This window comes from Pseudomonas sp. IT-P294 (genome assembly GCF_949767865.1).
Classification (GTDB): Bacteria; Pseudomonadota; Gammaproteobacteria; order Pseudomonadales; family Pseudomonadaceae; genus Aquipseudomonas.
On the sequence record NZ_CATKQW010000006.1, the window covers coordinates 114,394 to 157,208 of the forward strand.

The window sequence follows — 42,815 nt, forward strand, 5'->3', positions numbered from 1 at the left end:
CAGCCACGGCTGCGGTGACGTGGTCCAGTTGGGTCCAGTCGATCGGCTGGTTCAACAGGGTCGCGCGCAGGGCATGCAGCCAGCGCCAGCCTTCGTGAACAAGGATGCTCGCGTCGAGGTAAGTCGGGTCGAACACCTGGAAGAAGCGCTGGGCGCGGCCTTCCTGGCTGACCAGCGTACCGTCGCCTTCAGCGAAGCTGGCGGCTGGCAGAACCAGGTGCGCGCGATCGCTGGTGGCAGTCTTCTGATGGTCCGCGACGATCACCACTTTCGCGGCGTTCAGGGCGGCATCAACCTTGGCTTTGTCGGTGCGGGTGTACAGATCGTTTTCCAGCACGACGAGGGCGTCGGCACGGCCGTCGATCACCGCTTGCAGGGCGTCGTCGACCGAGTCACCACCGAGCATGGCCAGGCCGAGGCTGTTGGCCTCTGGCACGATCAGGCTGATGGAACCGTTCTTCTCACGCAGCTTCAAGGCTTTGGCAATGTTCGCGGCGGCTTCGATCAGCGCTTTGGAACCCAATGAGGTGCCGGCGATGATCAATGGACGCTTGGCCGCGAGCAGGGCGTCGGCGATGCGCTTGGCCAGTTCAAGGGCTTCAGCATCCAGGCCTTCGACGGCCGGTGCGCTGGCGTCCAGGGCGTGAGCCACGGCGAAACCGATGCGGGCCAGGTCGTCCGGTGCAGCGTGAACGCATTCTTCGGCGATATCGTCGAGCTTGGTTTCAGCCAGGCTGGCGATGAACAGCGGGTTCAGCGCGTGCTGACCGATGTTCTTCACAGCGGCGTCGAGCCACGGCTGAACGCGCATGGCGTCGGCCATGTCTTCGGCTTTGCCCTTGACCGATTGACGCAGGGACAGGGCCATGCGCGCAGCGGTCTGGGTCAGGTCTTCGCCAAGAACGAAAATCGCGTCGTGGTCTTCGATGTCGCGCATGTTCGGGATCGGCAGCGGGCTGTCTTTAAGCACCTGCATGACCAGACGAATGCGCTCCAGCTCAGCGGCTTCGATGCCGGAGTAGAAGTGCTCGGCGCCGACCAGCTCGCGCAACGCGTAGTTGCTTTCGAGGCTGGCACGCGGCGAACCGATACCGACGATGTTGCGACCGCGCAGCAGGTCAGCGGCTTTATCCAGCGCTTCGTCCAGGGTCAGCTTGGCGCCGTTGGCCAGCAATGGCTGACGCGGACGATCCTTGCGGTTGACGTAGCCATAGCCGAAACGGCCACGGTCGCACAGGAAGTACTGGTTGACCGAACCGTTGAAGCGGTTTTCGATACGACGCAGTTCACCGTAGCGTTCGCCCGGGGAGATGTTGCAACCGCTTGAGCAGCCATGACAGATGCTCGGCGAGAACTGCATGTCCCACTTGCGGTTGTAACGCTCGGAGTGAGTCTTGTCGGTGAACACACCGGTCGGGCAGACCTCGGTGAGGTTGCCGGAGAACTCGCTTTCCAGGGTGCCGTCTTCAACGCGACCGAAGTACACGTTGTCGTGGGCGCCGAACACACCGAGGTCGGTGCCGCCAGCGTAATCCTTATAGAAGCGCACGCAGCGGTAGCAAGCGATGCAGCGGTTCATTTCGTGGGAAATGAACGGGCCCAGTTGCTGGTTCTGGTGAGTGCGCTTGGTGAAGCGATAACGGCGCTCGTTGTGGCCGGTCATCACGGTCATGTCTTGCAGGTGGCAGTGACCTCCTTCTTCACAGACCGGGCAGTCGTGAGGGTGGTTGGTCATCAGCCATTCAACGACGCTGGCGCGAAACACTTTCGCTTCTTCGTCGTCGATGGAGATCCAGCTGCCGTCAGTGGCAGGGGTCATGCAGGACATGACGATCCGACCACGCTTGTCGTTCTCGTCGGTGTACTGCTTGACCGCGCACTGGCGGCAAGCGCCAACGCTGCCAAGGGCTGGGTGCCAGCAGAAATAAGGGATATCGAGGCCTAGCGACAGACATGCCTGTAACAGGTTGTCTGCCCCATCGACTTCGAGCTCTTTGCCGTCTACGTGGATAGTGGCCATGGTTCAAAGTTCTTCGTTGGCCCGGTGTCAGCGGGCGTGGCTAATGGAATCTTGTTGTTCGCGTGAATCAAAACAGCCGCTTGCGGCGTCATCACACGAGAAGGCGAAGGGCACGGACCCTTCGCCTTTTTTAAGCGTTTACGCGCCGACTACAATCGGCCTTGCCAGAGGCGGGACGACGGCGCTGGTGGGCGCGATGCCGGCTTCGAACTCATGGCGGAAGTATTTGATTGCGCTGCCCAATGGCTCCACGGCGCCCGGTGCGTGAGCACAGAAGGTCTTGCCTGGGCCGAGGAAACCGACCAGACCCAGCAGGGTCTCGATGTCGCTGGCTTGCCCTTCACCGTTCTCGATCGCACGCAGCAGCTTGACGCTCCACGGCAGACCGTCACGGCACGGGGTGCAGAAGCCGCAGGATTCACGGGAGAAGAACTCTTCCATGTTGCGCAGCAGGGAAACCATGTTGACGCTGTCGTCCACCGCCATGGCCAGGCCAGTACCCATACGGGTGCCCACTTTGGCGATGCCGCCGGCGTACATTTGTGCGTCGAGGTGTTCCGGCAACAGGAAGCCGGTACCGGCGCCGCCTGGCTGCCAGCACTTGAGCGTGTAACCGTCGCGCATGCCGCCAGCGTAGTCTTCGAACAACTCGCGACCGGTGACGCCGAATGGCAATTCCCACAGGCCCGGGTTCTTGACCTTGCCGGAGAAGCCCATGAGCTTGGTGCCCATGTCTTCACTGCCCGGGCGCGCCAACGATTTGTACCAGTCCACGCCGTCGGCAATGATCGCCGGCACGTTGCACAGGGTTTCAACGTTGTTCACGCACGTCGGCTTGCCCCACACGCCAACGGCGGCAGGGAAGGGTGGCTTGGAACGCGGATTGGCGCGGCGGCCTTCAAGGGAGTTGATCAGTGCGGTTTCTTCACCGCAGATGTAACGCCCGGCACCGGTGTGGACGAACAGCTCGAAATCGAAGCCGCTGCCCAGGATGTTCTTGCCCAGCAGACCTGCTGCCTTGGCTTCTTCCACAGCACGGTTGAGGTGCTTGGCGGCGGTGGTGTATTCGCCACGCAGGAAGATGTAGCCACGGTAGGTTTTCAGCGCGCGAGCACTGATCAGCATGCCTTCGATCAGCAGATGGGGAAGTTGCTCCATCAGCATGCGGTCTTTCCAGGTGTTCGGTTCCATCTCGTCCGCGTTGCACAGCAGGTAGCGGATGTTGATGGATTCGTCTTTGGGCATCAGGCCCCACTTAACGCCAGTGGGGAAGCCTGCGCCGCCGCGACCTTTCAAGCCCGAATCCTTCACGGTCTGGACGATGTCGTCCTGAGCCATGTCGGCGAAGGCCTTGCGGGCAGCGGCGTAACCGTTCTTGGCCTGGTACTCGTCGAGCCAGACGGCTTCGCCATCATCACGCAGGCGCCAGGTGAGCGGGTGGGTCTCGGCCGAACGCTTGATGCGGTTGGCTGGACCGAAGGAAGTCAGGGTCATACGTAGCCCTCGAGCAATTTGGCAACGCCGGCAGGCTGCACATCACCGAAAGTGTCGTCGTCGATCATCAACGCCGGCGCCTTGTCACAGTTGCCGAGGCAGCAGACCGGCAGCAGGGTGAATCGACCGTCGGCAGTGGTCTGCCCCAGGCCGATGCCCAGATTGCTCTGGATTTCGCTGACAACCGATTCGTGGCCGCCGATGTAGCAAACCATGCTGTCGCAGACGCGAATGATGTGGCGACCGACTGGCTGACGGAAGATCTGGCTATAGAACGTCGCCACCCCTTCAACGTCGCTGGCCGGAATGCCGAGGATTTCGCCGATGGCGTAGAGCGCGCCGTCAGGCACCCAGCCACGTTCCTTCTGGACGATCTTCAGGGCTTCGATCGACGCCGCGCGCGGGTCTTCGTAGTGATGCAGCTCGTGCTCGATGGCCGAGCGCTCGGTTTCACTCAAGGTGAAACGGTCTGTCTGGATAAGCGTGCTATTCATGCTTAGCGGTCCACGTCGGCCATAACGAAATCGATACTACCCAGGTACGCAATCAAGTCCGCGACCATGCTGCCTTTGATCACCGAAGGGATCTGCTGCAGGTGCGGGAAGCTTGGCGTACGAATCCGGGTGCGGTAGCTCATGGTGCCGCCATCGCTCGTCAGGTAATAACTGTTGATGCCCTTGGTCGCTTCGATCATCTGGAAGGATTCGTTGGCCGGCATGACCGGGCCCCACGAAACTTGCAGGAAGTGCGTGATCAGGGTCTCGATGTGCTGCAGCGTGCGCTCTTTGGGCGGCGGCGTGGTCAGCGGGTGATCCGCCTTGTACGGGCCTTCCGGCATGTTGCGCATGCACTGCTCGATGATCTTGATGCTCTGGCGCATTTCTTCGACACGCACGATGCAACGGTCGTAGGCATCGCCATTGGCGGCCAGCGGCACTTCGAATTCGAAGTTCTCGTAACCGGAGTACGGGCGTGCTTTACGCAGGTCGAAGTCGCAACCGGTCGAACGCAGACCGGCACCGGTGACGCCCCATTCGAAGGCTTCCTTGGTGTTGTAGGCGGCGACGCCGATGGTCCGGCCTTTGAGGATGCTGTTGTCCAGTGCGGCTTTCTGGTATTCGTCCAGACGCTTTGGCATCCACTCGACGAAGTCTTTCACCAGTTTTTCCCAGCCGCGTGGCAGGTCGTGGGCGACGCCACCGATGCGGTACCAGGCCGGGTGCAGACGGAAACCGGTAATGGCTTCGATCACCGTGTACGCCTTCTGGCGGTCGGTGAAGGTGAAGAACACCGGGGTCATGGCGCCGACGTCCTGGATGTATGTACCCAGGAACAGCAGGTGGCTGGTGATCCGGAAAAACTCGGCCATCATGATGCGGATGACGTCGACCTTCTCGGGCACCTTGATGCCGGCCAGCTTCTCGACCGAGAGCACGTACGGCAGGTTGTTCATCACGCCGCCGAGGTAGTCGATACGGTCGGTGTACGGAATGAAGCTGTGCCAGGACTGACGCTCGGCCATCTTCTCGGCGCCACGGTGGTGGTAACCGACGTCAGGCACGCAGTCGACGATCTCTTCACCGTCCAGCTGCAGGATGATGCGGAACGCACCGTGCGCCGAAGGGTGGTTGGGGCCGAGGTTGAGGAACATGTAGTCCTCGTTCGCGCCGGAACGTTTCATGCCCCAGTCTTCAGGCTTGAAGCGCGCGGCTTCTTCCTCAAGCTGTTGCTTGGCCAGGGTCAGGCTGAACGGATCGAACTCGGTGGCGCGAGCCGGGAAGTCCTTGCGCAGCGGGTGACCTTCCCAGGTCGGCGGCATCATGATGCGGGTCAGGTGCGGGTGGCCGGCAAAGTTGATGCCGTACATGTCCCACACTTCACGCTCGTACCAGTTGGCGTTTGGCCAGATACCGGTCACGGTCGGCACGCTAAGGTCGCTCTCGGACAAGGCGACCTTGATCATTACGTCACTATTACGCTCGATCGACATCAAGTGATAGAACACAGTGAAGTCGGCGCCGCTTGGCAGCCCTTGACGCTTGGTGCGCAGACGCTCGTCCACGCCGTGCAGGTCATAGAGCATGACGTACGGCTTGGGCAGGTTGCGCAGGAAGGTCAGGACTTCGACGAGTTTGGCCCGGGCAACCCAAAGCACCGGCATGCCGGTGCGGGTAGGCTGGGCGGTGAACGCCTCAGGGCCAAAACGGTTATTCAGTTCGACGACCACATCCTGGTCGTCTGCCTTATAAGGCGGGATGTACAGAGCACTGCCTGTAGTCATGGTTATTTATCGCTTTCGGTCAACGTAAAGAATGAAGCCAGTGTCTTGTTCTTTTAAAGAAGCAGATCTGGATCAGACTTCGTCGGGGCTGCGCAGGTTGGTGACTGCGATTCGCTGTTCGCGGCGCTTTTCCTTCTCGGAAGGCATCTCGGCGCGGTACACGCCTTGATCGCCGACGACCCAGGAAAGCGGACGACGCTCCTGTCCAATCGACTCTTGCAAGAGCATCAAGCCTTGCAGGAACGCTTCAGGACGGGGCGGGCAGCCAGGCACGTAGACGTCCACGGGCAGGAACTTGTCCACCCCTTGAACGACTGAGTAGATGTCGTACATGCCACCGGAGTTGGCGCACGAACCCATGGAGATAACCCATTTAGGTTCGAGCATTTGCTCGTAGAGACGCTGAATGATCGGCGCCATCTTGATGAAGCAGGTACCGGCGATAACCATGAAATCCGCCTGACGCGGCGATGCCCGGATAACCTCGGCGCCAAAGCGCGCGATGTCGTGGGGCGCCGTGAAGGCGGTGGTCATTTCCACGTAGCAGCACGAAAGACCGAAGTTATACGGCCACAGGGAGTTCTTGCGCCCCCAGTTGATCGTGCCGTTAAGCACGTCTTCGAGCTTGCCCATGAAGATGTTTTTGTGGACTTGATCTTCTAACGGATCGGAAACGGTTTCCCGTTCGCCAATCGGATACTGCTCGTTAGGAGCATCGGGGTCGATCCTGGTGAGATTGTATTGCATTGCCAAAGCCTCATTGTTTCAGCTTCGCCTGCCGCTTGCGACGAGCTTCCGGAGCCCAGTCAAGGGCGCCCACTCGGAACAGGTAGACAAGACCTGCCAACAGAATTGCTATGAAAACGAGAGCTTCGACGAATCCGGTCCAGCCGCTTTCGCGGACGGACACAGACCAGGCAAAGAGAAAGAGGGCTTCGATATCGAAGATCACGAAGAGCATCGCGACCAGATAGAATTTGGCTGAGAGCCGCAAGCGGGCGCCACCTGTAGGTAGCATGCCGGACTCGAACGGTTCGTTTTTGCTGCGACCCCAGGCTTTTGACCCGAGAAGGCTGGAGACGCCGAGCATGAAGGCGCAGAGGCCGACAACGCCCAGAAGGAAAATGGCAAAGCCCCAGTTGTGGGCCATGAGTCCTGTCGCTTCGGGCATGCTGGTAATCCTTAACAGAGAGCAAAGGTCTCTGAGCTTGATAAAGAAACAAAGCAGTGACGATATGTCGCAGCAATCAATCCCGCTGATTTTATGGCACAACACTCTGCAAGTAAAATTCCTATAGCGAAATTATTTATAGGAATAAGGACATAGCGCACCTCCAAAAGCCCGCGGCCCATGCGTTGCGGGCATTAGCCGGCATTTCATCAATATTGTTTTGTCGGAAATGTAACGAACATAGTTACCGCTAAATGATAATCAATATTGTTTGAGTCGGTTTTTAAACTGTTTAACGGGATGATGACCGGGAAGTTGTCTTATATGCGCATTACTGCAAGTAGCAGGCGGGGTCGTTTTACCGTGTTTTCCTGATGGGGAAACTGCTCTGGATCAAGATTTTTCAGATGGTTTTGCGCCATGGCGCGTTCTCTGTGGGAGCGGGCTTGCTCGCGATGAGGGTGTGTCAGGTGCTGCAGAGTTGACTGACAGACTGCCATCGCGGGCAAGCCCGCTCCCACAGGGAGTAGCAGTGTTTGCTAAATCGCAGGCAAAAAAACGCCCCGAACCAGTCGGGGCGTCAGATGTGCGGCGTTGCGGTTAGCTTTCTACTCGATCCGCAACGGCCGTTTGCTCAGGCGAAGCAGATCAGTGGAACTGTTCTTCTTCGGTCGAACCGGTCAGTGCGGTTACCGAGGACGTGCCACCTTGAATCACAGTGGTCATGTCGTCGAAGTAGCCGGTGCCCACTTCCTGCTGGTGAGCCACGAAGGTGTAACCCTTGGCGGCGTCAGCGAACTCTTGCTCTTGCAGCTTCACGTAGGCAGTCATGTCGTTGCGGGCGTAGTCGTGCGCCAGGTTGAACATGCTGTGCCACATGTTGTGAATGCCGGCCAGGGTGATGAACTGGTGCTTGTAACCCATGGCGGACAGTTCGCGCTGGAACTTGGCGATGGTCGCGTCGTCCAGGTTTTTCTTCCAGTTGAAGGAAGGCGAGCAGTTGTACGACAGCAGTTGGTCCGGGTATTCCTTCTTGATCGCTTCAGCGAAGCGACGAGCCTCGTCCAGATCCGGCTTGGCGGTTTCGCACCAGATCAGGTCGGCGTACGGCGCGTAGGCCAGGCCGCGAGCGATCGCCTGGTCGAGACCGGCGCGCACTTTGTAGAAGCCTTCCTGGGTGCGTTCGCCAGTCACGAATGGCTGGTCGTACGGGTCGCAGTCCGACGTCAGCAGGTCAGCAGCGTTTGCGTCGGTACGCGCCAGGATGATGGTCGGCGTGCCGGCAACGTCAGCTGCCAAACGAGCAGCGGTCAACTTCTGTACGGCTTCCTGGGTAGGAACCAGTACCTTGCCGCCCATGTGGCCGCATTTTTTCACGGAAGCCAGTTGGTCTTCGAAGTGAACGCCGGCGGCGCCTGCTTCGATCATGCTCTTCATCAGCTCGTAAGCGTTCAGAACGCCGCCGAAACCGGCTTCAGCGTCAGCCACGATTGGTGCGAAGTAGTCGATGTAGCCTTCGTCGCCCGGGTTCTTGCCGGCTTTCCACTGGATCTGGTCAGCACGACGGAACGAGTTGTTGATGCGCTTGACCACGGTTGGAACCGAATCCACCGGGTACAGCGACTGGTCCGGGTACATCGATTCTGCGGAGTTGTTGTCCGCAGCAACCTGCCAGCCCGACAGGTAGATCGCCTGGATACCGGCTTTAACTTGTTGTACAGCCTGGCCGCCGGTCAGGGCGCCCATGCAGTTGACGAAATCTTTCTCAGGACGGAAGGACGGCTTGGCGCCCTGGGTGACCAGGTTCCACAGCTTCTCGGCGCCCATTCTTGCAAGGGTGTGCTCAGGTTGAACCGAGCCACGCAGGCGGACGACGTCAGCAGCGGAGTAAGCGCGTGTCACGCCTTTCCAGCGTGGGTTTTCAGCCCAATCTTTTTCGAGGGCTGCAATTTGCTGTTCGCGTGTCAGTGCCATGGAGATAAACCTCGTCGCATAGGTCTGGGGTGGAAAATTCCTGCTCCTGCCCACTACGCAAATCAAGCGTAAGAGGCTGCTCGCTGACCAGAAGCTTAGGTGGTCAAGTCGGATTCGGCGGGGATGGCGACGGGATGAACGATGGGCTCGAGGGGAAGTGAGCAGGTAAGGGCGAACTGGCGAGCGGATTCGGGCGTCGTGGGCCTTTATACGAACTTCAGTGTGGAGCCGGGTTACCTAATTACGCTTCCGTCCCTCGGGACAACTTCGTTCCAGTCGGCAACCTCGTCAAACACACCTTGTGGGCGGTACAGACACGAAACGGCTCGCGGGGTAGTTGCGAGCGACGCTTCGAAGGCCCTTGCCAGGGCCCCTGATTAGCGGGAGCGAGGCCATCATGCCTTTGCTTTTTTCGATCGTCAAACGTTTTGTAGTGCTTTTTTTGTGGCACTACATCTTTGGTCTAATACGACTAATCAGTCAGTTTTCGGTGGTTTAGTCCAAAGTGTCGACTTTCACCCGCAGAGTCATGTCATCCCGGCCCTGAGTCGAGTAGCTGCGGCCCAGGCCCTGTTTGTCAGCTTGAGTCTCGCGGTTCACACCGGCCAGGGTGATCCATTCGCCGAGGCGCCCCGTGACAGTTGTGTCGGTGCTTTGCACATTCACTACATCGGGACGTTCCTGGCTCATGCGGTCACGGTTGGTACTGATCGCCAGGTGAACGATGTCGCCGGTGACGCTGGCGGTGACGTAGAACCCTTGGGTGACGTTTCGGTATTCAGTCTGGCTGCGCAGATCACCGTAGGAATCGGTCTGTGCGCTGGTCAGCGGTACGCTTTGGCCGACCTGAATCAGTGCTGGAGCACCTTCGCTGGCCTGGATTTGCTGGATGCCGCCATCACGGCTGTCGGTGCTGCGATTGATGATGCGCGTCTGGCTCGGTTTGGCACCGTTGACTGAGTAACCCTGATCGCCCTGGAAGTTGTTTTCGTTGGTGTCGACGGTAATCAGCAAGCGCTTGGCCGCAACGTCGAGTTGGGAGATCAGGGCCTTAAGTTCGTCGATCTTGCGCTGATCGGCATTGACAATGAGCTGGTTGCCATAGGCGCTGACCTGGCCATCCTTGCCGATGAAATTTTGTGCCATCGGCAGCATATCGTCACTCGTGCGGTAGTTCAGGGGCACGATCTCGGTGGCTGCCATGGCCGAAAAACTGCAGCTCAGCAGCAGTGTGGTGAGCAGGGTGCGTAGGGACATATCCGTTATCTCCGCCATCTTGAAGTGTTGATATTGCCAGTTTGTCGGCCCGGGGTGGGGCAAGTTGAATCGCAGACAGCAAAACGCCCCGGTATCCGAAGATAGCCGGGGCGTTTTGGGGTGATCTCTCTGACCTCATCGCGAGCAGGCTCGCTCCCACAGTGGATTAATGGTGTTGCTGCAATCTCTAGCAACTCAAGAATCAATGTGGGAGCGAGCCTGCTCGCGATGGGGGCACCTCGGTATCAGGCCGAGTGCCGCACCATGTCCACATGCGGAATCCCGGCTTCCAGGAATTCCTCACTGACCATGCTGAAGCCCAGGCGCTCGTAGAACGCCGTGGCCTGCACTTGCGCGCTCAGCATTTGCTGCTTCAGCCCGCGCTTCTCGGCTTCACCGATCACCGCGTGCATCAGTGCATCGCCGACTTTCAAGCCGCGCCAGTCTTTGAGCACCGATACCCGGCCGACATGGCCGTCGGGCAACAGGCGTGCGGTGCCAATCGGAAAGTCTCCCTCGTAGGCCAGGAAATGCACCGCTGTTGCGTCATCAGCATCCCATTCCAGCTCAGGCGGAACGGATTGCTCGGCGATGAACACCGTCTCACGAATGCGCCGGATCTCGGCGATATCCTTCTGCCAGTCTGCGACACGTACGTGAATTTTATTCATCGGCAAACCCCAGGCTTCCTTGCTTGATCAGTTCGCACAGCAGGCCGCGGCCATCTTCGTCGCTCAGCCACTCGCCGAGATTGTCGATGTGCAGGGCGTCGGCGGCGCAAATCAATTTCAACAGATCGCGCAGTTTGCCCGGCAGGTAACGGCTCTGGCCACTGGCGAACAACAGCAGATCGTCATCCACTTCCGACCATGCCAGACGCGCGCTCGGGTTGCGGATCATTACGGCGCCTTGCTCGAGGCTGGCGAGCAGATCGTCTTCTTCGACTTCTTCCGGGCCAACCACCAGTTCGGGGTAGCGCGGCTCGGTCATGAACTGGCCGAACCAGGTCAGCAGCAGGCGCTCGTCGCTCATGTGCTCGGCCAGCAAGGCTTTCAGGCGATCAAGAGCGTCGTGCTGAATCTGATGCGGGTCTACCGCTGGCAGGGCGTCGGCGTCGGTGTAGCGCTCTTCGTCAGACAGGAACTGGCTGAGGAAGTCAGTGAAGTGGGTCAGCACTTCAGCGGCGCTAGGTGCACGGAAACCGACCGAATACGTCAGGCAGTCATCGACGGCCACGCCGCAATGGGCCAGGCGTGGCGGCAGGTAAAGCATGTCGCCCGGTTCCAGCACCCATTCATCGGTGGCTTCGAAATCAGCCAGGATGCGCAGGTCGGCATGTTTCAGCATCGGGCTCTCGGCGTCGCACATCTGGCCGATTTTCCAATTGCGCTTGCCGTGGCCTTGCAGCAGGAACACGTCGTAGTTGTCGAAGTGCGGACCGACGCTGCCACCCGGGGCGGCGAAGCTGATCATCACGTCGTCGATGCGCCAGCTTGGCAGAAAACGGAAGTTCTCCAGCAGTTCAGCGACTTCCGGCACGAACTGGTCAACGGCTTGAACCAGCAGGGTCCAGTCGCGTTCCGGCAGCTTGCTGAACTCGTCTTCGGCGAAGGGGCCGCGACGCAACTCCCAAGGACGCTCGCCGTTTTCGATGATCAGGCGCGACTCAACTTCTTCTTCCAGCGCCAGGCCGGCCAGTTCGTCGGCATCGATCGGGCTTTCGAATTCAGGAATCGCCTGGCGGATCAGCAGCGGTTTCTTCTGCCAGTAGTCGCGCATGAATTCGCGCGCCGTGATGCCACCCAGAAGTTGAAGAGGAATGTCAGGATTCATGTGTAACCTATTGAAAAAAAGCACTTTTCAGACGGGAATAAAAACGCCCGGCGCTGCCGGGCGTCTCAAACGGGTACAGCGGTCGATCAGATGCGTCTGGCTTGCTCTACAGCGTTACCGATGTAGTTCGCCGGGGTGAGCAATTTGAGCTCGGCCTTGGCGGCGGCTGGCATGTCCAGGCCGTCGATGAAAGTTTGCAGCGCTTCAGGGCTGATGCCCTTGCCACGGGTCAACTCTTTCAGTTTTTCGTACGGGTTTTCGATGTTGTAGCGGCGCATCACGGTCTGGATCGGCTCGGCCAACACTTCCCAGCAAGCGTCCAGGTCAGCAGCGATCTTCTGGGCGTTGAGCTCCAGTTTGCTGATGCCTTTGAGGCTGGCTTCGTACGCGATCACGCTGTGGGCGAAGCCGACACCGAGGTTACGCAGTACGGTGGAGTCGGTCAGGTCGCGCTGCCAGCGGGAGATTGGCAGTTTGCTCGCCAGGTGCTGGAACAGTGCGTTGGCAATGCCCAGGTTGCCTTCGGAGTTTTCGAAGTCGATCGGGTTGACCTTGTGCGGCATGGTCGAGGAACCGATTTCGCCAGCGATGGTGCGCTGTTTGAAATAACCCAGGGAAATGTAGCCCCAGATGTCGCGGTCGAAGTCGATCAGAATGGTGTTGAAGCGAGCGATCGCGTCGAACAGCTCGGCGATGTAGTCGTGCGGTTCGATCTGCGTGGTGTACGGGTTGAAGCCCAGACCCAGTTCGTCTTCGATGAAGGCGCGAGCGTTTTCTTCCCAGTCGATCTCAGGGTAGGCCGACAGGTGAGCGTTGTAGTTGCCGACAGCGCCGTTGATCTTGCCCAGCAGCGGAACGGCGGCGACCTGAGCGATTTGACGCTCCAGACGGTAAACCACGTTCGCCAGCTCTTTGCCCAAGGTGGTCGGCGATGCCGGTTGACCGTGGGTGCGCGACAGCATCGGCACGTCGGCGAAGCGGATGGCCAGTTCGCGGATGGCGTCGCAGGTCTGGCGCATCAGCGGCAGCATCACGTCATCACGGCCTTCGCGCAGCATCAGGGCGTGGGACAGGTTGTTGATGTCCTCGCTGGTGCAGGCAAAGTGGATGAATTCGCTGACCTTGGCCAGTTCCGGCAGCTTGGCCGCTTGCTCTTTGAGCAGGTACTCGATGGCTTTGACGTCGTGGTTGGTGGTGCGCTCGATCTCTTTGACACGCTCGGCGTGCTCCAGAGCGAAGTTGTCCGCCAGGGTGTTCAGCACAGCGTTGGCTTCGGCGGAGAACGCCGGCACTTCGCTGATGCCTGGGTGAGCGGCCAGGCGCTGGAGCCAGCGCACTTCAACCAGGACGCGAGCACGGATCAGACCGTATTCGCTGAAAATTGGGCGCAGGGCCTGGGTTTTGCCGGCGTAGCGGCCGTCAACAGGGGAAACCGCAGTGAGCGAAGAAAGCTGCATGGGGTGTTCTCGGACAGTCGGGCAACGAAATGGGGCGCGTATCATACATGAAAAAATCCGCCGGTCCGTTGCCAACTGACCGGCGTATTACGCGTTACAGATTTGAAGCCGTGTTGCGGGCGCGGTTCAGCTGCTGCGCATCAGCGGGTAAAGCTCTTTGAGTAACTTGCGACGGCTGATCACCAACTGCCAGCGATGACCGCCCAACTGCCGCCACAGGCGCGCCGAACGAATACCTGCCAGCAACAGGGCGCGGATTTTCGAGGCGTTGCTGGGTTGCTGCAGGTTGCGCATGTCGCCGTGGACCTGAATCCGTTGGCGCAGGGTGCTCAGCGTGTCTTGGTACAGCGCGCCGCAGGCGGCGATCACATTTTCGTGCGCCGGGCCGAAGTGCTCGACCTGGGATTGAATCTGCGGCAGGCGCTTGCCGATCGCGTCGAGCATGTCGCCACGCTTGGCCAGTTGGCGCTCAAGGCCGAGCATGGCCAAGGCATAGCGCAACGGCTCGCGCTGCAGGGTGCTCGGGTCGCGTTCCAGCGCGCCGATCAAGGCGCGGTAGCCTTCACGCAGGTTGATGTCGTCGCCGCCGTACACCTCGAGAGTGTCCTTTGGGTCACGAATCAGCAGGCTGCCGAGCATGCAGGTCAGGCCGGCTTCGCTGGTCTGGCCGGTCTTGGCAATCTTGTCGACGAGGACGGCGGCGAGAAACACGCCGCCCAGCGCCGTCAGTTGCTCCTGAGTGGGGCTCATGCCTTGCTGCTCCAGGGTTCTGCGATTTCAATCACGCCACCGCCGAGGCAGATTTCACCGTCATAGAACACCACCGACTGGCCCGGGGTGACCGCGCGTTGCGGGTCATCGAAGGTTGCGCGGTAACCGGTGGCGGTCTTTTCCAGCGTGCAAGGTTGATCGCTCTGGCGATAACGGACCTTGGCGGTGAGCTTGCGCGGTTCGCTCAGATCAATCGGGTTGACCCAGTAGATGTCTGAGGCGAGCAGGGCGCGGGAGAACAGGTAAGGGTGATCATTGCCCTGGCCAACGATCAGCTCGTTGTGTTCCAGGTCCTTGATCAGCACGTACCAAGGCTCGTCACCGGCGTCCTTCAAGCCGCCGATGCCCAGGCCCTGGCGCTGGCCGATGGTGTGATACATCAAGCCGTGGTGGCGGCCGATGACTTCACCTTCGGTGGTCTTGATCTCGCCTGGCTGGGCCGGCAGGTATTGCTTGAGGAAGTCGCTGAAGCGGCGTTCGCCGATAAAGCAGATCCCGGTGGAGTCCTTTTTCTTCGCGGTTGCCAGTTCGTGTTTCTCGGCAATTGCGCGCACTTCGGGCTTTTCCAGTTCGCCGACCGGGAACAGGGTCTTGGCGATCTGTTCACCGCCGACAGCGTGCAGGAAGTAACTCTGGTCCTTGTTCGGGTCCAGGCCCTTGAGCAGTTCGGTGCGGCCATCGATGTCACGGCGGCGCACGTAGTGGCCGGTGGCGATCAGGTCGGCGCCGAGCACCATGGCGTAGTCGAGGAACGCCTTGAACTTGATCTCGCGGTTACACAGGATGTCCGGGTTTGGCGTGCGCCCGGCCTTGTATTCGGCCAGGAAGTGTTCGAACACGTTGTCCCAGTACTCGGCGGCGAAGTTGGCGGTGTGCAGCTTGATGCCAATCTTGTCGCACACGGCCTGGGCGTCCGCCAGGTCATCCATGGCGGTGCAGTATTCCGTTCCATCGTCTTCTTCCCAGTTCTTCATGAACAGGCCTTCCACCTCATAGCCCTGCTCGATCAGCAGGAGAGCGGAAACGGAAGAGTCCACGCCGCCGGACATGCCGACAATGACGCGCTTCTTTTGTGTGTCAGAAGGGGCTGGATCACGCATAGGGATTCAATGAGTGTCTTGAAAAAGGACGCGATTCTAGCAGGCCGAAGCCCGCAAGGCTAAAGAGAAGGGCGGATCAGTTCGAGACCGAAGTGTTTACCGTCCAGATAATCATCGATACAGCGGATGATCAGCTCACTGCGCCAGTTTGCGCGCTGTGCCATCAGTTCGTCACGCGTCAGCCACTTTGCGCCGACGATACCGTCGTCCAGTTGATAGTCGGGGTGGTGTTTGAGCGGTTTTGCGGTGAAGCAGACGCGCTGGTAGGTCACGCCGTTGCTTGGCGCGGTGTAGAGGTAAATGCCCACCACGCCGGTCGGCTCCACGTCCCAGCCGGTTTCTTCAAGGGTTTCACGCACGGCGGCGTCGATCAGGGTTTCGTCCGGGTCGAGGTGGCCGGCGGGTTGGTTGAGCACCGTTCGTCCGTGCTTGAGTTCTTCGACCATCAGGAAGCGGCCGTTGTCTTCGACGATGGTGGCGACAGTGATGTGGGGTTTCCAGTCCATAAAGCTTCCTCAATTTTCTATGTTGGAACAAAGATCATGTGGGAGCGAGCTTGCTCGCGATAGCGGTGGGTCAGTCAATATCAGCGTTGAATGATAAACCGCTATCGTGAGCAAGCTCGCTCCCACATTTGTCCGGTGTTCACATTGAACTGTGCGGCAGAAACAGAAACCCCGGCACTGGGCCGGGGCTTCTTTGCATCCTTACAACCTTAAACCAGCGCAGCGATCGCGGCGTTGAAGGTGTTGCTCGGGCGCATGGCCTTGCTGATCAGCTCGGCATTGGCGTGGTAGTAACCGCCGATGTCCACTGGCTTGCCCTGAACAGCGTTGAGCTCGGCAACGATGGTCGCCTCGTTCTCGGCCAGGGTCTTGGCCAGTTGGCTGAACTGTGCTTGCAGTGCAGCGTCCTCAGTCTGGGCTGCCAGGGCTTGAGCCCAGTACAGCGCCAGGTAGAAGTGGCTGCCGCGGTTGTCGATGTTGCCGACTTTGCGCGATGGCGACTTGTTGTTGTCCAGGAACTGGCCAGTGGCCTGATCCAGGGTCTTGGCCAGCACCAGCGCTTTAGGGTTGTTGTAAGTAACACCCAGGTGCTCGAGGGAAGCGGCCAGGGCCAGGAACTCGCCCAGGGAATCCCAGCGCAGGAAGTTTTCTTCCAGCAGTTGCTGAACGTGCTTCGGTGCCGAACCGCCAGCGCCGGTTTCGAACAGGCCGCCGCCATTCATCAGCGGCACGATCGACAGCATCTTGGCGCTGGTGCCCAGTTCCATGATCGGGAACAGGTCGGTCAGGTAGTCGCGCAGTACGTTGCCGGTCACCGAGATGGTGTCCTTGCCTTCGCGGGTGCGGCCCAAAGTGAAGGCCATCGCGTCGACAGGCGACATGATGCGGATGTCCAGGCCGGAAGTGTCGTGATCCTTCAGGTAAGCCTGAACTTTCTCGATCACCACGCCGTCGTGGGCGCGCATCGGGTCCAGCCAGAAAATAGCCGGGGTAGCGCTTGCGCGAGCACGGTTGACGGCCAGTTTGACCCAGTCCTGGATCGGCGCGTCTTTGGTCTGGCACATGCGGAAAATATCGCCGGCTTCAACCGACTGTTCCAGCAGTGTGCGGCCAGCGCTGTCGGAAACCCGAACCACGCCGTTGCTCTTGATCTGGAAAGTCTTGTCGTGCGAGCCGTACTCTTCGGCTTTTTTCGCCATCAGGCCAACGTTTGGCACGCTGCCCATGGTGGTTGGATCGAAAGCGCCGTGCAGCTTGCAGTCTTCGATCACCGCCTGGTAGATGGTGGCGTAGCAGCGATCCGGGATCACGGCCTTGGTGTCGTGCAGTTGACCGTCGGTGCCCCACATCTTGCCGGAGTCACGGATCATCGCTGGCATCGAGGCGTCGACGATGACGTCGCTCGGCACGTGCAGGTTGGTGATGCCTTTGTCGGAGTTGACCATGGCCAACGACGGACGAACGGCGTAGACCGCCTGGATGTCCGCTTCGATCTGCGCTTGTTGCTCGGCCGGCAAAGCCTTGATGCGAGCGTACAGGTCGCCGATGCCGTTGTTCAGGTTGAAGCCGATCTGAGCCAGCACATCAGCGTGCTTGGCCAGTGCGTCTTTATAGAACTCGGCAACGATCTGGCCGAACATGATCGGGTCGGAGACCTTCATCATGGTGGCTTTCAAGTGAACCGACAGCAGCACGCCTTTTTGCTTGGCGTCTTCGATCTCGGCGGCAATGAAGCTGCGCAGTGCATTTTTGCTCATGACGGCGCAATCGAGGATCTCACCGGCTTGCACGGTGGTCTTTTCTTTCAGGACGGTGGTGGTGCCGTCTTGAGCGATCAGTTCGATTTTGACCGCGTCAGCGGCGTCGATCAGGGCGGCTTTTTCGCTGCCGTAGAAATCGCCGGTGCTCATGTGCGCGACGTGGGACTTGGAGTCTTTGGCCCAGGCGCCCATTTTGTGCGGGTGCTTGCGTGCGTAGTTCTTGACCGACAGTGGCGCACGACGGTCGGAGTTGCCTTCGCGCAGAACTGGGTTTACGGCGCTGCCCTTGATCTTGTCGTAACGGGATTTGGCGAGCTTGTCGGCGTCGCTGGTCACGGTTTCCGGGTAATCCGGCAGTGCGAAGCCCTGGGCTTGCAGCTCTTTGATCGCGGCTTGCAGCTGCGGAACCGAGGCACTGATGTTCGGCAGCTTGATGATGTTGGCTTCAGGCGTAACGGCCAGGTCGCCCAGTTCGGCGAGGTGGTCGGCTACGGCTTTGTCACCCAATTGCTCGGGGAAGCTGGCCAGGATGCGCCCTGCAAGAGAGATATCGCGGGTTTCAACGGCGATATCAGCCGAGGCGGTGAACGCCTCTACGATAGGCAACAGTGAATAGGTGGCGAGGGCGGGAGCTTCGTCGGTGAAGGTATAGATGATCTTCGAGCGGGTGGGCATATTCGGATTAACTCTCTCTTCTTTGCTAAAGCGTGCGCAGAAACTCGAGGGGCGCCGGGTAAAGCGCGTTCGTTCAAAGTCATCCATGAGCCGAATGTCGAGGTTTCTTTGCGGTGATGTTGGGTGCATCGGTCGAGCGTCAAGCGGGTGGGTTGCGGTAACAACCCTGCTTTTTCTGGCCCCAAGCCTCGGCTACTTGTTCAGTTGCAGGAGAGGTCGGCCGTTGTGACTCTGTGGTCAGCGGGCGGCATTATACATAGGTAGCTGGCAATCTGCCGATGGTTCATACGTAACGATGCACGTCCATTGGTCTAAAGGTCGCAGGGACCCGTGGGGCGTAGAGTCTTGCACCGTGCTTGAGTTTGGCGCTTTTCCCTTTGCTTTCAGGCTTGTACGTCGCGAACTGCGTAGCTTTGCGGCAGATGGTTGGAACATAGGGTTTGCGTGCCGATTTAACTGGGGTACGCTCGAACGAAGCCAGATGTTCAATCCAAACAATGGAGTTCAGCATGGGATACAAGAAGATTCAGGTTCCAGCAGTCGGCGACAAAATCACCGTCAACGCGGACCATTCTCTCAATGTTCCTAACAACCCGATCATCCCCTTCATCGAAGGCGATGGTATTGGCGTTGATATCAGCCCGGTCATGATCAAGGTTGTCGATGCTGCTGTTAAGAAGGCTTACGGCGGCGAGCGCAAAATTTCCTGGATGGAAGTCTATGCCGGGGAGAAAGCGACTCAGGTTTACGATCAGGACACTTGGCTGCCTCAGGAAACCCTGGACGCGGTCAAGGATTACGTGGTTTCCATCAAGGGCCCTCTGACCACCCCGGTCGGTGGCGGCATCCGTTCGCTGAACGTGGCCCTGCGTCAGCAGCTCGACCTGTATGTCTGCCTGCGTCCGGTACGCTGGTTCGAAGGCGTGCCGAGCCCGGTCAAGAAGCCAGGCGATGTCGACATGACGATCTTCCGCGAGAACTCGGAAGACATCTACGCCGGTATCGAGTGGAAAGCCGGTTCGCCGGAAGCGACCAAGGTCATCAAGTTTTTGAAAGATGAAATGGGCGTCACCAAGATCCGTTTCGACGAAAACTGCGGTATCGGCATCAAGCCGGTTTCCCTGCAAGGCACCAAGCGTCTGGCGCGCAAGGCTCTGCAATATGTGGTCGACAACGACCGCGATTCGCTGACCATCGTGCACAAAGGCAACATCATGAAGTTCACCGAAGGTGCCTTCAAGGAATGGGCCTACGAAGTGGCGGCTGAAGAGTTCGGCGCGACCCTGCTCGACGGTGGTCCGTGGATGCAGTTCAAGAACCCGAAAACCGGCAAGAACGTTATCGTCAAGGACGCCATCGCCGACGCCATGCTCCAGCAGATCCTGCTGCGCCCGGCCGAGTACGATGTGATCGCGACCCTGAACCTGAACGGCGACTACCTCTCCGACGCCCTGGCGGCCGAAGTGGGCGGTATCGGTATCGCGCCGGGTGCCAACCTGTCTGACACCATTGCGATGTTCGAAGCGACCCACGGTACTGCGCCGAAATACGCCGGCAAGGACCAGGTCAACCCGGGCTCGCTGATCCTGTCCGCAGAGATGATGCTGCGCCACATGGGCTGGACCGAAGCAGCTGACCTGATCATCAAGGGCACCAACGGCGCAATTTCCGCCAAGACCGTGACCTATGACTTCCATCGTTTGATGGAAGGCGCGAAGCTGCTGTCTTCGTCCGCGTTCGGTGATGCATTGATTTCGCACATGTAAGCCGCATATGTAAGCGAATCAGCATTAAAAAAACCGCCTTCGGGCGGTTTTTTCATGACTGGATGATCTGTTGCGTCAGCTCGACACCGATTCCTGTTTGACGGAAGGTATCGTTTGTTCGATGGCAGGGATCGCCGCCGTGATCTTCACGGCATGCAAGCCCTTGGGCCCCTGGATGATCTTGAAGTTTACGGCTTGCCCGGCCTTGAGGGTTTTGTAGCCTTCCATCTCAATGGCCGAATAGTGGGCAAAGAAATCGATTTCCTTGCCGTCCTCATCGTGTCCTTCTCTGGCGTCGGTGTTAATGAAACCGAATCCCTTTGCATTGTTGAACCACTTCACCTTACCGACTGGCATACCCATATCCCTCTGCAACAGACTCCATCACTGGAGTATCATCCAGTACATCCGCAGTCAGTCTCTATAATTAAGATTGACTCCGCGGACCTTTTTTACCCACTGTGGGCTCTATTGGTTGTAACACCGATTTCCCGATAGTCAAGGTGACCAGGCAGTCGGAGTTGAAATCGACGTTGGCCGCCCCCACCACTGTATTTGAACAACTGACGAACCTTTCTTTCCATGCATGCAATCAGCCAGATTCGACTAACATTCAATCAGGATCGCCCGGCTCTCCAAAAAGAACACCCGGGAGCTCAAGACGACGATTCCGCAGGCATTGCTGTTCAGGAGGCAAAGCCTGCACTACAGGCGCCGCCGATGTACAAGGTGGTTTTGTTCAATGATGACTACACACCGATGGATTTCGTCGTCGAAGTGCTCGAGGTGTTTTTTAACCTGAATCGGGAGCTGGCGACCAAGGTCATGCTGGCCGTCCACACAGAAGGACGGGCAGTATGTGGAGTGTTTACCCGCGACATCGCCGAGACTAAGGCCATGCAGGTCAACCAGTACGCCAGGGAAAGCCAGCATCCGCTACTCTGTGAAATCGAGAAGGACGGTTAATCGCCGACCACTTGGGTATGAGGTGAAGCTATGTTAAACCGCGAGCTCGAAGTCACCCTCAATTTAGCCTTCAAGGAGGCTCGATCGAAGCGTCATGAATTCATGACCGTCGAACACCTCCTGCTGGCCCTATTGGATAATGAGGCTGCCGCCACCGTTTTGCGTGCCTGCGGCGCAAACCTCGACAAACTCAAGCATGATCTGCAGGAGTTCATCGACTCCACCACGCCATTGATCCCTATCCATGACGAGGATCGCGAAACCCAGCCAACCCTGGGCTTCCAGCGTGTCCTGCAGCGTGCTGTTTTCCACGTACAGAGCTCGGGCAAACGCGAAGTGACTGGCGCCAACGTGCTGGTCGCAATCTTCAGTGAGCAAGAGAGTCAGGCAGTGTTCCTGCTGAAACAGCAGAGCGTTGCGCGCATTGATGTCGTCAACTACATCGCTCATGGCATTTCCAAAGTGCCTGGGCATGGCGATCACTCTGAAGGTGAGCAAGATATGCAGGACGACGAGGGCGGTGAGTCTTCTTCTTCAGGCAATCCTCTGGATGCTTATGCCAGCAACCTCAACGAACTCGCGCGCCAGGGGCGTATCGATCCGTTGGTCGGCCGTGAGCTGGAAGTCGAGCGTGTCGCGCAGATCCTGGCGCGTCGTCGCAAAAACAACCCGCTGTTGGTAGGCGAGGCGGGCGTGGGTAAAACCGCGATTGCCGAAGGCTTGGCCAAGCGTATTGTCGACAACCAGGTGCCGGACCTGCTGGCCAACAGCGTGGTGTATTCCCTCGATCTGGGAGCCCTGCTGGCCGGGACCAAATACCGTGGCGATTTCGAGAAGCGCTTCAAGGCGTTGCTCAATGAGCTGAAAAAACGTCCGCAGGCGATCCTGTTCATCGACGAAATCCACACCATCATCGGTGCGGGTGCCGCGTCCGGTGGCGTCATGGATGCCTCGAACCTGCTCAAGCCACTGCTGTCGTCGGGCGATATCCGTTGCATCGGTTCGACCACGTTCCAGGAATTCCGCGGGATCTTCGAGAAGGATCGGGCCTTGGCTCGGCGCTTCCAGAAGGTCGATGTGTCGGAGCCGTCGGTGGAAGACACAATCGGCATCCTGCGCGGCCTGAAAGGTCGTTTCGAAGCGCACCACAACATCGAATACAGCGATGAGGCGTTGCGTGCCGCTGCTGAACTGGCGTCGCGCTACATCAATGACCGGCACATGCCGGACAAAGCCATCGATGTCATCGACGAGGCGGGCGCCTATCAGCGTCTGCAGCCGATCGAGAAACGCGTGAAACGCATCGAAGTGCCTCAGGTCGAGGACATCGTTGCGAAAATCGCGCGGATTCCGCCAAAACACGTCACCAGCTCCGACAAAGAGCTGCTGCGTAACCTTGAGCGTGACCTGAAGCTGACCGTATTCGGCCAGGATGCCGCGATCGACTCGCTGTCGACTGCGATCAAACTGTCCCGCGCCGGTCTCAAGTCGCCTGACAAGCCTGTCGGTTCGTTCCTGTTCGCAGGGCCGACCGGTGTCGGTAAAACCGAAGCGGCACGTCAGTTGGCCAAGGCCTTGGGCATCGAGCTGGTTCGTTTCGACATGTCCGAGTACATGGAGCGCCACACCGTATCGCGTCTGATCGGTGCACCTCCAGGCTATGTCGGGTTCGATCAGGGCGGTCTGCTGACCGAAGCCATCACCAAGCAGCCTCACTGTGTGCTGTTGCTCGATGAGATCGAGAAGGCGCATCCGGAAGTCTTCAACCTGCTGTTGCAGGTGATGGACCACGGTACGCTGACCGATAACAACGGGCGCAAGGCGGACTTCCGTAACGTGATCGTCATCATGACGACCAACGCCGGTGCCGAAACAGCGGCTCGCGCTTCGATCGGTTTCACCCATCAGGACCATTCGTCCGATGCGATGGAAGTGATCAAGAAGAGCTTCACGCCGGAGTTCCGCAACCGTCTGGACACCATTATCCAGTTTGGTCGCCTCAGTCATGAGGTCATCAAGAGCGTGGTGGACAAGTTCCTTACCGAGCTTCAGGCGCAGTTGGAAGACAAGCGCGTGCAGTTGGAAGTGACCGACGCTGCGCGTGGCTGGCTGGCGGCAAGTGGCTACGATACGGCGATGGGCGCTCGTCCTATGGCGCGTTTGATTCAGGACAAGATCAAGCGTCCGCTGGCGGAAGAGATCCTGTTTGGCGAGTTGGCGGACCATGGCGGTGTGGTTCATATCGATTTGAAGGATGGCGAGCTGACCTTCGATTTCGAGACCACGGCTGAGATGGCCTGACGGTTGTTGATCTGTTGTAAAGCTAGAGGCGCCTTCGGGCGCCTTTTTGCTGTTTGGGGTTTGGGTGTATATCCGTTGCTGCGGTAACGGCGGCTGGCGGTTTCGCCCTTACGGCGACTCACTTTTTTGACAAACGCCTCAAAAAAGTAAGCAAAAAAACGCTTGCTCCTACGTTCGGCCCGCTCGCTGAGGCTCGGGGTTCCTTCGCTCCGGGATCCATCCGGGGGGCATCGCCTCCGGTTTGCTTCGCTGCACCTCCTCTCGATGTGTTCGACTTCGTCGAACGGTCGCTGCGCTTCCACCCCGGATGAATCCCTCCTCTCAGCCTTCCGACGTCGCCCGTGGATCAAGATCAAGAGCTGTAGCCGAGCTAACGCTCATCCTGTTGAGTGGTGAGAAGCGGATGCACACCCATCCCCTGTAGGAGCTGTCGAGTGAAACGAGGCTGCGATCTTTTGATCTTGCTGTGGCTGTGGCTGTGGCTTTAGATCTTGATCTGCTTTTGATCTTTCGCCCCTTCGGCAGGCCGAGCGTAGGTGTCCATCAGGGGGTTAGGCGCGTAGCGCCGTGCGGCGAAGCCGCACACATCGAGAGGAGGTCGAAGCGAAGCCGACCGGAGGCGATGCCCCCTGATGGACACCGTAGCGAGGGTACGCGGAGCCCTAGCGAGGCGCCGTACGCCGGGGCGAAGCCTTTTGCTTACTTTTCGGCGTCTGGAAAAGTGAGTCGCTGTAAGAGCGAAACCATAATCAGCCGTTACCGCAGCAACGGATATACACCCAAACCCCAAGAACCCAAAACCCCAAAACCCCAAAACCCAGGCCCCCACCAAATCGCAGACAAACAAAAACGCCCGGCATAAACCGGGCGTTTTGTATTGACTTGATTAGCGAGCGCGGTAAGTGATGCGCCCTTTGCTCAAGTCATAGGGCGTCAGCTCGACGCGCACTTTGTCACCGGTAAGAATACGAATGTAGTTCTTGCGCATCTTGCCGGAGATATGCGCGGTTACGACGTGCCCATTTTCCAACTCCACACGAAACATGGTGTTGGGCAGGGTGTCGACGACAGTGCCTTCCATTTCGAAGCTGTCTTCTTTCGACATGCAGTAAAGCCCTCGGTGTCCAATGAATGGCCCGGTGCAACTGCGCCAGGCAAAAGCGGCGTGCATTGTGCCCGAAAAATGGGGTTTAAGCCAAGGGGTTCTAGTTCAGGATGACCCAGCGTTGATTAATCAGCAGTTCGATAGGGCGATATTGGGTCTTGTAGCTCATCTTTTTGCAGTTCTTGATCCAATAGCCGAGGTAGACGGCTTCCAGGCCAAGGCGCTTGGCCTCGGCGATCTGCCAGAGGATCGCGTAGCGCCCCAGGCTGCGGCGTTCTTCTTCGGGTTCGTAGAAGGTGTAGACCGCCGACAAACCGTTTGGCAGTAAGTCAGTGACGGCCACCGCCACGAGTCGGCCTTCAAGGCGAAATTCGTAAAAGCGTGAAAACGGCAGGTCACGCACCAGGAAGGTCGAAAACTGGTCACGGCTCGGCGGGTACATGTCGCCGTCGGCGTGCCGCTGCTCGATGTAACGCTGGTAGAGGTCGAAGTACTCTTCGCTGTATTGCGGTCTGGCAGGACGCACTTGCAAGTCGACGTTGCGTTTGAAAATGCGTTTCTGCTGACGGTTGGGCGTAAATTGCGCCACGGGGATGCGCGCCGGAACGCACGCATTGCAATTCTGGCAATGAGGCCGGTAGAGATGATCGCCGCTGCGACGAAAACCCATTTCAGACAGATCTGCGTAGACATGCACATCCATGGGCTGACTAGGGTCGAGGAACAGCGTGGTGGCCTGCTCCTCGGGCAGATAACTGCAAGAGTGGGGCTGAGTGGCATAGAACTTCAAACGCGCCAACTCGGTCATGATCAACCCTCGGGATAAGCTTTTGCATTAAGTGTAAGCCACGCGCGCAAATGTCGCTCAGCAAACCCAGGTGGCACGGCTGGGTTGATCCAGATGCTGCGCAAGGTAGCCGGCAAATTCGCGGCGGGGAATCGCCCTGGCCCCCAGGCTGTGCAGATGGTCGGTCGGCATCTGGCAATCGATCAGCACAAAACCCGAGTCTTTCAGATGTCGCACCAGTGTGGCAAAACCAAATTTCGAGGCGTTGTCAGCGCGGCTGAACATGGACTCGCCAAAAAACAGCTGACCCATCGCCAGGCCATAGAGCCCGCCAACCAGCACGCCATCGTCCCAGACCTCCACGGAATGCGCGTAGCCGCGCCTGTGCAGTTCGAGGTACGCGGTCTGCATCGCTTCGGTGATCCAGGTGCCGTCGGCGTAATCGCGGGGTGCGGCGCAGGCGGCAATGACCGAGGCGAAATCCTGATCGAAGGTCACTTGATAGCGTTGCTGGCGCAGCAATTTGTTCAGGCTGCGCGAGACATGCAGTTCGTCGGGAAACAGCACCGTGCGTGGATCCGGCGACCACCAGAGGATCGGCTGTCCCTCCGAGAACCACGGAAAGCAGCCGTGACGATACGCCTGAATCAGACGATCGGCAGACAGGTCGCCGCCTGCGGCCAGCAGACCGTTGGGGTCGCGCATGGCTTTTTCCAGCGGCGGGAAGGTCAGGGTATTGCGTTGTAACCAAGTCAGCATGGCATCCGGGCTTGCAGAAGGGGAGGGCGGTGGCGGGCCGTTGGGCCCGCCGTCAAGTTTGCCGTCAAACGAGGGGAATGTCGTCGAGGTATTTCTCGGCGTCCAGTGCGGCCATGCAGCCAGCCCCTGCGGACGTCACTGCCTGGCGGTACACGTGATCGGCCACGTCGCCTGCGGCAAAGACACCGGGAATCTCCGTAGCGGTGGCATCACCTTCGTTGCCGCCCTTGACCAGCAGGTAGCCGTCGCGCATGGGCAGTTGGTCGATAAACAAGTCGGTATTGGGTTTGTGGCCAATGGCGATGAACACGCCGGCCACTGGCAGTTCGCTGGTTTCACCGGTGTGGCTGTCGCGCAGGCGGGCGCCGGTCACGCCGCTGGCATCGCCCAGAATTTCATCCAGATGCTGATTCCAGTGCAGGCGGATATTGCCGTTGGCGGCCTTTTCGAAAAGCTTGTCCTGAAGGATTTTCTCCGAGCGCAGTTTGTCGCGCCGGTGGATCAGGTGGACTTCCTTGGCGATGTTCGACAGGTACAGGGCTTCTTCGACCGCGGTGTTGCCGCCGCCGACGACCGCGACCACTTGATTGCGATAGAAGAACCCGTCGCACGTAGCACACGCTGAAACGCCACGGCCGGCAAAGGTCTCCTCCGACGCCAGTCCCAGGTATTGCGCTGAAGCGCCGGTCGCAATGATCAGGGCGTCGCACGTATAGGTGCCGCCATCGCCGATCAGTTCGAAGGGGCGCTGCTGCAACTTGGCGGTATGAATGTGGTCGTAAACGATCTGTGTGTCGAAGCGTTCGGCGTGTTTTTGCATGCGTTCCATCAGCACCGGGCCGGTAAGGCCTTCGACGTCGCCGGGCCAGTTATCGACTTCGACGGTGGTGGTTAGCTGGCCACCTGCCTGTATGCCGGTAATGACAACGGGTTTGAGGTTGGCACGAGCGGCATAAACGGCTGCGCTGTAACCGGCAGGGCCAGAACCCAGAATGATCAGGCGGGAATGCTTCGCTTCGCTCATAAAAACACCTCATAAGCCTTTGTCACAAAAGAGAATGCATGCTCAAATTGAATCGCGCGTAACCTGCCTTTGGCTATGCTACATCCAAGGGCTTGAAGCATGGCATCGGGCGAACAAACCCGTACAATGCCTGCCTGTAACGGTGTTTGTAACAAAATAAGCAGTGCGTGCCGTGTTTAAAAAAACCAGGGCGCAGTGTTAAAAGTAGTCTCAGTTGCGCCTGTTAACTTTTTTACCTGCCTGGATTGGGCAGTTTTTTATAGTCAATCAACAGATGGACGCGCCACGGGCGCAGGAAAAGAAGCGTTTTGAAGAAATCCACCGCAGCACCCAAGACAGTCGTTCCGCTCTGGCGCCAGCATTTGCACTACCGGCTCAAGGAAGGTGCATTGATCGCCATCGGCGGCCTGTGCCTGTTCCTGATGATGGCCTTGTTGACGTATGGCAAGGACGATCCGGGCTGGAGCCACAACAGCAAGATCGAGGACGTGCAGAACTTCGGCGGACCGGTCGGTTCCTACAGCGCCGATATCCTGTTCATGGTGCTGGGTTATTTCGCCTATATCTTCCCGCTGTTGCTGGCGATCAAGGCGTATCAGATCTTCCGTCAGCGCCACGAAGCGTGGGAGTGGAGCGGCTGGCTCTTCTCTTGGCGCCTGATCGGCCTGGTGTTTCTGGTGCTGTCTGGCGCGGCCCTGGCACATATCCATTTTCACGCGGCGACCGGTCTGCCGGCCGGCGCTGGCGGTGCGTTGGGCGAAAGCCTTGGTGATCTGGCCAGGAACGCCCTGAACATTCAGGGCAGCACGTTGTTGTTCATCGCGTTGTTCCTGTTCGGCCTGACCGTGTTCACCGACCTGTCATGGTTCAAGGTGATGGACGTCACCGGCAAGATTACCCTCGACCTGCTGGAACTGTTCCAGGGCGCGGCCAATCGCTGGTGGGCCGCCCGTGTCGAACGCAAGCAACTGGTTGCGCAATTGCGTGAAGTCGACGATCGCGTGCATGACGTGGTCGCGCCGACGGTCACCGACAAACGCGAGCAGGCCAAGGTCAAGGAACGCCTGATCGAGCGCGAACAAGCGTTGAGCAAACACATGTCGGACCGTGAGAAGCAGGTGCCGCCTGTGATCGCCCCCGCGCCGCCCAAACCGGCAGCGCCGAGCAAACGCGTGGAAAAAGAGAAGCAGGCGCCGCTGTTCGTCGACAGCGCCGTCGAAGGCACCTTGCCGCCGATCTCGATCCTCGATCCGGCAGAAAAGAAACAACTCAATTACTCCCCGGAATCCCTGGCGGCCGTCGGCCATTTGCTGGAAATCAAGCTCAAGGAATTCGGCGTCGAAGTCTCGGTGGATTCGATTCACCCAGGCCCGGTGATTACCCGTTACGAAATCCAGCCCGCCGCCGGGGTCAAGGTCAGCCGCATTTCCAACCTGGCAAAAGACCTGGCGCGTTCCCTCGCCGTGACCAGCGTGCGGGTGGTGGAAGTGATTCCCGGCAAGACCACCGTCGGTATCGAGATTCCCAACGAAGACCGCCAGATCGTGCGCTTCTCCGAAGTACTGTCGACGCCCGAGTACGACAACTTCAAGTCGCCTGTCACCTTGGCCTTGGGCCACGACATCGGCGGCAAGCCGGTCATCACCGACCTGGCGAAAATGCCTCACTTGCTGGTGGCTGGTACGACCGGTTCCGGTAAGTCGGTGGGTGTGAACGCGATGATCTTGTCGATCCTGTTCAAGTCCGGCCCGGAAGACGCCAAGCTGATCATGATCGACCCGAAAATGCTTGAGCTGTCGATCTACGAAGGCATTCCGCACCTGCTGTGCCCGGTGGTCACCGACATGAAAGATGCGGCCAACGCCCTGCGCTGGAGCGTGGCGGAGATGGAGCGTCGATACAAACTGATGGCGAAAATGGGCGTACGAAACCTGTCGGGCTTCAACGCCAAGGTCAAGGAAGCCCAGGACGCTGGTACACCGTTGACCGATCCTTTGTACAAGCGCGAAAGCATTCACGACGAAGCACCGCTGCTGACCAAGCTGCCAACCATCGTTGTGGTGGTCGACGAATTCGCCGACATGATGATGATCGTCGGCAAGAAGGTTGAAGAACTGATTGCCCGTATTGCCCAGAAGGCCCGTGCGGCCGGTATCCACTTGATTCTCGCGACCCAGCGTCCGTCGGTTGACGTGATTACCGGTCTGATCAAGGCGAACATCCCGACGCGCATGGCGTTCCAGGTGTCGAGCAAGATCGATTCGCGGACCATCATCGACCAGGGCGGTGCCGAACAATTGCTGGGCCACGGCGACATGCTCTACATGCCGCCGGGCACCAGCCTGCCGATTCGTGTTCACGGTGCGTTCGTGTCCGATGACGAGGTTCACCGGGTGGTGGAAGCCTGGAAGCTGCGTGGCGCGCCGGAATACAACGACGAGATCCTGGCCGGTGTCGAAGAAGCCGGCAGTGGCTTTGAAAATGGCGGCGGTGGCGGTGACGACGATGCTGAAACCGATGCCCTGTACGACGAAGCCGTCCAGTTCGTTCTGGAAAGCCGCCGTGCCTCCATCTCTGCGGTTCAGCGCAAGCTGAAAATCGGCTACAACCGCGCCGCGCGCATGATCGAAGCCATGGAAATGGCCGGGGTCGTGACGTCCATGAATACCAACGGTTCGCGTGAAGTCCTGGCCCCAGGCCCGGTACGCGACTGATTTGAATTGAAAGGGTGTCGCCGCATGCGACGCCCGTACTCCCACGAATGTTATGAGGACTCCCATGCGTCTTATCCGCATGCTGTTGCTGCCGGTACTGGCTTTGACCACGCTCTCGGCTCACGCCGATGACAAGGACGTGGCGCGCCTGACCCAATTGCTGGAAACGTCCAAGACCCTGACTGCACGCTTTTCGCAACTGACCCTCGATGGCAGCGGCACCCAATTGCAGGAAACCGCCGGTGACATGTCGCTGCAACGCCCAGGCCTGTTTTACTGGCACACCAACGCACCCGCTGAACAAACGATGGTTTCCGACGGCAAGAAGGTCACCCTGTGGGACCCGGACCTTGAACAGGTCACCATCAAGACCCTCGACCTGCGCCTGACCCAGACGCCAGCCCTGTTGTTGTCGGGTGACGTGTCCAAGATCAGCCAGAGCTTCGATATCAGCGCCAAGGAAGCGGGCGGTGTGATCGACTTCACCTTGAAGCCGAAAACCAAGGACACGCTGTTTGACAGCCTGCGCCTGTCGTTCCGCAACGGTCTGGTCAATGACATGCAACTGATCGACAGTGTCGGCCAGCGCACCAACATCCTGTTCACCGGCGTGAAGGCCAACGAGCCAATCCCGGCATCCAAGTTCAAGTTCGACATCCCCAAGGGTGCGGACGTGATCCAGGAATAAGAGCAGTACATAGAACCTGTGGGAGCGAGCTTGCTCGCGATTAGGGCATTACATTCAGCATCAATGCTGATTGCCCCGACGCCATCGCGAGCAAGCTCGCTCCCACAAGTACTGCGGTGTTCTCAGTGAGGTTTCTACGTAGTGATGGACCTGTTTCGCAGTGCCCCGATTGCTCAGCCCCTGGCCGCTCGACTGCGTGCGGCCAATCTGGACGAGTACGTCGGTCAGGAACACCTGCTCGCTCGCGGCAAGCCTTTGCGCGAAGCCCTGGAGCAGGGTGCCCTGCACTCGATGATTTTCTGGGGACCGCCGGGTGTGGGCAAGACCACCCTGGCGCGCTTGCTGGCGGAAGTCTCGGATGCGCACTTCGAAACAGTCTCGGCGGTGCTGGCTGGCGTGAAAGAGATCCGTCAGGCGGTGGAAATCGCCAAGCAGCAGGCCGGGCAATACGGCAAGCGGACCATCCTGTTCGTCGATGAAGTGCATCGCTTCAACAAATCGCAGCAGGATGCGTTTCTGCCCTACGTTGAAGACGGCACGCTGATTTTCATCGGCGCGACCACTGAAAACCCCTCGTTCGAACTCAATAACGCCTTGCTCTCGCGGGCGCGTGTCTACGTGCTCAAAAGCCTCGACGAAGCGGCCCTGCGCAAACTGGTGCATCGCGCGCTGACCGAAGAGCGTGGCTTGGGCAAGCGGCAACTGACCCTCAGCGATGAAGGTTTCCAGATGCTGTTGTCCGCCGCCGATGGCGATGGTCGTCGTTTGCTCAACCTGCTGGAAAACGCCTCGGACCTGGCTGAAGACAACAGCGAGATCGGCGTCGATTTGCTGCAAAGCCTGCTCGGCGATACCCGGCGCCGTTTCGACAAGGGCGGCGAGGCGTTCTACGACCAGATATCGGCGCTGCATAAATCCGTGCGCGGCTCCAATCCCGATGGCGCGTTGTATTGGTTCGCGCGGATGATCGATGGTGGTTGCGACCCGTTGTACCTGGCCCGGCGCGTGGTGCGCATGGCCAGCGAAGACATCGGCAACGCCGACCCGCGCGCCCTGAGCCTGTGCCTGGCAGCGTGGGAAGTACAGGAGCGCCTCGGCAGCCCTGAAGGCGAGTTGGCAGTGGCCCAGGCCATCACTTATCTGGCGTGCGCGCCGAAAAGCAACGCGGTGTACATGGGCTTCAAAGCCGCGATGCGCAGCGCCACCGAACACGGTTCGCTCGAAGTGCCGCTGCACCTGCGCAACGCGCCGACCAAGCTGATGAAACAATTGGGTTATGGCGATGAATACCGTTATGCCCACGATGAGCCAGACGCGTACGCCGCGGGCGAAGACTATTTCCCGGAAGAACTCGAGCCACAACCGTTCTATCAACCGGTGCCGCGCGGCCTGGAGTTGAAGATCGGCGAAAAGCTCAATCACCTTGCACAACTGGACCGTCTAAGCCCCCGGCAGCGGAGAAAATAGTGATTCCTCTGGTTATAGCGGTCTCCATCGGCGGTGTTGCCGGCACATTGTTGCGCTTCGCCACCGGCAATTGGGTCAACGCAAATTGGCCGCGACACTTCTATACCGCGACACTCGCCGTTAATATCGTGGGCTGTCTGCTGATCGGCGTTCTATACGGTCTGTTTTTGATTCGCCCGGAGGTGCCTTTCGAGGTGCGTGCCGGGCTCATTGTCGGCTTCCTCGGGGGGCTGACGACTTTTTCATCCTTTTCACTGGATACGGTGCGCTTGCTGGAAAGCGGGCAGGTGCCGCTGGCCCTGGGCTATGCTGCGATCAGCGTATTCGGCGGTCTGCTCGCCACCTGGGCCGGCCTGTCCTTGACCAAACTTTGATAAACGAGAAACCGACATGCTCGATTCCAAACTGTTACGTAGCAACCTTCAGGACGTAGCGGACCGCCTGGCATCCCGTGGCTACACGCTGGATGTGGCGCGCATCGAAGCGCTGGAAGAACAGCGCAAGACCGTCCAGACCCGTACCGAAGCGCTGCAGGCTGAGCGTAATGCGCGTTCCAAATCCATTGGCCAGGCCAAACAGCGCGGCGAAGACATCGCGCCTTTGATGGCGGCCGTCGAGCGCATGGCAAGCGAGTTGAGCATCGGTAAAGTCGAGCTGGACACGATCCAGACCGAGCTGGATTCGATTCTGCTGGGTATCCCGAACCTGCCCCACGAATCGGTGCCGATTGGCGACGATGAAGATGGCAACGTCGAAGTCCGTCGCTGGGGCACCCCGACGGCGTTCGATTTCCCGGTCCTGGACCACGTTGCGCTGGGCGAGAAGTTCGGCTGGCTGGATTTCGAAACCGCCGCCAAGCTGTCCGGCGCCCGTTTCGCGCTGTTGCGCGGCCCGATCGCTCGCATGCACCGCGCTCTGGCGCAGTTCATGATCAACCTGCACACCAGCGAACACGGTTATGAAGAGGCTTACACGCCGTATCTGGTCCAGGCGCCAGCACTGCAAGGCACCGGCCAGTTGCCGAAATTCGAAGAAGACCTGTTCAAGATCAGCCGCGAAGGCGAAGCCGATCTGTACCTGATCCCGACTGCAGAAGTATCGCTGACCAACATCGTCGCCGGCGAGATCGTCGATTCGAAACTGCTGCCGATCAAGTTCGTGGCGCACACGCCGTGCTTCCGCAGTGAGGCCGGTGCGTCGGGTCGCGATACGCGCGGCATGATCCGTCAACACCAGTTCGACAAAGTCGAAATGGTCCAGATCGTTGAGCCGTCGACGTCGATGGACGCGCTGGAAGGCCTGACCGCCAACGCCGAGAAAGTCCTGCAACTGCTGCAACTGCCGTATCGCACAATTGCCCTGTGCACCGGCGACATGGGTTTCAGCGCGGTCAAGACCTACGACCTGGAAGTGTGGATCCCGAGCCAGGACAAGTACCGCGAAATTTCGTCGTGCTCCAACTGCGGCGACTTCCAGGCCCGTCGTATGCAAGCGCGTTTCCGCAACCCGGAAACCGGCAAGCCTGAGCTGGTTCACACCCTCAACGGTTCCGGCCTGGCGGTCGGTCGTACTCTGGTGGCGGTGCTGGAAAACTATCAGCAGGCCGACGGTTCGATTCGTGTGCCGGACGTGCTGAAGCCGTACATGGGTGGCCTCGAGGTCATCGGCTAAATGGACTATCTGCCGCTGTTTCACAACCTCCGCGGCAGTCGTGTGTTGGTCGTCGGCGGGGGGGAAATTGCCTTGCGCAAATCCCGCCTGCTGGCCGAAGCCGGTGCGCTGCTGCGGGTAGTTGCACCTGAAATCGAACCGCAACTGCGCGAGCTGGTTGTCGGCGGCGGTGGCGAGTGCCTGGTACGGGGTTACGTCGAGTCGGACCTCGACGGTTGCGGGCTGATCATTGCCGCCACCGACGACGAACCGCTCAACGCGCAAGTCTCCGCCGATGCCCATCGGCGTTGCGTGCCGGTCAACGTGGTGGATGCGCCTGCCTTGTGCAGCGTGATCTTCCCGGCGATCGTCGACCGATCCCCATTGATCATTGCGGTATCCAGCGGCGGCGACGCACCGGTGCTGGCGCGGTTGATCCGCGCCAAGCTGGAAACCTGGATACCGTCCACCTACGGTCAACTGGCCGGCCTGGCGGCGCGTTTTCGCACTCAGGTCAAAGGCTTGTTCCCGGATGTGCAGCAACGTCGGGCGTTCTGGGAAGATGTGTTCCAGGGCCCGATTGCCGATCGACAACTGGCCGGGCAGGGCGCCGAAGCCGAGCGCCTGATGCTGGCGAAAATCAACGGTGACGCGCCAGTTGCGACCGGTGAAGTGTATTTGGTGGGCGCAGGTCCCGGTGATCCGGACTTGCTGACCTTCCGCGCCTTGCGCCTGATGCAGCAAGCCGATGTGGTGCTGTATGACCGTCTGGTTGCACCGGCCATCCTCGATTTGTGCCGTCGCGATGCCGAGCGGGTTTACGTCGGCAAGCGCCGCGCCGATCACGCCGTGCCTCAGGATCAGATCAACCAGCAATTGGTCGATCTGGCCAAACAAGGCAAACGTGTGGTGCGACTGAAGGGCGGTGATCCGTTCATCTTCGGGCGCGGTGGTGAAGAGATCGAAGAACTGGCGGCCCACGGCATCCCGTTCCAGGTCGTCCCGGGTATCACGGCGGCCAGTGGTTGCGCGGCGTATGCCGGGATTCCGCTGACGCACCGTGATTACGCGCAGTCAGTGCGGTTTGTCACCGGGCACCTCAAGGACGGCTCTACCGATTTGCCATGGGGCGACCTGGTCGCACCGGCGCAGACCCTGGTGTTTTATATGGGGTTGGTAGGTTTGCCGATCATTTGCGAGCAATTGATCAAGCATGGTCGCGCAGCCGATACCCCGGCGGCGTTGATCCAGCAGGGCACGACGGTCAACCAGCGGGTGTTTACCGGCACCCTGGCGGATCTTCCACGGCTGGTGGCGGAGCACGAAGTGCATGCGCCGACCCTGGTGATCGTTGGGGAAGTGGTGCAACTGCGCGAGAAACTGGCGTGGTTCGAAGGGGCTCAGGCGCAAGTCTAGAAACCGCGTCGCTCGCATCGCCAGCAGGCTAGCTCCCATAGGGATTTGTGTCGTTCACAGATCTCCTGTGGGAGCCAGCCTGCTGGCGATTGGGGGCCTTAAAAACGGCACAAATCTCAGGCTTTACGCCAAACCCCTTTCCCGCTCAACCGCTCCCGATCATGGGGCGCGGTGAAGTCCTGCGCCGGACCCTTGGGCACAACACCCGTCGGGTTAATGGTCTTGTGGCTGCCGTAATAGTGATTTTTGATGTGCTGGAAATCCACCGTTTCGGCAATCCCCGGCCATTGATACATTTCCCGCAGCCAGTTCGACAGATTCGGATAATCGGCAATCCGCCGCAGGTTGCACTTGAAGTGCCCGTGGTACACCGCGTCAAAACGAATCAGCGTGGTGAACAACCGAATGTCGGCTTCCGTCAGGTATTCGCCAACGAGGTAACGGTTCTCGCTCAACAGCAGTTCGAGCCGATCCAGTTCGGCGAACACATCATCGAAGGCTTCTTCATAAGCGCTCTGAGAGGTGGCAAACCCTGCGCGGTAGACGCCGTTGTTCACGGCTGGATAAATCCGCTCGTTCAGCGCGTCGATCTCGCCGCGCAGTGGCGCCGGATAGAAGTCCAGGTTATTGCCGGTCAGTTCATCGAAGGCGCCATTGAACATGCGGATGATCTCCGCCGATTCATTGTTGACGATGCGGTTCTGCTGCTTGTCCCAGAGCACCGGTACGGTGACACGGCCGGTGTAGTCGGCGGTATCGGCGGTGTAGCGCTGGTGCATGAAATTGAAGTGATCGAGTTTATCGCCGGTCGAGCCGAGGCTCTGGTCAAAGGTCCAGCCGTTTTCCAGCATCAACCAACTGACCACCGACACGTCGATCAGGTTTTCAAGGCCTTTGAGTTTGCGCAGGATCAGCGTGCGATGCGCCCAGGGACAGGCGAGGGACACGTAAAGGTGATAGCGCCCAGCCTCGGCGGCAAAGCCACCGACACCGGTCGGGCCGGGCTTGCCGTCGGCAGTCAGCCAGTTGCGGCGTTGCGCCTGTTCACGCTGGAACGCGCCGTCCTTGCTGCTTTCGTACCACTGGTCCTGCCAGCGGCCTTCAACTAACAAACCCATGTTCAAGACTCCTTAACCGATAAGCGTTGGAGAGGAGTCTATTCGGATAGGTTCGATAAAAAAGCGCAAATGTTAGCGGGTTATGATCGGTTAAATAGATCTATCCCGTGCGTCCCAATACTGTTGTGCGGTTTCAAAGGCTTGCTCACGCGATTGACCGAGCCCGCGCAGCGCCAGGGCCATCGTCGAAATCAGGGCCATTTGCGGATAGCTGTCGACCACATCGCCGCGCCACACGGCTTTCAAGTGCTCTGGATCGAGCGAGGCGGGTTTGACGTGGCGCTGCGTCGACATCTGCGGCCATTCCTCGTCCCAGCTTTCGCCGCCGGTGGTGCCGTACAAGTGACTGTCGGCGTCCGGGTTGATCTCGATTTCGCCGCCATCGCCCTTGACCACGATTGCGGTATCACCGAGCAAGCCGCTGGCATCGCGATGCACGGCCTGATAACCGGGGTGGAAAATGCTTTGCAGGCCACAGCGGGCGCCCAGCGGATTGAGAATCCGCGTCAGCGAATGAATCGGCGAACGCAGGCCCAGCGTGTTGCGCAGGTCGATCATGCGTTGCAGTTGCGGCGCCCAATCCACCAGCGGCATGAAGGCCAGGCCGCCCTGATCCAGTGCTTCGCCGACCTGCTGCCAGTTGCGGCACAGCGGGATGTTCAACTGATCCAGCAACTGTTCGCTGTACAGCCGGCCGGTCGTATGTGCGCCACCGCCATGCATGAAGATGCGCACGCCGTTCTGCGCCAGGCACTTGGCGGCCAGCAGATACCACGGCAGGTGGCGCTTCTTGCCCGCATACGTCGGCCAGTCCAGATCGACCGCCAGCGCCGGCGGGTTCAGCCGTTCACGCAAGGCTTCGGTGAACCCGGCCATTTCCTCGGCGCTTTCTTCCTTGTGCCGCAGCAACATCAGAAATGCACCGAGCTGGGTGTCTTCAACCTTGTCGTCGAGCACCATGCCCATGGCTTCGCGGGCTTCGATCCGGGTCAGGTCACGAGCGCCACGCTTGCCCTTGCCGAGGATGCGCACGAACTGGGCGAAAGGGTGTTCGGCGGGCGTTTCGAGGGTCAGCGCTGGATAGTCGGTCATAAACAATTCGTCGGTTTGGGCAGGCCCGCCAGTTTCGCGGCGAGTTTGGCAGGGGTGCCTTTGAACAGTCGGTTCAGGTGCAGGCTGTTGCCTTTTTCCGGGCCGAGCTTCAGTGCGGTGTACTTGATCAACGGACGGGTCGCAGGCGACAGCTGGAATTCGTCGTAGAAACGGCGCAGCAGCTCGAGCACTTCCCAGTGTTCCGGGCTCAACTCGATGTCTTCGGCGGCGGCGAGGGCGGTGGCCACCTCGTTGGACCAGTCGCTCAGATCGACCAGGAAACCGTCCTTGTCCAGTTCAATGGCGCGGGCGCCGACGGTCAGGGAATTCATAGCCAACTGTTGACCTTGTCATAGTGAATCGACAGCTCGACGAAGGCCGGGTAATCGATTGCCTTGACCGCGTCAGGAATCTCCAGCGCACGAGCCTGGGCGTCTTCGGCCAGTGCGAACAGTTTCAAACTACGGGCATTCAGCGCATTGAACGGCGCTGTGCCGGGTTGCAACGCATACACCGCGTCGCCGGTCAGCAACAGCGCATCGTTCGCGCCAATCACCCGCAGGCAACTGGTCAGGCGGTCGTCGCCGAATGGGGAATGAGACAACACGTGCAAAGTCGACATCAGAGGGTGATCACCTGGTCGTAACGGTCAATAAGCGCAGTGATTTGCTCGGCAGCCAGCACCTGGGCTTCTTCAAGCGAGAAACAGGTCGGGTCCAGGCCACGTTCTGCAGCGCTGTCGGCACAGACAAACAGCTCTTCAACCCCGAACATCGGCAGCGCTTGCAGGTTGGCGCTCAGATCCTTTTGCTGCAGGGCCTTGGCGTCCTGTTTGGCGGCGAGCTGAAACACGCCGTCATCGAGAAACAGCAAACCGATCGGCAGATCGAAAGCACCGCCGGCCAGCACGATGTCCAGCGCTTCGCGCGCGTTCGGCCCGGACCACGGGGCCTGACGGCTGATAATCAACAAGGACTTGGGCATCTCACGCGCCTCCGAAACAGATCAGGCGGTCGGCGTCCTGCACGGCGTCATGCAGCTGGCCCAGACCGGACAATTCCCACGGCGCGCCGACCGACACCGCCTCGCGCTGATAGCGTCCGGCTTCTTCTTCGTTCAGCACACCACGGCGCAGGGCGGCGGCGATGCAAACAACGCCATCCAGTTGATGCTCAGTGACAAAGGCGCGCCATTGCTTGGGCACGTCCAGCTCATCCTGGGGCGTGACCACGCTGCCTGAGGCGTTATAAACGCCGTCCTGATAGAAAAACAGCCGGACAATTTCATGCCCGCCCGCCAGTGCGGCCTGGGCGAACAGCAAGGCGCGGCGAGAGGAGGGCGCATGGGCGGCGGAAAAGAGCGCGATGGCGAACTTCATGACGGACTCGATCAGCAAAACTGTGGCCATGATAAAGCTTTATCGGCGAGGCGGCGAAGGGCGTTTTGATCATGGACCGAGTCGCCGCCATCACGAGCAGGCTCGCTCCCACAGGGGTTTTGTGGCGAATATCGATTTCGTGTACGACATTAATCCCTTGTGGGAGCGAGCCTGCTCGCGATGGCGGTCTGGCAGGCACCGCTCAGCGCGGCATATAGCCCAACTGCCAACGCCGCGGAATGCTCAACGACAGCACCCCAAGCGCCGCAGCCAGCAATCCGCTGGCAAACAACGCCTTGAGCCCTAGTTGATGTTCCAGCACGGCGCCCAGCACGGCGCCGGCAAACATGCCCGTCCATGGAATCAACTGAACCCTCCAGCCATTGCGCCGTTCGCCGAGTATCCAGCGCCCCAGACCACGACCGAAGCGCGACAGGGCGCCGGTCACGTAGGTGAGGCCGACCGGCAGACCGTTCACTTCTTCCACCGCCGCATTGAGCATGCCCATGGCGATGATGGCTGCCAGCAACGCCGGCAATTGTTCGTCATAAGGCCAGGCAGCGGCGCCGCAAAGCAGCATGGCGATGCACAACAACAATGGCAGTGCCCGTCGCCCGCCCAGACGACTGATCACAATGCCCAAGGCGTTGCCGACGACAAAGGTGGCCACAAGGATCAGCAGACGCAAGGTCAGCCCGAGATTGCCGTCGCTGATGGCGACGGCAAGGCGGGTGGTATTGCCGCTCATGAAGGAAACAAAGTCACCGCTGGCCATGAAGCCGATGGCATCGGTCATGCCAGCGAGCACCGAGAGTGCAGCGACCAGCGACATGCCGATGCGGCCGCGCCATTTGCGGGCGTGCAGATGGCCCGGACTGGCGCGGGTACTTGAAGGAGACGGTAGCATCGGTTGAGGCATCCTTGAGCGGGGGCGGTTACTTGCTCAACCCATATAACTCACAATATTCCAGCCAGTCCAGACCCGCCATCTCAGCCACTTCCTTGTGTACTTCCATTCGCTGAGTCTCGTAGTCCTCAGGCGTGTCGACAGTCAGTTTCAACGTCAGCTCCCAGGCAAACAAACCCAGGCGTTCGGCTTCGGCTTCGAACGCTTCATGCAAGCGCTCCTCGCGGTATTGCGCGGCGGTCTCGCCTTTGGCCTGGGCCAACAGCGGATTGAGGTTGTCGAGTTCGTGGCGCAGCTCGGGGTGCTCGTCGAGAAACTTCTCCAGCGCCCGTTCGTGTTGCTGTTCGGTTGCCGCCATGGTCGCTCCTTGAGGCTGCTTTTATGAAGATTGCTTCTTGCTGGCCTTGGCCGCAGCGGCCAGGCACTCGAGTGCAAACTGCTCGGGGTACGTCATCTGGATCGGCGTGGTTTCGCCCTTGACGGTCCGTTCGCCGTCGAGGATGTAGCGAATCCGTTTGTCGGTGACGCCAATTCGCTTGGCGATCCAGGAAGGGGTCTGACCGATCTGGCTGATCAGCTTGTCAGCGTATTCAGCGGTCGGTTTGTAATACTCGGCGTTGGGTGTCATGGACGTTCCAGAAAAATAAGCCCGAAGAAAGGGCGATGCGACGGCAATTGCGCGACAGGGTGCGCGAATCGTCCGTCGATGTCGCGCTATAAATGAAGTAAAGCAGAACGATACGCCGTGCCACGGTGATACAGTCCGCTTTTTCTTGATGAGCGAACGCGATGCGAATTCTGATGGTGGCGCTGGCCGTAACGTTGCTGGCCGGATGCGCCGGTTCGGTGATGAACGATGCCCGCACCAAAGCCCCTTACAAAACCCTGAAATCGGACAAGCCGGAAAAAGTCGTCGCTCAGTGCGTGCAGTTTTCCTGGCAGGACGAGGCGGTGTTCGGTGTCGATGCCGCTGCTTACTTGCAGTCGGGTGAGAAGGGTGGGACCACGGTCTACACGCGTTCGGCGGAGTCGTTTGTCGACGTCACGACTGATGCTTCCGGAACGGTGCTGAGTTACTACGCGCAGCATGACGACTTTGTCGCCAAGCGCCGTCTGGCGGCGCTGGCAACCTGCCTCTGAGGCCGACGCAGTACCCCTGTGGGAGCGAGCCTGCTCGCGATAGCGGTTTATCATTCAACATTGATATCGATTGACAGGCCGCCATCGCGAGCAGGCTCACTCCCACAGGAGTTTGCGCTATTTCGTCACAGGCGCTTCTGGAAAAACAGGCGCTTGTGGCCCGGCGGATAGTCGACAATCTGGCCCAGCTCGCTGTAGCCCAGCTTCTGGTAGAACCCCGGCGCCTGAAAGTCGAACGTGTCGAGCCAGACCCCAACGCATTCCTTCTCCCGCGCGACTTCTTCGGCCATACGCATCAGCTTCGAGCCCAGGCCTTGTCCCCGGGCCTGTTCCGGCACCGACAGCAATTCGATGAACATCCACTGGTAAAACACCCGAGCGTAGAGTCCGCCGAGGATCTCGCCGTTGTCATCACGCACCAGTAAAGCAATGGGTTCCTGCCTCGAGACGCCAGCCTTTGAGGCGTTATAGGCGCGCAGCGGCAGCAAGATCGCCTGCTCCTCTTCATCCGTGGGGTTTTGCGAGCGTTCAATGCGCAGGGTCATCAGCTACATCCTTATGGCTTTGGGAATAACGATCCCCAAGCCTATCCCGGCAGGTGGTCGTTGTTCCAGCCCTTCAGGTGGAACCCTCGCTCGCGCCCGGATGTCTAGCCTAAACAGCGTCATTCCAGAACGCAGCCGATGAGGATCCCCCGTGAATATTTTTGAAGCCCTGCGTGAAAGCCACGACCGTCAACGCACCTATGCCGACGCGCTGATCAAGACCAGTGGCGACACCCCGGAGCGGGTCGAGGCTTACAAACAGCTCAAGTCCGAATTGCAGGCCCATGAAACCGCGGAAGAGCGGCATTTCTACATCCCGCTGATGGAGTTCGACAACGGCGTCGACCTGAGCCGTCATGCCATCTCCGAGCACCACGAGATGGACGAAATGATGGAAGAGCTGGATGAGACAGAGATGTCGAGCCCGGCTTGGCTCGCGACTGCCAAGAAGCTTTGCGAGAAGGTTCATCACCACCTGAAAGAGGAAGAGCAGAAGTTCTTCCAGATGGCCGGCAAGCTGCTCGATGACAAGCAGAAAGAGACGTTGGCTGGCCAATACGTGAAGGAATACGAGGCTCAGCTTTCCTGATCGAAGCAGCGCTCCCGGTTGGCACTTTGCGCTGTAGTCCTTTTGCCATGCTGCGAGTAAGCGCTAGCGCAAATAACTGGTTATCCATCCAGTATTTGCTTGGTGCGGGTTTGAGCATTCATGCCGCCACGGGTTTTGGCCCCATGGACAAAAAAAGTAGCTCCGTTAGCTTGAAGGCCTCTCCTCGGGAAGGAGAGTTCTCAAGTCAACGGAGTGAAAAGATGAACCAACCACACGCTCAAACCCAACTGCGGCATGGCCGCGTCACTTCCCCAGCAAGCCGTGGCTCGGTCGCCGTGGCGCTGGGGCTGCTGGGCAACTGGCAAGTCAACGAAATGGAAGGTGGCAAGAACTTTCCGGCATTGATGGCCGGGCCTTTCCCGGCGCCTTACCAGACAGACAGCGACAGTGTCGCTCCGCCTGGCGATGGTCATATCCTCAGCGGCGGTAAGGTCGATGCGCGTGACTGCCTCAATTTCACCAACGAAGAGATGAGCCTCAAGCTCAACCGACGGTTCACCTGGCCGATGCTGAGCGTCGATCCGGGTCAGACCTTTAACGTCACCTGGGAATACACCGCGCCCCACGTCACCCGTGGCTACAGCTGGTTCATCACCCGGGACGGCTGGAACCCGAAACAGCGGATCAGCCGTGCGCAGCTGGAGCCGACATCGTTTTTCGACGATTTCTACATGCAGGTGCCGTATTACAGTCATTCCGCCGAGATGAAAGCCAAGGTCAATCACCAAGTTGATTTGCCGGGCAACAAGAAGGGCCATCATGTCATTGTGCTGATGTGGATCGTGGCCAACACCGGGAACGCGTTCTATCAAGCGTTCGATGTGGACTTCAAGTGACAGACCGGTAATAAGGTCCGGTAGTCATGCCTGATGCTGTTCGCTCAAGAATGATATGGGGTTGGGGTTGGGGTTGGGGTTGGGGTTGGGTACATATCCGTTTCTGCGGTCATGGCCACTATTGGTTCCGCCCTGACGGCGGGTCACTTGGAAGAGCGCCAAGTAACCAAGCGCTTTTGCCCCTGACGTACGGTGCCTCGCTGTGGCTCGGCATTCCCTCACTCCGGTCCTGCTCCGTGGGCCCGCC

At 59.3% G+C, this 42,815-nt stretch carries 42 protein-coding genes (1 of these 42 running past the window's edge); 12 read left to right on the forward strand and 30 right to left on the reverse strand.

From position 1 onward, the window contains the following. The 15 genes from nuoG to ACM6I0_RS05445 form a co-directional block, all read right to left on the reverse strand. Window positions 1-2,020 carry the 5' portion of an NADH-quinone oxidoreductase subunit NuoG gene (gene nuoG, locus ACM6I0_RS05375; protein ID WP_285434694.1) on the reverse strand. Its footprint begins 695 nt before the window's first position, so only the first 2,020 of its 2,715 coding nucleotides appear in the window; the start codon lies at window positions 2,018-2,020; the stop codon falls past the left edge of the window. Between the two features lie 138 nt (window positions 2,021-2,158). Further along, window positions 2,159-3,514: an NADH-quinone oxidoreductase subunit NuoF gene (gene nuoF, locus ACM6I0_RS05380; RefSeq protein WP_414921661.1), complete on the reverse strand. Its 1,356-nt coding sequence runs from the start codon at window positions 3,512-3,514 to the stop codon at window positions 2,159-2,161. Next, window positions 3,511-4,008, reverse strand: coding sequence for an NADH-quinone oxidoreductase subunit NuoE (gene nuoE, locus ACM6I0_RS05385; RefSeq protein WP_007946422.1), 498 nt, complete (start codon window positions 4,006-4,008; stop codon window positions 3,511-3,513). Before nuoE ends, nuoF begins: the two co-directional genes overlap by 4 nt. 2 nt (window positions 4,009-4,010) lie before the next feature. Further along, on the reverse strand, window positions 4,011-5,795 hold the full coding sequence (nuoC, locus tag ACM6I0_RS05390) for an NADH-quinone oxidoreductase subunit C/D (protein ID WP_090185651.1): 1,785 nt from the start codon (window positions 5,793-5,795) through the stop codon (window positions 4,011-4,013). Window positions 5,796-5,867: 72 nt separating this feature from the next. Next, a complete protein-coding gene (locus ACM6I0_RS05395; protein ID WP_007946424.1) occupies window positions 5,868-6,542 on the reverse strand; it encodes a NuoB/complex I 20 kDa subunit family protein in 675 nt (224 codons plus the stop codon). A 10-nt stretch (window positions 6,543-6,552) separates the two neighbouring features. Then, window positions 6,553-6,966: an NADH-quinone oxidoreductase subunit A gene (locus ACM6I0_RS05400; RefSeq protein WP_003223812.1), complete on the reverse strand. Its 414-nt coding sequence runs from the start codon at window positions 6,964-6,966 to the stop codon at window positions 6,553-6,555. A gap of 648 nt (window positions 6,967-7,614) precedes the next feature. Next, window positions 7,615-8,940 carry an isocitrate lyase gene (gene aceA, locus ACM6I0_RS05405; protein ID WP_020296744.1) on the reverse strand — a complete coding sequence of 442 codons (1,326 nt, stop codon included), beginning with the start codon at window positions 8,938-8,940 and terminating at the stop codon, window positions 7,615-7,617. Between the two features lie 495 nt (window positions 8,941-9,435). Beyond that, window positions 9,436-10,197, reverse strand: coding sequence for a secretin N-terminal domain-containing protein (locus tag ACM6I0_RS05410; RefSeq protein WP_222587617.1), 762 nt, complete (start codon window positions 10,195-10,197; stop codon window positions 9,436-9,438). A gap of 245 nt (window positions 10,198-10,442) precedes the next feature. Continuing rightward, window positions 10,443-10,868 carry a GNAT family N-acetyltransferase gene (locus ACM6I0_RS05415; RefSeq protein ID WP_222587616.1) on the reverse strand — a complete coding sequence of 142 codons (426 nt, stop codon included), beginning with the start codon at window positions 10,866-10,868 and terminating at the stop codon, window positions 10,443-10,445. Beyond that, window positions 10,861-12,030, reverse strand: coding sequence for a cupin domain-containing protein (locus tag ACM6I0_RS05420; protein WP_259156442.1), 1,170 nt, complete (start codon window positions 12,028-12,030; stop codon window positions 10,861-10,863). The genes ACM6I0_RS05415 and ACM6I0_RS05420 overlap by 8 nt, the downstream gene beginning before the upstream one ends. 86 nt (window positions 12,031-12,116) lie before the next feature. Next, window positions 12,117-13,487 carry an adenylosuccinate lyase gene (gene purB, locus ACM6I0_RS05425; RefSeq protein WP_208669034.1) on the reverse strand — a complete coding sequence of 457 codons (1,371 nt, stop codon included), beginning with the start codon at window positions 13,485-13,487 and terminating at the stop codon, window positions 12,117-12,119. A gap of 126 nt (window positions 13,488-13,613) precedes the next feature. Beyond that, the gene (gene hflD, locus ACM6I0_RS05430) at window positions 13,614-14,237 is read right to left on the reverse strand and encodes a high frequency lysogenization protein HflD (RefSeq protein WP_285434699.1); all 624 of its coding nucleotides are present in this window, start codon (window positions 14,235-14,237) and stop codon (window positions 13,614-13,616) included. Continuing rightward, on the reverse strand, window positions 14,234-15,358 hold the full coding sequence (mnmA, locus tag ACM6I0_RS05435; RefSeq protein ID WP_285434700.1) for a tRNA 2-thiouridine(34) synthase MnmA: 1,125 nt from the start codon (window positions 15,356-15,358) through the stop codon (window positions 14,234-14,236). The genes hflD and mnmA overlap by 4 nt, the downstream gene beginning before the upstream one ends. A gap of 59 nt (window positions 15,359-15,417) precedes the next feature. Then, window positions 15,418-15,864: an NUDIX hydrolase gene (locus ACM6I0_RS05440; RefSeq protein WP_285434702.1), complete on the reverse strand. Its 447-nt coding sequence runs from the start codon at window positions 15,862-15,864 to the stop codon at window positions 15,418-15,420. 209 nt (window positions 15,865-16,073) lie between these two features. Further along, window positions 16,074-18,299 (reverse strand): NADP-dependent isocitrate dehydrogenase, encoded by a 2,226-nt coding sequence (locus ACM6I0_RS05445; RefSeq protein WP_285434703.1) that lies wholly within the window; start codon window positions 18,297-18,299, stop codon window positions 16,074-16,076. A gap of 509 nt (window positions 18,300-18,808) precedes the next feature. Between ACM6I0_RS05445 and icd the strand changes: the two genes are divergently transcribed. Next, entirely contained in the window at window positions 18,809-20,065 is a 1,257-nt protein-coding gene (icd, locus tag ACM6I0_RS05450; protein WP_010458895.1) for an NADP-dependent isocitrate dehydrogenase, read from the forward strand. 75 nt (window positions 20,066-20,140) lie between these two features. Here the strand turns inward: icd and ACM6I0_RS05455 are convergent, their stop codons facing one another. Next, window positions 20,141-20,422, reverse strand: coding sequence for a cold shock domain-containing protein (locus ACM6I0_RS05455; RefSeq protein WP_414921662.1), 282 nt, complete (start codon window positions 20,420-20,422; stop codon window positions 20,141-20,143). 225 nt (window positions 20,423-20,647) lie between these two features. Here ACM6I0_RS05455 and clpS point away from each other — a divergent pair, with 225 nt between their 5' ends. Together clpS and clpA are read left to right on the forward strand one after the other, a co-directional pair. Beyond that, complete coding sequence (gene clpS, locus ACM6I0_RS05460; RefSeq protein ID WP_090185621.1) at window positions 20,648-21,031, forward strand: ATP-dependent Clp protease adapter ClpS; 384 nt, start codon at window positions 20,648-20,650, stop codon at window positions 21,029-21,031. Window positions 21,032-21,061: 30 nt separating this feature from the next. Beyond that, the gene (gene clpA / locus ACM6I0_RS05465; protein WP_090185618.1) at window positions 21,062-23,332 is read left to right on the forward strand and encodes an ATP-dependent Clp protease ATP-binding subunit ClpA; all 2,271 of its coding nucleotides are present in this window, start codon (window positions 21,062-21,064) and stop codon (window positions 23,330-23,332) included. An 886-nt stretch (window positions 23,333-24,218) separates the two neighbouring features. Here clpA and infA read toward each other — a convergent pair. The 4 genes from infA to trxB form a co-directional block, all read right to left on the reverse strand. Then, window positions 24,219-24,437, reverse strand: a complete 219-nt coding sequence (infA, locus tag ACM6I0_RS05470) for a translation initiation factor IF-1 (RefSeq protein WP_002553999.1) — start codon at window positions 24,435-24,437, stop codon at window positions 24,219-24,221. Between the two features lie 100 nt (window positions 24,438-24,537). After that, on the reverse strand, window positions 24,538-25,245 hold the full coding sequence (locus ACM6I0_RS05475; RefSeq protein ID WP_222587609.1) for an arginyltransferase: 708 nt from the start codon (window positions 25,243-25,245) through the stop codon (window positions 24,538-24,540). Window positions 25,246-25,302: 57 nt separating this feature from the next. Further along, window positions 25,303-25,983 carry a leucyl/phenylalanyl-tRNA--protein transferase gene (gene aat, locus ACM6I0_RS05480; protein WP_285434707.1) on the reverse strand — a complete coding sequence of 227 codons (681 nt, stop codon included), beginning with the start codon at window positions 25,981-25,983 and terminating at the stop codon, window positions 25,303-25,305. A gap of 64 nt (window positions 25,984-26,047) precedes the next feature. Further along, entirely contained in the window at window positions 26,048-27,007 is a 960-nt protein-coding gene (trxB, locus tag ACM6I0_RS05485) for a thioredoxin-disulfide reductase (RefSeq protein ID WP_285434709.1), read from the reverse strand. A gap of 308 nt (window positions 27,008-27,315) precedes the next feature. On the opposite strand from trxB, the gene ACM6I0_RS05490 reads away from it, so the two are divergent. The 6 genes from ACM6I0_RS05490 to cysG all read left to right on the forward strand — a co-directional run bounded on the left by ACM6I0_RS05490 (window position 27,316) and on the right by cysG (window position 34,942). Beyond that, complete coding sequence (locus ACM6I0_RS05490; RefSeq protein ID WP_208669027.1) at window positions 27,316-29,721, forward strand: DNA translocase FtsK; 2,406 nt, start codon at window positions 27,316-27,318, stop codon at window positions 29,719-29,721. Window positions 29,722-29,785: 64 nt separating this feature from the next. Beyond that, window positions 29,786-30,409: an outer membrane lipoprotein chaperone LolA gene (gene lolA / locus ACM6I0_RS05495; protein ID WP_054053642.1), complete on the forward strand. Its 624-nt coding sequence runs from the start codon at window positions 29,786-29,788 to the stop codon at window positions 30,407-30,409. Between the two features lie 144 nt (window positions 30,410-30,553). Continuing rightward, window positions 30,554-31,876: a replication-associated recombination protein A gene (locus ACM6I0_RS05500; RefSeq protein WP_027925133.1), complete on the forward strand. Its 1,323-nt coding sequence runs from the start codon at window positions 30,554-30,556 to the stop codon at window positions 31,874-31,876. Then, entirely contained in the window at window positions 31,876-32,250 is a 375-nt protein-coding gene (gene crcB, locus ACM6I0_RS05505; RefSeq protein WP_090185602.1) for a fluoride efflux transporter CrcB, read from the forward strand. Before ACM6I0_RS05500 ends, crcB begins: the two co-directional genes overlap by 1 nt. A gap of 16 nt (window positions 32,251-32,266) precedes the next feature. Beyond that, complete coding sequence (gene serS / locus ACM6I0_RS05510) at window positions 32,267-33,547, forward strand: serine--tRNA ligase (protein WP_285434711.1); 1,281 nt, start codon at window positions 32,267-32,269, stop codon at window positions 33,545-33,547. Continuing rightward, entirely contained in the window at window positions 33,548-34,942 is a 1,395-nt protein-coding gene (gene cysG, locus ACM6I0_RS05515) for a siroheme synthase CysG (protein WP_414921663.1), read from the forward strand. Window positions 34,943-35,058: 116 nt separating this feature from the next. On the opposite strand, the gene ACM6I0_RS05520 is transcribed toward cysG, so the two are convergent. The 9 genes from ACM6I0_RS05520 to ACM6I0_RS05560 all read right to left on the reverse strand — a co-directional run bounded on the left by ACM6I0_RS05520 (window position 35,059) and on the right by ACM6I0_RS05560 (window position 40,065). After that, entirely contained in the window at window positions 35,059-36,060 is a 1,002-nt protein-coding gene (locus ACM6I0_RS05520; RefSeq protein WP_414921664.1) for a glutathione S-transferase family protein, read from the reverse strand. Window positions 36,061-36,150: 90 nt separating this feature from the next. Beyond that, complete coding sequence (locus ACM6I0_RS05525) at window positions 36,151-37,152, reverse strand: glycosyl transferase family protein (RefSeq protein ID WP_414921665.1); 1,002 nt, start codon at window positions 37,150-37,152, stop codon at window positions 36,151-36,153. Further along, a complete protein-coding gene (locus ACM6I0_RS05530) occupies window positions 37,149-37,484 on the reverse strand; it encodes a TusE/DsrC/DsvC family sulfur relay protein (RefSeq protein ID WP_285434717.1) in 336 nt (111 codons plus the stop codon). The genes ACM6I0_RS05525 and ACM6I0_RS05530 overlap by 4 nt, the downstream gene beginning before the upstream one ends. Next, window positions 37,481-37,774 (reverse strand): sulfurtransferase complex subunit TusB, encoded by a 294-nt coding sequence (gene tusB / locus ACM6I0_RS05535; protein ID WP_285434719.1) that lies wholly within the window; start codon window positions 37,772-37,774, stop codon window positions 37,481-37,483. The genes ACM6I0_RS05530 and tusB overlap by 4 nt, the downstream gene beginning before the upstream one ends. Continuing rightward, complete coding sequence (gene tusC / locus ACM6I0_RS05540) at window positions 37,774-38,136, reverse strand: sulfurtransferase complex subunit TusC (protein ID WP_285434721.1); 363 nt, start codon at window positions 38,134-38,136, stop codon at window positions 37,774-37,776. Before tusC ends, tusB begins: the two co-directional genes overlap by 1 nt. 1 nt (window position 38,137) lies before the next feature. Continuing rightward, window positions 38,138-38,530, reverse strand: a complete 393-nt coding sequence (gene tusD / locus ACM6I0_RS05545; protein ID WP_414921666.1) for a sulfurtransferase complex subunit TusD — start codon at window positions 38,528-38,530, stop codon at window positions 38,138-38,140. A gap of 202 nt (window positions 38,531-38,732) precedes the next feature. Beyond that, a complete protein-coding gene (locus ACM6I0_RS05550) occupies window positions 38,733-39,437 on the reverse strand; it encodes a YoaK family protein (RefSeq protein ID WP_285434724.1) in 705 nt (234 codons plus the stop codon). 28 nt (window positions 39,438-39,465) lie between these two features. Then, a complete protein-coding gene (locus ACM6I0_RS05555) occupies window positions 39,466-39,795 on the reverse strand; it encodes a DUF6388 family protein (protein ID WP_414921667.1) in 330 nt (109 codons plus the stop codon). A 21-nt stretch (window positions 39,796-39,816) separates the two neighbouring features. Continuing rightward, window positions 39,817-40,065, reverse strand: a complete 249-nt coding sequence (locus ACM6I0_RS05560) for a hypothetical protein (protein WP_008154823.1) — start codon at window positions 40,063-40,065, stop codon at window positions 39,817-39,819. 161 nt (window positions 40,066-40,226) lie between these two features. On the opposite strand from ACM6I0_RS05560, the gene ACM6I0_RS05565 reads away from it, so the two are divergent. Beyond that, the gene (locus ACM6I0_RS05565; protein ID WP_208669015.1) at window positions 40,227-40,577 is read left to right on the forward strand and encodes a hypothetical protein; all 351 of its coding nucleotides are present in this window, start codon (window positions 40,227-40,229) and stop codon (window positions 40,575-40,577) included. Between the two features lie 125 nt (window positions 40,578-40,702). On the opposite strand, the gene ACM6I0_RS05570 is transcribed toward ACM6I0_RS05565, so the two are convergent. After that, complete coding sequence (locus ACM6I0_RS05570) at window positions 40,703-41,122, reverse strand: GNAT family N-acetyltransferase (RefSeq protein ID WP_414921668.1); 420 nt, start codon at window positions 41,120-41,122, stop codon at window positions 40,703-40,705. Between the two features lie 151 nt (window positions 41,123-41,273). Between ACM6I0_RS05570 and ACM6I0_RS05575 the strand changes: the two genes are divergently transcribed. Both ACM6I0_RS05575 and ACM6I0_RS05580 read left to right on the forward strand, forming a co-directional pair. Further along, complete coding sequence (locus ACM6I0_RS05575) at window positions 41,274-41,711, forward strand: hemerythrin domain-containing protein (protein WP_414921669.1); 438 nt, start codon at window positions 41,274-41,276, stop codon at window positions 41,709-41,711. Window positions 41,712-41,932: 221 nt separating this feature from the next. Continuing rightward, on the forward strand, window positions 41,933-42,568 hold the full coding sequence (locus ACM6I0_RS05580) for a lytic polysaccharide monooxygenase auxiliary activity family 9 protein (protein ID WP_414921670.1): 636 nt from the start codon (window positions 41,933-41,935) through the stop codon (window positions 42,566-42,568). Window positions 42,569-42,815: the final 247 nt, after the last annotated feature.

Excerpts from the sequence above, each read along its gene's own strand:
- nuoF (WP_414921661.1), bottom strand. The coding sequence starts at position 3,514 with ATGACCCTGACTTCCTTCGGTCCAGCCAACCGCATCAAGCGTTCGGCC.
- nuoE (WP_007946422.1), bottom strand. The coding sequence starts at position 4,008 with ATGAATAGCACGCTTATCCAGACAGACCGTTTCACCTTGAGTGAAACC.
- nuoC (WP_090185651.1), bottom strand. The coding sequence starts at position 5,795 with ATGACTACAGGCAGTGCTCTGTACATCCCGCCTTATAAGGCAGACGAC.
- ACM6I0_RS05395 (WP_007946424.1), bottom strand. The coding sequence starts at position 6,542 with ATGCAATACAATCTCACCAGGATCGACCCCGATGCTCCTAACGAGCAG.
- ACM6I0_RS05400 (WP_003223812.1), bottom strand. The coding sequence starts at position 6,966 with ATGCCCGAAGCGACAGGACTCATGGCCCACAACTGGGGCTTTGCCATT.
- aceA (WP_020296744.1), bottom strand. The coding sequence starts at position 8,940 with ATGGCACTGACACGCGAACAGCAAATTGCAGCCCTCGAAAAAGATTGG.
- ACM6I0_RS05410 (WP_222587617.1), bottom strand. The coding sequence starts at position 10,197 with ATGTCCCTACGCACCCTGCTCACCACACTGCTGCTGAGCTGCAGTTTT.
- ACM6I0_RS05415 (WP_222587616.1), bottom strand. The coding sequence starts at position 10,868 with ATGAATAAAATTCACGTACGTGTCGCAGACTGGCAGAAGGATATCGCC.
- ACM6I0_RS05420 (WP_259156442.1), bottom strand. The coding sequence starts at position 12,030 with ATGAATCCTGACATTCCTCTTCAACTTCTGGGTGGCATCACGGCGCGC.
- purB (WP_208669034.1), bottom strand. The coding sequence starts at position 13,487 with ATGCAGCTTTCTTCGCTCACTGCGGTTTCCCCTGTTGACGGCCGCTAC.
- hflD (WP_285434699.1), bottom strand. The coding sequence starts at position 14,237 with ATGAGCCCCACTCAGGAGCAACTGACGGCGCTGGGCGGCGTGTTTCTC.
- mnmA (WP_285434700.1), bottom strand. The coding sequence starts at position 15,358 with ATGCGTGATCCAGCCCCTTCTGACACACAAAAGAAGCGCGTCATTGTC.
- ACM6I0_RS05440 (WP_285434702.1), bottom strand. The coding sequence starts at position 15,864 with ATGGACTGGAAACCCCACATCACTGTCGCCACCATCGTCGAAGACAAC.
- ACM6I0_RS05445 (WP_285434703.1), bottom strand. The coding sequence starts at position 18,299 with ATGCCCACCCGCTCGAAGATCATCTATACCTTCACCGACGAAGCTCCC.
- icd (WP_010458895.1), top strand. The coding sequence starts at position 18,809 with ATGGGATACAAGAAGATTCAGGTTCCAGCAGTCGGCGACAAAATCACC.
- ACM6I0_RS05455 (WP_414921662.1), bottom strand. The coding sequence starts at position 20,422 with ATGCCAGTCGGTAAGGTGAAGTGGTTCAACAATGCAAAGGGATTCGGT.
- clpS (WP_090185621.1), top strand. The coding sequence starts at position 20,648 with ATGCATGCAATCAGCCAGATTCGACTAACATTCAATCAGGATCGCCCG.
- clpA (WP_090185618.1), top strand. The coding sequence starts at position 21,062 with ATGTTAAACCGCGAGCTCGAAGTCACCCTCAATTTAGCCTTCAAGGAG.
- infA (WP_002553999.1), bottom strand. The coding sequence starts at position 24,437 with ATGTCGAAAGAAGACAGCTTCGAAATGGAAGGCACTGTCGTCGACACC.
- ACM6I0_RS05475 (WP_222587609.1), bottom strand. The coding sequence starts at position 25,245 with ATGACCGAGTTGGCGCGTTTGAAGTTCTATGCCACTCAGCCCCACTCT.
- aat (WP_285434707.1), bottom strand. The coding sequence starts at position 25,983 with ATGCTGACTTGGTTACAACGCAATACCCTGACCTTCCCGCCGCTGGAA.
- trxB (WP_285434709.1), bottom strand. The coding sequence starts at position 27,007 with ATGAGCGAAGCGAAGCATTCCCGCCTGATCATTCTGGGTTCTGGCCCT.
- lolA (WP_054053642.1), top strand. The coding sequence starts at position 29,786 with ATGCGTCTTATCCGCATGCTGTTGCTGCCGGTACTGGCTTTGACCACG.
- ACM6I0_RS05500 (WP_027925133.1), top strand. The coding sequence starts at position 30,554 with ATGGACCTGTTTCGCAGTGCCCCGATTGCTCAGCCCCTGGCCGCTCGA.
- serS (WP_285434711.1), top strand. The coding sequence starts at position 32,267 with ATGCTCGATTCCAAACTGTTACGTAGCAACCTTCAGGACGTAGCGGAC.
- cysG (WP_414921663.1), top strand. The coding sequence starts at position 33,548 with ATGGACTATCTGCCGCTGTTTCACAACCTCCGCGGCAGTCGTGTGTTG.
- ACM6I0_RS05520 (WP_414921664.1), bottom strand. The coding sequence starts at position 36,060 with ATGGGTTTGTTAGTTGAAGGCCGCTGGCAGGACCAGTGGTACGAAAGC.
- ACM6I0_RS05525 (WP_414921665.1), bottom strand. The coding sequence starts at position 37,152 with ATGACCGACTATCCAGCGCTGACCCTCGAAACGCCCGCCGAACACCCT.
- ACM6I0_RS05530 (WP_285434717.1), bottom strand. The coding sequence starts at position 37,484 with ATGAATTCCCTGACCGTCGGCGCCCGCGCCATTGAACTGGACAAGGAC.
- tusB (WP_285434719.1), bottom strand. The coding sequence starts at position 37,774 with ATGTCGACTTTGCACGTGTTGTCTCATTCCCCATTCGGCGACGACCGC.
- tusC (WP_285434721.1), bottom strand. The coding sequence starts at position 38,136 with ATGCCCAAGTCCTTGTTGATTATCAGCCGTCAGGCCCCGTGGTCCGGG.
- tusD (WP_414921666.1), bottom strand. The coding sequence starts at position 38,530 with ATGAAGTTCGCCATCGCGCTCTTTTCCGCCGCCCATGCGCCCTCCTCT.
- ACM6I0_RS05550 (WP_285434724.1), bottom strand. The coding sequence starts at position 39,437 with ATGCTACCGTCTCCTTCAAGTACCCGCGCCAGTCCGGGCCATCTGCAC.
- ACM6I0_RS05555 (WP_414921667.1), bottom strand. The coding sequence starts at position 39,795 with ATGGCGGCAACCGAACAGCAACACGAACGGGCGCTGGAGAAGTTTCTC.
- ACM6I0_RS05560 (WP_008154823.1), bottom strand. The coding sequence starts at position 40,065 with ATGACACCCAACGCCGAGTATTACAAACCGACCGCTGAATACGCTGAC.
- ACM6I0_RS05565 (WP_208669015.1), top strand. The coding sequence starts at position 40,227 with ATGCGAATTCTGATGGTGGCGCTGGCCGTAACGTTGCTGGCCGGATGC.
- ACM6I0_RS05570 (WP_414921668.1), bottom strand. The coding sequence starts at position 41,122 with ATGACCCTGCGCATTGAACGCTCGCAAAACCCCACGGATGAAGAGGAG.
- ACM6I0_RS05580 (WP_414921670.1), top strand. The coding sequence starts at position 41,933 with ATGAACCAACCACACGCTCAAACCCAACTGCGGCATGGCCGCGTCACT.